The sequence below is a fragment of the Kitasatospora sp. NPDC097643 genome, assembly GCF_040302625.1.
Lineage (GTDB): Bacteria > Actinomycetota > Actinomycetes > Streptomycetales > Streptomycetaceae > Kitasatospora.
On sequence record NZ_JBEOSA010000056.1, the window covers coordinates 1 to 57133 of the forward strand.

The 57133-nt window shown below is 73.1% G+C and carries 49 protein-coding genes and 1 pseudogene (1 of these 50 cut by a window edge); 25 read left to right on the forward strand and 25 right to left on the reverse strand.

Translation table 11 applies throughout. The annotated features are described in order from the left end of the window. The first annotated feature begins 30 nt into the window (after window positions 1-30). The 4 genes from ABTY15_RS29065 (at window position 31) to ABTY15_RS29080 (ending at window position 6262) form a co-directional block, all read left to right on the forward strand. On the forward strand, window positions 31-2541 hold the full coding sequence (locus ABTY15_RS29065; protein WP_350601898.1) for a non-ribosomal peptide synthetase: 2511 nt from the start codon (window positions 31-33) through the stop codon (window positions 2539-2541). Beyond that, entirely contained in the window at window positions 2528-3826 is a 1299-nt protein-coding gene (locus ABTY15_RS29070; protein WP_350601899.1) for an MFS transporter, read from the forward strand. Before ABTY15_RS29065 ends, ABTY15_RS29070 begins: the two co-directional genes overlap by 14 nt. Next, entirely contained in the window at window positions 3823-4767 is a 945-nt protein-coding gene (locus tag ABTY15_RS29075) for a TauD/TfdA family dioxygenase (protein ID WP_350601901.1), read from the forward strand. Before ABTY15_RS29070 ends, ABTY15_RS29075 begins: the two co-directional genes overlap by 4 nt. A 277-nt stretch (window positions 4768-5044) precedes the next feature. Beyond that, a complete protein-coding gene (locus ABTY15_RS29080; RefSeq protein WP_502893617.1) occupies window positions 5045-6262 on the forward strand; it encodes a glycosyltransferase in 1218 nt (405 codons plus the stop codon). A gap of 59 nt (window positions 6263-6321) precedes the next feature. Here the strand turns inward: ABTY15_RS29080 and ABTY15_RS29085 are convergent, their stop codons facing one another. The 7 genes from ABTY15_RS29085 to ABTY15_RS29115 form a co-directional block, all read right to left on the reverse strand. Continuing rightward, on the reverse strand, window positions 6322-6918 hold the full coding sequence (locus ABTY15_RS29085; RefSeq protein WP_350601902.1) for a TIGR03086 family metal-binding protein: 597 nt from the start codon (window positions 6916-6918) through the stop codon (window positions 6322-6324). A 143-nt stretch (window positions 6919-7061) separates the two neighbouring features. Continuing rightward, on the reverse strand, window positions 7062-7817 hold the full coding sequence (locus tag ABTY15_RS29090) for an SDR family NAD(P)-dependent oxidoreductase (protein ID WP_502893618.1): 756 nt from the start codon (window positions 7815-7817) through the stop codon (window positions 7062-7064). 283 nt (window positions 7818-8100) lie between these two features. Beyond that, window positions 8101-8829, reverse strand: coding sequence for a class I SAM-dependent methyltransferase (locus ABTY15_RS29095; protein WP_350601903.1), 729 nt, complete (start codon window positions 8827-8829; stop codon window positions 8101-8103). Between the two features lie 97 nt (window positions 8830-8926). Next, the gene (locus tag ABTY15_RS29100) at window positions 8927-9679 is read right to left on the reverse strand and encodes a LysM peptidoglycan-binding domain-containing protein (protein WP_350601905.1); all 753 of its coding nucleotides are present in this window, start codon (window positions 9677-9679) and stop codon (window positions 8927-8929) included. Window positions 9680-10232: 553 nt separating this feature from the next. Further along, on the reverse strand, window positions 10233-10901 hold the full coding sequence (locus ABTY15_RS29105; protein ID WP_350601906.1) for a response regulator transcription factor: 669 nt from the start codon (window positions 10899-10901) through the stop codon (window positions 10233-10235). Between the two features lie 110 nt (window positions 10902-11011). Continuing rightward, a complete protein-coding gene (locus ABTY15_RS29110) occupies window positions 11012-12706 on the reverse strand; it encodes a sensor histidine kinase (RefSeq protein WP_350601907.1) in 1695 nt (564 codons plus the stop codon). Window positions 12707-12860: 154 nt separating this feature from the next. Beyond that, window positions 12861-15563, reverse strand: coding sequence for a SpoIIE family protein phosphatase (locus tag ABTY15_RS29115; RefSeq protein ID WP_350601908.1), 2703 nt, complete (start codon window positions 15561-15563; stop codon window positions 12861-12863). A 93-nt stretch (window positions 15564-15656) separates the two neighbouring features. Between ABTY15_RS29115 and ABTY15_RS29120 the strand changes: the two genes are divergently transcribed. Then, complete coding sequence (locus ABTY15_RS29120) at window positions 15657-15986, forward strand: DUF4326 domain-containing protein (protein ID WP_502893619.1); 330 nt, start codon at window positions 15657-15659, stop codon at window positions 15984-15986. Window positions 15987-15996: 10 nt separating this feature from the next. Here ABTY15_RS29120 and ABTY15_RS29125 read toward each other — a convergent pair whose 3' ends face one another. After that, complete coding sequence (locus ABTY15_RS29125; protein ID WP_350601911.1) at window positions 15997-16563, reverse strand: Uma2 family endonuclease; 567 nt, start codon at window positions 16561-16563, stop codon at window positions 15997-15999. A gap of 164 nt (window positions 16564-16727) precedes the next feature. On the opposite strand from ABTY15_RS29125, the gene ABTY15_RS29130 reads away from it, so the two are divergent. Both ABTY15_RS29130 and ABTY15_RS29135 read left to right on the forward strand, forming a co-directional pair. Beyond that, on the forward strand, window positions 16728-18035 hold the full coding sequence (locus ABTY15_RS29130) for an outer membrane protein assembly factor BamB family protein (protein ID WP_350601912.1): 1308 nt from the start codon (window positions 16728-16730) through the stop codon (window positions 18033-18035). Window positions 18036-18129: 94 nt separating this feature from the next. Continuing rightward, entirely contained in the window at window positions 18130-18765 is a 636-nt protein-coding gene (locus tag ABTY15_RS29135; protein ID WP_350601913.1) for a nucleoside/nucleotide kinase family protein, read from the forward strand. Here ABTY15_RS29135 and ABTY15_RS29140 read toward each other — a convergent pair. Together ABTY15_RS29140 and ABTY15_RS29145 are read right to left on the reverse strand one after the other, a co-directional pair. After that, complete coding sequence (locus ABTY15_RS29140) at window positions 18713-19603, reverse strand: DNA-formamidopyrimidine glycosylase family protein (RefSeq protein WP_350601916.1); 891 nt, start codon at window positions 19601-19603, stop codon at window positions 18713-18715. The genes ABTY15_RS29135 and ABTY15_RS29140 overlap by 53 nt on opposite strands. Before the next feature lie 54 nt (window positions 19604-19657). Beyond that, the gene (locus ABTY15_RS29145) at window positions 19658-20125 is read right to left on the reverse strand and encodes a universal stress protein (protein ID WP_350601917.1); all 468 of its coding nucleotides are present in this window, start codon (window positions 20123-20125) and stop codon (window positions 19658-19660) included. A gap of 251 nt (window positions 20126-20376) precedes the next feature. Here ABTY15_RS29145 and ABTY15_RS29150 point away from each other — a divergent pair, with 251 nt between their 5' ends. Further along, complete coding sequence (locus ABTY15_RS29150) at window positions 20377-20682, forward strand: hypothetical protein (protein WP_350601918.1); 306 nt, start codon at window positions 20377-20379, stop codon at window positions 20680-20682. 10 nt (window positions 20683-20692) lie between these two features. Here the strand turns inward: ABTY15_RS29150 and ABTY15_RS29155 are convergent, their stop codons facing one another. Then, on the reverse strand, window positions 20693-21676 hold the full coding sequence (locus ABTY15_RS29155; RefSeq protein ID WP_350601919.1) for a zinc metalloprotease: 984 nt from the start codon (window positions 21674-21676) through the stop codon (window positions 20693-20695). Between the two features lie 77 nt (window positions 21677-21753). After that, window positions 21754-22434, reverse strand: a complete 681-nt coding sequence (locus ABTY15_RS29160) for a P-loop nucleotide/nucleoside kinase family protein (RefSeq protein ID WP_350601920.1) — start codon at window positions 22432-22434, stop codon at window positions 21754-21756. Window positions 22435-22708: 274 nt separating this feature from the next. Between ABTY15_RS29160 and ABTY15_RS29165 the strand changes: the two genes are divergently transcribed. Continuing rightward, entirely contained in the window at window positions 22709-24553 is a 1845-nt protein-coding gene (locus ABTY15_RS29165; RefSeq protein WP_350601922.1) for a hypothetical protein, read from the forward strand. 37 nt (window positions 24554-24590) lie between these two features. Here the strand turns inward: ABTY15_RS29165 and ABTY15_RS29170 are convergent, their stop codons facing one another. Continuing rightward, a complete protein-coding gene (locus tag ABTY15_RS29170) occupies window positions 24591-25517 on the reverse strand; it encodes an LLM class F420-dependent oxidoreductase (RefSeq protein WP_350601923.1) in 927 nt (308 codons plus the stop codon). Window positions 25518-25659: 142 nt separating this feature from the next. Between ABTY15_RS29170 and ABTY15_RS29175 the strand changes: the two genes are divergently transcribed. The 3 genes from ABTY15_RS29175 (at window position 25660) to ABTY15_RS29185 (ending at window position 28063) form a co-directional block, all read left to right on the forward strand. Then, the gene (locus ABTY15_RS29175; RefSeq protein WP_350601924.1) at window positions 25660-26013 is read left to right on the forward strand and encodes a DUF6401 family natural product biosynthesis protein; all 354 of its coding nucleotides are present in this window, start codon (window positions 25660-25662) and stop codon (window positions 26011-26013) included. Between the two features lie 126 nt (window positions 26014-26139). Then, a complete protein-coding gene (locus tag ABTY15_RS29180) occupies window positions 26140-26943 on the forward strand; it encodes an alpha/beta fold hydrolase (RefSeq protein WP_350601925.1) in 804 nt (267 codons plus the stop codon). A gap of 34 nt (window positions 26944-26977) precedes the next feature. Next, window positions 26978-28063, forward strand: coding sequence for an ABC transporter substrate-binding protein (locus ABTY15_RS29185; protein ID WP_350601926.1), 1086 nt, complete (start codon window positions 26978-26980; stop codon window positions 28061-28063). 506 nt (window positions 28064-28569) lie between these two features. Here ABTY15_RS29185 and ABTY15_RS29190 read toward each other — a convergent pair. Next, a pseudogene (locus ABTY15_RS29190) lies at window positions 28570-29439 on the reverse strand (condensation domain-containing protein); the annotation flags it as partial. Window positions 29440-29460: 21 nt separating this feature from the next. On the opposite strand from ABTY15_RS29190, the gene ABTY15_RS29195 reads away from it, so the two are divergent. After that, window positions 29461-29874, forward strand: coding sequence for a flavin reductase family protein (locus tag ABTY15_RS29195; protein WP_502893621.1), 414 nt, complete (start codon window positions 29461-29463; stop codon window positions 29872-29874). Between the two features lie 4 nt (window positions 29875-29878). Here the strand turns inward: ABTY15_RS29195 and ABTY15_RS29200 are convergent, their stop codons facing one another. Continuing rightward, window positions 29879-31627 (reverse strand): serine/threonine-protein kinase, encoded by a 1749-nt coding sequence (locus ABTY15_RS29200; RefSeq protein ID WP_350601927.1) that lies wholly within the window; start codon window positions 31625-31627, stop codon window positions 29879-29881. Window positions 31628-31852: 225 nt separating this feature from the next. After that, window positions 31853-32863: an NUDIX domain-containing protein gene (locus ABTY15_RS29205; RefSeq protein WP_350601928.1), complete on the reverse strand. Its 1011-nt coding sequence runs from the start codon at window positions 32861-32863 to the stop codon at window positions 31853-31855. Between the two features lie 412 nt (window positions 32864-33275). Here ABTY15_RS29205 and ABTY15_RS29210 point away from each other — a divergent pair, with 412 nt between their 5' ends. After that, window positions 33276-35210, forward strand: coding sequence for a glycoside hydrolase family 5 protein (locus ABTY15_RS29210; protein WP_350601929.1), 1935 nt, complete (start codon window positions 33276-33278; stop codon window positions 35208-35210). A 77-nt stretch (window positions 35211-35287) separates the two neighbouring features. Here the strand turns inward: ABTY15_RS29210 and ABTY15_RS29215 are convergent, their stop codons facing one another. After that, complete coding sequence (locus ABTY15_RS29215; RefSeq protein WP_350601930.1) at window positions 35288-36202, reverse strand: LysR family transcriptional regulator; 915 nt, start codon at window positions 36200-36202, stop codon at window positions 35288-35290. A gap of 100 nt (window positions 36203-36302) precedes the next feature. Here ABTY15_RS29215 and ABTY15_RS29220 point away from each other — a divergent pair, with 100 nt between their 5' ends. Continuing rightward, window positions 36303-37148, forward strand: a complete 846-nt coding sequence (locus ABTY15_RS29220; RefSeq protein ID WP_350601932.1) for an oxidoreductase — start codon at window positions 36303-36305, stop codon at window positions 37146-37148. Between the two features lie 157 nt (window positions 37149-37305). Here ABTY15_RS29220 and ABTY15_RS29225 read toward each other — a convergent pair whose 3' ends face one another. Then, window positions 37306-37896 (reverse strand): isochorismatase family protein, encoded by a 591-nt coding sequence (locus tag ABTY15_RS29225; protein WP_350601934.1) that lies wholly within the window; start codon window positions 37894-37896, stop codon window positions 37306-37308. Between the two features lie 144 nt (window positions 37897-38040). Here ABTY15_RS29225 and ABTY15_RS29230 point away from each other — a divergent pair, with 144 nt between their 5' ends. Together ABTY15_RS29230 and ABTY15_RS29235 are read left to right on the forward strand one after the other, a co-directional pair. Further along, a complete protein-coding gene (locus ABTY15_RS29230) occupies window positions 38041-39030 on the forward strand; it encodes a GlxA family transcriptional regulator (RefSeq protein WP_350601935.1) in 990 nt (329 codons plus the stop codon). Between the two features lie 33 nt (window positions 39031-39063). Beyond that, the gene (locus ABTY15_RS29235) at window positions 39064-39627 is read left to right on the forward strand and encodes a YbaK/EbsC family protein (protein WP_350601936.1); all 564 of its coding nucleotides are present in this window, start codon (window positions 39064-39066) and stop codon (window positions 39625-39627) included. Between the two features lie 5 nt (window positions 39628-39632). Here the strand turns inward: ABTY15_RS29235 and nagA are convergent, their stop codons facing one another. Next, window positions 39633-40808, reverse strand: coding sequence for an N-acetylglucosamine-6-phosphate deacetylase (gene nagA, locus ABTY15_RS29240; RefSeq protein WP_350601937.1), 1176 nt, complete (start codon window positions 40806-40808; stop codon window positions 39633-39635). Window positions 40809-40883: 75 nt separating this feature from the next. On the opposite strand from nagA, the gene ABTY15_RS29245 reads away from it, so the two are divergent. Further along, a complete protein-coding gene (locus tag ABTY15_RS29245; RefSeq protein WP_350601938.1) occupies window positions 40884-41642 on the forward strand; it encodes a DeoR/GlpR family DNA-binding transcription regulator in 759 nt (252 codons plus the stop codon). Window positions 41643-41695: 53 nt separating this feature from the next. On the opposite strand, the gene ABTY15_RS29250 is transcribed toward ABTY15_RS29245, so the two are convergent. Further along, window positions 41696-43684 carry a ricin-type beta-trefoil lectin domain protein gene (locus tag ABTY15_RS29250; protein WP_350601940.1) on the reverse strand — a complete coding sequence of 663 codons (1989 nt, stop codon included), beginning with the start codon at window positions 43682-43684 and terminating at the stop codon, window positions 41696-41698. A 417-nt stretch (window positions 43685-44101) separates the two neighbouring features. Between ABTY15_RS29250 and ABTY15_RS29255 the strand changes: the two genes are divergently transcribed. The 7 genes from ABTY15_RS29255 to ABTY15_RS29285 all read left to right on the forward strand — a co-directional run bounded on the left by ABTY15_RS29255 (window position 44102) and on the right by ABTY15_RS29285 (window position 54896). Continuing rightward, window positions 44102-45370, forward strand: a complete 1269-nt coding sequence (locus ABTY15_RS29255; RefSeq protein WP_350601941.1) for an extracellular solute-binding protein — start codon at window positions 44102-44104, stop codon at window positions 45368-45370. 302 nt (window positions 45371-45672) lie between these two features. Continuing rightward, window positions 45673-46605, forward strand: a complete 933-nt coding sequence (locus ABTY15_RS29260; RefSeq protein WP_350601942.1) for a carbohydrate ABC transporter permease — start codon at window positions 45673-45675, stop codon at window positions 46603-46605. Continuing rightward, complete coding sequence (locus tag ABTY15_RS29265; protein ID WP_350601944.1) at window positions 46605-47477, forward strand: carbohydrate ABC transporter permease; 873 nt, start codon at window positions 46605-46607, stop codon at window positions 47475-47477. Before ABTY15_RS29260 ends, ABTY15_RS29265 begins: the two co-directional genes overlap by 1 nt. Before the next feature lie 76 nt (window positions 47478-47553). Then, complete coding sequence (locus ABTY15_RS29270; RefSeq protein ID WP_350601945.1) at window positions 47554-50217, forward strand: glycoside hydrolase family 31 protein; 2664 nt, start codon at window positions 47554-47556, stop codon at window positions 50215-50217. 160 nt (window positions 50218-50377) lie between these two features. Next, window positions 50378-52855, forward strand: a complete 2478-nt coding sequence (locus tag ABTY15_RS29275; RefSeq protein WP_350601946.1) for a DUF3376 domain-containing protein — start codon at window positions 50378-50380, stop codon at window positions 52853-52855. A gap of 170 nt (window positions 52856-53025) precedes the next feature. Continuing rightward, a complete protein-coding gene (locus ABTY15_RS29280; protein ID WP_502893620.1) occupies window positions 53026-54036 on the forward strand; it encodes a permease in 1011 nt (336 codons plus the stop codon). Further along, window positions 54033-54896, forward strand: a complete 864-nt coding sequence (locus ABTY15_RS29285; protein ID WP_350601948.1) for a TIGR03943 family putative permease subunit — start codon at window positions 54033-54035, stop codon at window positions 54894-54896. The genes ABTY15_RS29280 and ABTY15_RS29285 overlap by 4 nt, the downstream gene beginning before the upstream one ends. 49 nt (window positions 54897-54945) lie before the next feature. On the opposite strand, the gene rpmF is transcribed toward ABTY15_RS29285, so the two are convergent. The 5 genes from rpmF to ABTY15_RS29310 all read right to left on the reverse strand — a co-directional run. Continuing rightward, entirely contained in the window at window positions 54946-55110 is a 165-nt protein-coding gene (rpmF, locus tag ABTY15_RS29290) for a 50S ribosomal protein L32 (RefSeq protein WP_350601949.1), read from the reverse strand. 44 nt (window positions 55111-55154) lie between these two features. Further along, window positions 55155-56327, reverse strand: coding sequence for a CobW family GTP-binding protein (locus ABTY15_RS29295; RefSeq protein ID WP_350601951.1), 1173 nt, complete (start codon window positions 56325-56327; stop codon window positions 55155-55157). After that, window positions 56324-56629 (reverse strand): 30S ribosomal protein S14, encoded by a 306-nt coding sequence (gene rpsN, locus ABTY15_RS29300; RefSeq protein WP_350601953.1) that lies wholly within the window; start codon window positions 56627-56629, stop codon window positions 56324-56326. Before rpsN ends, ABTY15_RS29295 begins: the two co-directional genes overlap by 4 nt. Continuing rightward, the gene (rpmB, locus tag ABTY15_RS29305; RefSeq protein WP_350601955.1) at window positions 56629-56865 is read right to left on the reverse strand and encodes a 50S ribosomal protein L28; all 237 of its coding nucleotides are present in this window, start codon (window positions 56863-56865) and stop codon (window positions 56629-56631) included. Before rpmB ends, rpsN begins: the two co-directional genes overlap by 1 nt. Before the next feature lie 161 nt (window positions 56866-57026). Further along, window positions 57027-57133, reverse strand: the 3' end of a protein-coding gene (locus ABTY15_RS29310; protein WP_350601957.1) for a M4 family metallopeptidase. 2698 nt of this gene lie beyond the right edge of the window; 107 of the gene's 2805 nt are visible here — the last part of the coding sequence; its start codon lies beyond the right edge, outside the window; it ends in the stop codon at window positions 57027-57029.

A 57133-nucleotide genomic window follows, 5' to 3' on the forward strand; every position in this document is an offset into this window, starting at 1 on the left:
TCTCAGCCTGCTGGGGGGACCTGGACTGCCATGTCGCCGGATGCACTGGCGTATGTCCTCTACACGTCAGGTTCTACCGGCACTCCCAAGGGTGTGGAGGTCACCCGCGGGGCTCTGGCGAATCTTCTCGCGGGTATGCGGGAACTTCTGGGAGCTGCCTCGCCGGCGGGCGAGATGTGGCTGGCCTCGACCTCAGTGTCGTTCGACATTTCCGGCCTGGAGCTGTTCCTGCCACTGGTGAGCGGGCAGTGTGTCGTGCTCGCCGGAGACGACCAGGTCGGGGATGCGGACGAGCTGATCGGCCTGATCCGCAAGCACGGCGTGACGCATCTCCAGGCAACCCCCTCGGGATGGAAGGTCCTCCTCGCGGCCGGTCTCGACCCCACCGGCCTCACCCTGCTCACAGGCGGTGAAGCACTGCCGCTGGAACTCGCCGGCCGCCTACGGGAACACGCCGAACGCCTGATCCACGTCTACGGACCGACCGAGACAACGATCTGGTCCACCGCCACGGACATACCGGCAGATCCGGCGAACGTGCCACTCGGCACGCCGATCCGAAACACGACCATCCACGTACTGGACAGGCACCTGAACCCGGTACCGTCCGGCGTCACAGGTGAACTCTTCATCGCCGGGGACGGCCTGGCCCAGGGCTACCGCGGTCACGCCGCCCTGACGGCAGAACGGTTCCTGCCCAACCCGTACGGCCCGCCCGGCGCCCGGCTCTACCGCACCGGCGACCTGGTACGACGCACCCTCACCGGCGAACTCGAGTATCTCGGCCGCAGCGACGACCAACTGAAAATCCGCGGATACCGAATCGAACCCGCGGAGATCGAAACCGCACTACGCAACCACCCCCAGGTCCACGACGCACACGTCACCGCGGTCCCCGACCACACCGACGAACCCCGCCTCACCGCCTACGTCATCCCGGCCACGGCGACGCCCCCGCGCGCCGCCGCCCTCGCCAGCCACCTACGACCCGTCCTCCCGAGCTACATGATCCCCAGCGGCCTCGTCCTCCTGGACAGCTGGCCACTGACCCCGGCCGGCAAACTCGACCACGCCGCCCTGCCCGCCCCCGAGTTCGCCGGTTCGCTTCCGGACCGGGCTTACGTGCCACCGCGGACCACGGTCGAGCGTGTCCTTGCAGCGATCTGGGCCGAGGCGCTCGGGCTGGCCCGGGTGGGGGTGAACGACAACTTCTTCGATCTCGGGGGCGACTCCATCACCGTCCTGCCGGTGATCGCAGCGGTACGGGAGGCCGGACTGGCCATCTCGCTCCGTGCGCTCTACAGCAGTGAAACGCTCGGGCACTTGGCGGCCGCGGTCACGGGAACGGATTCCGACCGGACGGCGGCCGAGGGCGTGGGGGTGGGCATGCCGTCAGGGGCTCGTGCCGCGTCCGAGTACGGCGCCCGGTCGGTCGAGGAGACCATGGCGGCGAACCGGGTGCCCGGAGTCAGCATCGCGGTGATCCGCGACGGTCGGCTCACCGATGTCCACGTCCACGGTGTGCTGTCCGCCGAAGACCGCGCCCCGATGATTCCCGAGGCCGTCTTCCAGGTCGGCTCGCTCAGCAAGCACGTGACCACGCTGGGAGTCCTCCGGTTGGTCGGGGACGGTGTGCTCGACCTCCACCAGGATGTGAACCACTACCTGCGGGGTTGGCAGGTCCCGATTGACACCGGCGGCCCGGTCACCCTGGACCAGCTGCTTCGGTTCACGTCCGGCATCACCACGCCTCCGAGCTCGGCGGCGAGTGAAACCCATGAGCCGGGGCGGGAGTTGCCGAGTGCGTTGGACATCCTGCTCGGTCGTGGGCAGGCCAAGACTCCTCCCGCGGTGTTCAACTCGCCGCCCGGCGCCGTCTTCCAGCGCAACAACATCGGCTTCACCCTGATCCAGCAGCTCTTGGAGGATGTCACCGGACTGCCGTTCGCCGCTCTGATCCGTGAGGTGGTGCTCGACCCGCTCGGCATGCGGGACAGCGGGTTCGAGCCGGACTTCCCGCTGCGGTCCGGCCGCGCGGTGGCGGTCGGGCATGAGCTCGACGGCTCGCCGAAGACGGGGTCCTGGGGTGTCTACCCGGCCCTGGCCGCCGCCGGCCTCTGGAGTACCGCGGCCGATCTGGCCCAGGTGGCACTGGAGATCCGCCGGGCGCACCACGGCCTCGGCTCGGCCGTCCTGACCCAGGAGTCGGCCCGGCGGATGCTCACCGTGACCGCCCCGAGCCGGTTCTACGGCATGGGCACGGTGCTGGACGGCACCGGCGACGATCTCGAGTACGGCCACACCGGTGAGACCTCGGGGTACCGGGCGATCGGCCTGAGTCGGCTCAACGACGGCACGGGCGTCGTGGTGCTGACCAACTCCGCGAGCGGCCGTGCCGTTCTCAAGGACGTCCTCGCCTCGATGCACAGCGGCAGCCGACAGACCGCGGAGACCGCGTTGACCCAGTTCTGGGACGACGGGGAGCTCGGCGGCCGGTCGGACCGCGACCGACGACCGGAGGTCGACGATGAGCGGGCATGACGCGCCGTCCGGCCCGGAGCCGACAGGCCGAGGGCGTCTCGGCCGGGACTTCCTCCTGCTCTGGGCGGGCGCCGGCTTCACGCTGTTCGGCGCCAGGGTCAGTGGTGTCGCATACTCCCTGACAGCCCTGTGGCAGACCGGTTCGGCGACCGTGGCGGGGATCGTCGGGTTCGCGGCGGCCGCTCCGAGCCTGCTGGTCCAACTGCCCGCCGGGGTCCTGGTGGACCGCTGGGACCGCCGCCGACTGATGATCGCCTCCGACCTCGGCTGCCTGCTCTCCACCGCGAGCGTCGCGGTGGCCGCAGGAGTCGGCCAGGTGCTACCCGCGCACCTGGCCGCCGCCGCCTTCGTCCAGGCCGGCCTTGCCGTGGTCCACCGGCTGGCCGAGCGGGCCGGAGCGCGGCAGGTCGTCCCGGCCGGGCAGCTGCCGAGGGCGCTCAGCCGCAACGAGGCCCGCAGCCAGGGCATCGGCCTGCTCGGGCTGCCCGTCGGCAGCCTCCTCTTCGACGTCTCCCGGCCGGCGCCGCTCGTACTCGCCGCCCTCGCGCATGCGGCCGCGTTGGCCACGCTGCCGTGGATCCGGCAGCCACTCCAGGGCGAGTCGCCGTCCTCGGCCCCCGCAGGCCCGGCGTCGCAGATCACCGAAGCCGCCCGCTGGATCTGGCGGCAGCCTTTCCTCCGGGCCGGACTGCTGCTCATCACGGCCACCAATGTGCTGTTCCAGGCGCTTTCCCTCGTCGTCATGGTCGTGATCCACGACTCGGGTGGGCCGGCGGGCTCCCTCGGTGTGATGGGTGCGGTGGCCGGTGTCGGAGGCATTCTCGGTGCGATCTGCGGCTCCAGGACGATCGGCCGGCTCCGTCTTCGCGGAGTGCTGATCGGCGGAGTGTCGATCTGGGCACTGGTGATTCCGCTCGTGGGCCTGACCGCCGATCCCGTACTCATCGGCTCGGTGTTCGCGCTGACCTCGTTCCTGGGAAGCATCATGAACGTCAGCGGCGGCATCTACCAGGCGCAACTCACCCCGGACTCCTTGCAGGGCAGGACCAGCGCGGTGATCGGCATGGTGACGGCGGGTGCGGGCTCGCTCGGTCTGCTGGCAGGGGGTCTGGTGCTCGACTGGTTCGGCGGGCGCGGGGCGGCGTTCACCATCGCCGCGCTGATGGCCGTTCTGGCACTCGCCTCGACACGTCTACCCCCGCTGGGACCGGTTGCCGTAGCCGTCCCCGACCGCTCGGCGACACCAGCCGAATCCACCACCTCACCCGAAGGACACCACCGATGACGGACATCGCCGCCGACTGGACGCCGCTCGACATCACCCCGGAATCCGTCGGGGTTTCCGCCGACTCGGCCGGCCTGCTCGCCTGTCTCGAGGACACCGACCGGATCGACGAGCTCCTCGTCCGGCACAAGGCTCTGGTCGTCCGCGGCTTCGGCGTCGACCCGGCCACCCTCGATGCCGTCATGGACCGGGTACTGCGTCGACGGCTGGCCTACATCCAGGGGAACTCGCCGCGGACCAAGATCGGTGACAACGTCTACACGTCGACCGAGTACCCGGCGGGGCTGACCATCTCCATGCACAACGAGCTCTCGTATGCGGACAGTTGGCCGAGCCGCCTGCTCTTCTTCTGCGAGACGGCGGCCACGACCGGCGGCGCCACCCCGGTGGTCGACGGAGCCGCCTGGCTTCAGTCGCTGGACTCCGACCTGCGGGACGCGTTCGCCGGCGGCGTCCGCTACACCCAGAACCTGCACGGTGGCCGAGGACTGGGCAGGAGCTGGCAGGACACGTTCGAGACCGGAGACCGCGAGACCGTGGAAGCGCTCCTGGCCGCAACGGATTCGACCTGGACGTGGCGGCCGGACGGTGGGCTCCGGATCAGCCGCGAGCGCCCCGCGACTCTGCGGCATCCCGTCACCGGGGTCGAGGTCTGGTTCAACCAGGCCGACCAGTGGCACCCTGCGGCACTGAACGACGAGACGGCCGCGGCGCTCGCCCGGCTGCTCCCCAAGGACGAGCTGCCGCAGTACGTCACCTTCGCAGACGGCAGTCCCATTCCTGAAGGATTCATCCACCAGATCCAGCAGCGCGGTCTCGACGCTGCCGTCGACGTGGACTGGTGCCAGGGTGACCTGCTGCTGATCGACAACGTCCTGGTCGGCCACGGCCGCCGACCCTTCACAGGAAACCGCCGAGTGCTGGTCGCCATGTCCGACTGAGCGGCAGGCTGAACGGCTCCGGACCGCACCGGCCCCGTCTACGCGTGGACCTGGTGCGGCCGGCCTAGCCGGGCGGGCCGTCCCGCCGCGCGCAGTAGTGGGCGGGCTCCTCCCCTCCCCCGCGGTGGACACGCCTTCGGCAGAGCCTTGTACCCGGTCCGCCGCCCCGCCATACCCCTTCGGTCCGCAGGCCCTCGCGAAACGATCTTCAGGATGATTGGATGACGAAAGGGGGGATCACCCACTCCCTGCTGCCTGTTGAAACGGAGTCAGACGAGTGCGAGTGCTGTTGTCGGCCTACGATTCGCGCGGCGGCGTCGAGCCGCTGGTGGGTCTCGCGATGCGGTTGCTGGAGCTCGGCGCGGAGGTCCGGGTGTGTGCGCCGCCGGACGAGGAGTTCGCGAAGCGGCTGGCCGGGGTCGGCGTGGAGATGGTGCCGACCGGCCAGTCGGTGCGGGACCTGGTGACCGGGAAGACGCCGCCCTCGCCCGGCGGCGTGCCCCGGCGCGCGGCCGAGCTGGTCGCCGCGTTCTACCAGAACGTCACCGCGGCCGCCGAGGGGTGTGACGTGCTGGTGGCGACCGGCCTGCTGCCGGCCGCGGCCGGTGTGCAGGCGGCGGCCGAGAAGCTGGGCATCCGCTACGTGTACGCGAGTTACCAGCCGGTCAGCCTGCCGTCGCCGCACCACCCGCCGATCCCGCGGCCGGGCAGGCCGCTGCCGGAGGGCGTGACCGACAACCGGGCGCTGTGGGAGCAGGACGCCGCGGACGCGCAGGCGGTGTTCGGCGAGGCGGTCAACTCCCACCGGGCGTCGGTCGGTCTGCCGCCGCTGGACGACCTCCGCGACCACGTCTTCACCGACCGGCCGTGGCTGGCCGCGGACCCGGTCCTGGCGCCCTGGGCGCAGCCGGCCGAGCTCGACGTGGTGCAGACCGGCGCGTGGGTCCTGCCGGACGAACGCCCGCTCCCGGAGGACCTGGTGGCGTTCCTCGACGCCGGCACCCCGCCGGTGTACGTGGGCTTCGGCAGCATTCCGATGCGTGACCCGGGCGACGTCGCCCGGGCGACCATCGAGGCGATCCGTGCGCAGGGCCGCCGGACGGTCCTCTCCCGCGGCTGGGCCGACCTCGCCCTGATCGACGACCAGGAGGACTGCTTCGTCGTCGGCGAGGTCAACCACCAGGCTCTGTTCCGCCGGGCGGCCGCCGTCGTGCACCACGGCGGCGCGGGCACCACCGCGACGGCCACCTGGTCCGGCGCTCCCCAGGTCGTGGTCCCGCAGGGCGCGGACCAGCCGTACTTCGCCGCCCGGGTGGCCGAGCTGGGCATCGGCGCGGCACACGACGGCCCGACCCCGACCGTCGAGTCCCTGTCGGCCGCGCTCACGACGGCCCTGACCCCGGAGACCCGCACCCGGGCGACCGCCGTGGCGGAGTCGTTCCACGCCGACGGGGCGCGGGTGGCCGCGAAGCTCCTGCTGGAGATGGTTAACTGACGCCCCGTCGGACAGCGGTGCCGCAACCGCGCCCCGGGCTCCCTCTCCCTCCTCAAGGGTCAGGCGGAGCCCGGGTCCCGGCCGAAGAACGCGGCGAGCCGGTCGTACGCAGGGGCGTCGGCGCGGGCCGGGACTTCGGGTCCGAAGGCGTGGTGGTCCTCCTCGGTGCCGCGGTACTCGGGCTTGAGGGCGCCCTGGGCCCAGGCCAGGGCGGCGAGGGCGACCTCGTGGTCGAGGCCGTCGGTGGACTGACCGGTGGCATGGGCCAAGTCCCAGCCGTGCACGGCGAATTCGGCGATCTGCTGGTCCACCGGGAAGCGGGCCGGCAGGGTGCCCAGACCAGGGGCCTCGATGGTGCCGCTGAGGTCGCCGGCCGCGCGCCAGGCGTCCATCAGCTCCTCCGCGCCGGTCTCGAAGGCGTGCAGCCAGTCCTCCTCGACCCGCGCGAAGGGCTGCGACCAGTCCGGCCGACCACCCTTCGCCCGTACGGTGAACTGCCGCAGGTCGAAGAGCAGATGACTGATCAGGTCGCCGACGTCCCAGGAGCGGCAGGGTGTCGGGTGGCCCGCGAGTTCGACTCCGACGCCGTCGATCAGCCCGGCGGTCTGGGCGAGGGCCCGGGCGAGCAGCCCGATCGGGTCTTCCGCTGCGGTCATGGCACACCTCTCGGTCGGGAGCGCGGGTCGTCGGCACCGGTCACGGCGCGGACCGGGTGATCGTAAACGCGGCCACTGACAACCGCCCGCCACGACACCCGGCCCGGAACCGAGCCGGGTGTCGCACGGGCCGCCCCACCGGGTCAGGCCGCGAAGCCGCCGTCGACCGCCAGTTCCGCGCCGGTCACGTACCGGCCGCCCTCCCCCGCGAGGTAGGCGACGGCGACGGCGACGTCCGCCCCCGTACCGAAGGCGCCGAGCGCGGTCAGCCCGCGCTGGAAGTCGGCGGCGGGGCCGTCCGCCGGGTTCAGGTCGGTGTCGATCGGGCCGGGGTGGATCACGTTCGCGGTGATCCCGCGCGGACCGAGCTCCCGGGCCAGCGCCTTGGTGAGGCCGATCAGCGCGGCCTTGCTGGTCGCGTAGAGCGTGCCACCGGGGAAGGCGACCCGCTGGGCGATGCAGCTGCCGATGGTGACGATCCGTCCGCCGTCCGCCAGGTGGGCCGAGACCGCCTGCGCGAACAGGAACGGCCCCCGGACGTTCACCTCCAGCACGCGGTCGACCTCGTCGAGCGTCAGCTCCCCGATCGGCCCGAGCACCCCGACGCCCGCGTTGTTCACCAGCACGTCGATCCGCCCGAAGCGCTCCGCCACCCCGGCCACCACGGCCGTCACCTCCTGCGGATCCGCACTGTCGGCCCGCACCGCCCAGGCCCGCCGCCCCATCGCCCCGATCTTCGCCGCCACCGCCTCGGCCTGCTCCGCACTCCCCCGATAGGTGAGCACCACGTCCGCCCCCTCCTCGGCCAGCCGCAGCGCCACCGCCGCCCCGATCCCCCGGCTCCCCCCGGTCACCAGGGCCACCTTGCCATCGAGCACCGCCGCGCCGTTCATCGTCATATCTCCAGAACTCCTCGTTCCGCTCTCGGACATGACTCGATCCTCGACCGCACCACCCGAAACCTCCGGCGGTATTCGGACGTTGCGTTCAACGTTCAACTAGACCGGGATGGGCGCCCGCGTGCGCCGTGTGGTGGCAGAAGCTGTGTGGTGGCAGAAGGGGACGACGACGAATCGTCCGCGACGCCAGCGCCCGCGGAGGCGCAGCAGAGGCGGACGGCCCACCCGCGTGCACCTCCGCACGCGGGTGGTGGCGGCGGATAGCCCGCCCGACCGCGCCTCCTCACACCGGAGTGCGCGCCGTGTGGCGGTAGTGGGAGGCGACGGCGGGTTGGCCGGTGTAGTTGGGGCCGGCGGAGGGGTCGGCGCCGGTGTAGGTGAAGGGGAGGTGCACGGACCTGCCGCCGTCGAGGACGAGCAGGTGGCGGCGGGGGTGGTAGGCGAAGCCGGCCGCGCGGAGGGCGGCGACGACGGGGCGGGCGGCGCTGGAGCCGTCGGGGTGGCGGATGGAGTCCGGGTCGAAGTGCGCGGCGAGGCGGCCGGCGGGGGCCAGCCAGGTGGCGGCGCGGGTGAGGGCGGCCAGTTGGTCGCCGAGGTAGTGCAGGCCGTGGACGCAGGTGATCAGGTCGTAGGACCGGCCGGGCCCGAGGGTGGGCGTCCAGTCCGCCACGGCCGCCGTGATCAGACGCAGGCCCGGCCGAGCGGCGTCGGCGTCCGCGGCCAGGGCCTGCGGGGCCGGCCGGGCCGCCTGCGGCCCGACCAGGTCGACGCCGGTCAGCTCGGCGGTCGGGGGCAGTCGCCGGGCGGCCTCGGCAAGCGCGCGGCCCTCGCTGCTGCACAGGTCGAGCCAGGCCGGTGACGCGCCGCCGTGCTCGCGCAGCCAGGCGGCAGGGTCGAAGCCGAGCTCGCGGGCGTAGCTGTTCACCCCGGTGAGGCCGCGCTCGCGGTTCATGGTGTTGTTGGCCACGACGGTGGTGGCGGTGAGCTCGCGGTCGCTGATCAGTCGGGTCATCAGCCGACCTTAGGACCTATCGCCGCGCGCGGAACGCCGGACGGCGGCCGCCCCTGGGGAGGGTGGCCGCCTGGGTGCGCCGGGGCGCGCCGGAGTGTCAGACCGTCAGGGTCTGGCCCGGGAAGATGAGGTCCGGGTCGCCGCCGATGGTGCGGGTGTTCTTGCCGTACAGGCTGGCGGTGTCGGTGCCGAACTTGGCGGCGATGCCGCTCAGGGTGTCGCCGCTCTTGACGGTGTAGCTGCCCGCGGCCGTGCCGGTGGTGTTCTTCGGCGCGGCGGCGGGCGCGGACTGGGCCGGCTTGGCCGACTGGGCGGACCTGGTCGACTGGGCGGACTTCGCCGGCTGGACGGGCTTGGCAGGCTTCTGCGGGGCCTTGGCGGCCGGCTTGGCGGCCGGGGCAGCCGGGGCCGCCGGGGCGTCGGCGGCGGTGTCGACGGCGGCCGGGGCACCGCCCTTGGTGAGGCCCGCCTTGCCCGAGCAGACCGGCCAGGCGCCCGGGCCCTGGGAGGCGAGGACCTTCTCGGCGACGGCGATCTGCTGCGCCCTGCTCGCCTGGTTGGCCTGGGAGGCGTAGGCGGTCCCGCCGTACGCGGCCCAGGTGGACGGGGTGAACTGCAGTCCGCCGTAGAAGCCGTTGCCGGTGCTGATGCTCCAGTTCCCGCCGCTCTCGCACTGGGCGACGGCGTCCCAGGCGGAGGTGGTCGCGGCGGAGGCCGAGGTGGCCGTGACGAGGCCGGCCACCGGCAGGGCCGCGACGGCGGCGCCCGCGATGACCGCCAGCCGGACGCGGTTGCGCTTGGTGGTGGCGGTGGTGTCGATGGTAGCGGCGGTCTCGTGACGGTGAGTCATGAAAGTCCTCTCGACAAGCCCCGGGCAGGCGTGCGGAACCAGGCCCACTCCGGGCCCGTCATCGCGCTCACCTCGCTCGATGGGCGGCCACGCACGTGTCGGACGTGCCGTGCCGCCCCGGCCACCTCCCGCTCGCCGACGACCTGTTCGAGCCGGTCGCGTCGGCGGGCACCGCCCTCGCGCCGGGGGTCAGTCGGCGGGCCGTGCGTCGGGGGTGAACCCGGGTGGTGCTCGTTGCACCGCCAAAGAAGCTACGGGCCACCCCGGGGCGCAGCAAGCAATTCTTGGACCTCGCAGGTCAGTTGACTGTTACCGGCGGTATCGATCAAGGAAGTGCGCCCAGTTCGACCGGGTTTGACCGTATTTCCAAGATCAAATAGTCAATTTCCGTGCCCGCACTCACATCTGTCCATCCGTGAAACGGGGCACACCATCGACGCGCCGCGATCGATCACTGACGCACCGTCACCGACCCAGCCGGAGTTCCCGGTTCCGCGCCGCCACCGAGTGGCATCCGTCACGGCCATCACGCTCCGCAACCGAACGATCTCCCTCAGCCGCGACGGTCGAGCTCCGCGTCCCGCGCCAGCAGCGCCGCCTGGACCCGGTTCTCGCAGCCGAGCTTCGCCAGGATCCGGCTGACGTACGTCTTCACGGTCGCCTCGCTCATGTGGATCCGGGCGCCCGCGTCGGCGTTGGACAGCCCCTCCCCCAGCAGCGCCAGCACCTCCAACTCGCGCCCGGTGAGCACCTCCAGCCGGCGCCGGGCCGCCGCACCGCGGGCGGCCGTCGAGGCGGCGCGCCCGGACGCCAGCGAGTCGACGATGTGCCGGGTGGCGGCCGGCGAGAGGAAGGCGTGGCCGGTCGCCGCCGCGCGCACGGCCTGGATCAGCTCGTTCGGCGCGGTGTCCTTGAGCAGGAATCCGGCGCCGCCCTCGGTCACGGCGCGCAGGACGTTCTCGCGCTCCCCGAAGGTGGTGAGGATCAGGGCCCGCGCGCCGGGTGCGACCCTCGGCAGCTCCCCGAGCGCCGTCAGCCCGTCCATCACCGGCATCTGGATGTCCAGCAGCACCACGTCCACCCGGTGCGCCCGGGCCAGTTCCAGCGCCTCCCGACCGTCCGCGGCCTCGGCGACCACCTCGATGTCCTCGGCGGAGCCCAGGATCATCCTGATCCCGGCACGGATGAGCGGCTCGTCGTCTGCGACGAGGACTCGGATCACAGCTGGTCATTCCCCTCGAACGGTGGTGCGGGCCCGCTCGAACGGTGGTGCGGGCGCACGCGGGCGCACCACCATCCTCACATCCCGGCCCGAGCGCCCCGCCGGACGGGTCAGGACTTCGCGGTGTACTCCTGCTTGTCCACCAGCACCCCGTCCTTGAAGCAGAACCGCACCACGTTGTCCCCGCCGAGGTTGTCGCTGCCCTCCCCGGAGAGGAACCACCGGCAGTGCGCACCCTCCGGCGGCGTCGGCCCGCTCTTCTTGTAGTCCGAGGTGAAGAAGTCGTTGCCGGGCGGCAGCCGGCGCACCACCTCGGCCTCCGACTGACCCACCCGGATCCCGTCGTAGACCGACTTCTTCACCGTCGCGTCGTCGGTGCCCTGGATGAGCGCCACGACGCCCCAGACCAGCAGGCCCGCCATGGCCACCCCGACGCCCACCACGCCCACCGCGCAGCCGAGCGCCGGGCTGCGCCGGTCGCCGTCCGCCTCGCCGACCGGCGTCAGGCCGTCCAGCACCCAGTCCTCGACCCCCGCGACCCCGGCGGCCCCGGCACCGTCCGCTCGGCCGTCGCCCGGGCCGTCCGCCGCCCCCTCGTACGGGAGGACGGCGGCCAGCCGGAAGCCCTGGTCGGGCGTCGGCCCGGCGTGCACCATGCCGCCGACCAGCCGGGCGCGCTCGCGCAGGCCGGTGAGCCCCTGCCCGCCGCTGACCACCGGGCCGGTGCCGACCCGCGCCCCGACCAGCTCCGGTGCGCGGGGGTTCACCACCTCCACCACCAGCGCGTCCGGCTCGTAGCGGAGCGCGACCCCGATCGACGCGCCGGGGGCGTGCTTGTGTGCATTGGTGAGCGCCTCCTGCACGATCCGGTACGCCGCGTGGTCGACCGCGGCCGCCAGCGCGCGCCGCTCGCCCTCCAGGGCGAAGGAGACCGCCACCCCGGCCGCCCGCGAGGACTCCACCAGCCCCTCGATGCCGTCCACCCCGCCCCGGCCCGGGGCCGCGCCCGCACCCGCCGCGGCCGTCGGCGGCACCGCCGTGGACTCGTCGTGCAGCACGCCGACCACCTCGCGCAGCTCCCGCATCGCGGCGACCGCCGCCTGCCGCAGCACCCCGACCGCCTCCCGCTGCCGGTCGGTGAGCGTGCGGTCCACCTCCAGCGCGCCGGAGTGGACGGAGATCAGCGCGAGCTGGTGGCCGAGGCTGTCGTGCATGTCCTGGGCGATCCGGTGCCGTTCGCGCAGCCGCGCCTGGTGCACCACCATGACCCGCTCGCGCACCAGCTGGTCGTTGCGCTCGCGCAGCGCGTCCAGCAGGGCGCGGCGCTGCGCGCGGTAGCGGCCCCAGAGCGCGGGCAGCACGGCGACCAGCAGGAAGCCGCCCAGCGAGAACCCGAAGATCAGCTTGGGCGGGCCCGAGCCGGCCTCCTTCAGGATCCCCGTCACGGTGAACAGCAGCCCGCTCAGCAGGAAGGTGCCGACCAGCGCGGGCACCCGGCGGATCCGCGCCCCGGCGGCCCAGCCCACGCAGACCAGCAGCAGCATCGGCCCGGCGGCCCAGCCGGCCGCGGCGGCGGTGAGCAGCAGGACGGTCGCCGGGAACGCCCGCCGCAGCACGCACAGCAGCGCGGTGACCACCCCGGCGCCGACGACCGTCACGCCGGTGTCGGCGGCGTGCTCCGCCAGGGCCGCGAACCCGCCCATGAGCAGCGCGAGCGTGGCCTCGCCCACCACCCGCCGGGGCCGCCAGGGCCCCGGCAGCGCCGTCCGAACCGCCTTCGTGCAGGCCCGCGCAATCGCATTCACCCGTCGAGGCTAACCGGGCGGCCGGTCCGGGGGCCGCCACCGTTCGTCGCGACCGGGCCCGACGAAAGTCGCGCCCGACGAACGGCGCCGGGTCAGCGAACGCCCACGGGCACCCGGGTCAGCCAGGTCACCCGAACACGCACCAGCACCCGGCTCAACCAGGCCGCCCGAACGCCGTCAGCAGCAACGCCACGTCGTCCACCCGCTGCGTCGAGCCGACCTCCCGCAGCAGCCGTTCCGCCAGCCGCTCCAGGTCCGCCGTCCCGTCCGCCGTCCCGTCCGCCTCCGGCGCGCCCGCCAGTGCGGCGCGCAGCCGGTCCACCCCCTGGTCGATCGCCACCGCCGGATCCTCCACCAGCCCGTCCGTGTACAGCGCGAGCACCGAGCCCGGCCCCAGCCGCAGCTCGCTGACCGGGAACTCCGCCCCGTCCGCCACCCCCAGCAGCGGCCCGCCCGTGACGTACAGCGCCTCGGCCGCCCCGTCCGGGTGCCGCAGCACCGGCGGCAGGTGGCCGGCCCGGGCGATCCGGACGCTGCCGTCGGCCGGGGTGAGCCGGACCAGGCAGCAGCTGGCGAGCAGGCCCGGGTCGAGGTCGAGCATCAGCCGGTTGGTGCGGGCCAGCACCTGGTCCGGCGGATCGCCACCGGTGGCGAAGGCGCGGACGGCGCTGCGCAGCTGGCCCATGGTCGCGGCGGCGCCGACGCTGTGGCCCTCGACGTCGCCGATCACCAGGGTGAGGTCCTGGCCGGTGACGATCGCGTCGTACCAGTCGCCGCCGATCTCCATGCCCTGGGTGCCGGGCAGGTAGCGGGCGGTGATCCGGATGCCGGGCACCTCGGGCAGCCGGTGCGGCAGCAGCGCCTGCTGGAGGCCGCGGGCCAGCGCGAACTCGGCGTCGTACAGCCGGGCGCGCTCCAGTGCCTGGGCGATGAACCCGCTGAGGGCGGTGAGCAGGCCGCGGTCCGCGGTGGTGAAGGCGCGCGGCCGGTCGAAGCCGAGGATGCAGCTGCCGACCGGGTGGCCGGAGGCGATCAGCGGCAGGAAGGCCCAGGCGCCCATCTCGTCCAGCGCGATGCCCGGGTAGGCGGCGGCCAGCTGGCGGACCGACTCGAAGAAGATCGGGGTGCCGGTGCTCAGGGTCTCCGCGCCGGGGACGCGGGCGCCGATCGGGGTGCCCTCGAACCGGTCGAGGAAGCCGTCCGGGTAGCCGCTCTGCGAGACCAGGTGCAGGCGCTTGTCGCGGATCAGGTAGATCGCCAGCTCCTGGCCGCCGAAGGTCGGCAGGATCTCCTCGGCCACCGCCCGGCAGACGTCGCGCACGCTGACCGCCTCGGTGAGCGCGCTGGCCAGTTGCAGCAGGTGGTAGGTGTCTCCGACCCCGGCGCGGTCCCCGGTGCCGACGCGCGGCGGCGCGGTGGCGCGCGGCTCGGCCGCGCCCGGCGGGGGCTCGGCGGCGACCACCCGGACGGTGACGCCGTGCGCGTCGGGGTAGAGCGAGAAGGCCAGCCAGCCGCCGACCGGGCGGGCCGCCAGGAAGGCGGTGGGCCGCTGGGAGAGCAGCGCCGCCCGGTACCGGTTCTCGTAGAACGGGTCGGCCAGCCAGGGCAGCACGTCCCACGGCCGGTGCCCGATCACCTCCTCGCGGCGGACGTCCAGCAGCGCCTCGATGCCCGGGTTGGCGTAGCTGATCCGGCCGTCCGGGTCGAGCGAGACCACGCCCTCGCGCAGCCGCTCGACGGCCGCCGCGGCGGCGGTGAGGGTCCGGGCGTCCAGGACGGCGCCGACCAGGTGGGTGCGGCCGTCGGTGATCGAGGAGGGCACCCGGGCCCACAGCTCGATCGGGTACGGGTGGCCGTCCGGCCCCAGCACCCGCACCTGCGCGGCCAGCACCTCGCCCCGGTCCAGGGCGACCCGGGCGGCGGCGCGGAACTCCGGCAGGTCGCCGGGGGCGATCCGGGCGGTGAGCGAGGCCACCTTGCCGTCGAAGTCGCCGGGGGCGAAGCCGAAGATCTCCAGGAACCGCTCGTCGGCAGCGAGCTCCCCGGTGACGACGTTCCAGTCGAACAGCCCGATCCGGGTGGTCGGCGCGGACGGCGGCGACAGCTCGGCCACGGCGGGGTCGCCGTCCGGCTCGATCGCCTCGCCCGTCGTCTCCAGCGCGGCCAGCCCCTCGGCCAGCCGCTCGGCCACCGCCGCGAGCTCGCCCCGCGCCTCCTCCGGCACCCCGTCGTCCGAGGCCGGCCAGAGCACGTTGAGCACCCCGTACCGCTCCCCGCCGTCCGCCACCGGCACGCAGGCGGAGGCGAAGTCGTACGGCAGGCCGACCGCGAGCTGCGGGAAGCGCCGCATGGTGTCCTCGGTGTCGGTCAGCGTGATGGTGCGGCCGGTCCGGAAGGCGACCGCGACCGGCAGCGGCCCGGCCGCCGCGATCCGCCGGAACGGGCTCATGATCGACAGCGGCACCCCGGCGATCGTGCAGAGCACCAGCGAGCGGCGGTCCCGGGAGCGCAGGTACACCATCGCGCCGTACGCCCCGGTGCTGCCCAGCACCCGCCGCACCGCGTCGGCCAGCAGGACGTCCCGCTCCCGCCCCTCCCCGCCCCCGGGGGCCGACCCCGGCACGGCCTCGGCCCCGGCGGCGACCACGGCATCGGCAACGACGCCGGCGGCGTCGACGGCAGCCTCGTCGACGGCAGCGGCATCGACGTCGGGGAGGACGGGGGCATCGGAAAGGGCGGACGCATCGGAAAAGGCCGGGCCGTCGGACGTCGACGGCCGGTGCGGATCGGGCCGCGCCGCCCGGGAACCGCCCGTCGCGTGCGGACCGGACCGGTCCGCCGGGACACCCTGGCGCATGCTCTTTTGCTACGCCGGGCCCAGGGGTGTGTCAAGGCGAGCCACCCCGGCCCCGGGCCTCCCACCGCCCCCGTCCGCCCCACCATGGACCGTATGAGGACCGTTCCGAGCCGTACCACCGTGGTCAACCTCAAGGGCCACCGCGACGACCCCGGGTACGCCGACGTCGTCTACGTCGGCCGCCCGATGCACCGCGGCGGCTGGCACCTGCCCGGCTCCCCGCCGCACTGCCCCTACCGCCCCGGCCCCGACCTGACCCGCGAACAGATGCTGGTCAAGTACCGGGCCCACCTCCTCGCCCACCCCGACCTGCTCGCCCTCGTCCCGCCCCTGCGCGGCCACCGCCTGGGCTGCTGGTGCGCCCCGCTCCCCTGCCACGCCGACGTCCTCGCCGACCTCGCCGACCACGGCTGGGAGGAGTGACCAGCCGGGATCAGCCGTCGGCCAGGTCGATCTCCACCGGGTACGGCACCGCCGTCCGCACCACTCCCGTGAACAGCTCACCCACCCGGTAGGACCGACTGGACGGGTCCAGGACGTAGGTGTGGACGACCGGGACGGTGCCGGGCACCTGCTCGACCCGCCAGTGGAACGGGATGCCCGCCTTGGCGTACTGGTCCGGCTTGACCACCCGGTCGGTGGTCTCCGAGCCCGGCGACACGACCTCGACGAGCAAAAGCACGTGCTCGGGTCCGGTGGGCGACTCGTCGATCGTGTCGGCCCGGTAGACCACGACGCCCGGCCTGCGGTTGTTGAGCGGTACGTCCTGCAACCGGACGTCGAAGTCCGTGTCGGCGTTCCGCTCCTTGCCGCCCGCCGCATCCAGGGCGTTGGCCAGCAGCCGCGCCAGCCGGTTGTGCCGCTTGGTCGCGCTCGGGCTCACGACCACCATCCCGTCGACGATCTCGATGCCCGCGCACTGCTCCTCGGTCCAGGAGTCGTACTGCTCGCTGGTGATCTGTCGGTGCATCCATTCGGGTGCGATCATCTCGGCCGTCACGCGTACCTCCCCTGGGCTGCCGGGCGGGCCTGTGCTGTGCGCCACAGCCCAGTACGGCCGTCCGGCACGGCCGGAGAGGGCGTTTGGGGTGGTTCGGGGGCAGTTCGATAGTCTCCCGGCGAGGGGTGGCGCGAGGGCTGCCTGCGGGGAGATCGGGAGCCAGGATGCAGTCGCCGTCGTCCGAGGGGGCCGCGCGGGAGGCGGCGTGGCAATGGGACGGGGAGGCCGACGACGGGGCCGAGGCGGCCGGTGAGGTGATCGGCGGGGGCGGCGGCCGACCGCGGTTGAGCCGACGGGGCGTGCTGGCCGGGGCCGGGCTGCTGGCGGCGGGCGGGGCGGTGTGGGCGTTCGGCCGTTCGAGTACGGACCAGGCCGACGGTGCGAAGCCGAAGCCGCAGCCGACCGCGCTGTCCGGGCCGACGCCGCTGTGGACGTACCGCGCGCCGGAGGCGATGACCCCGGAGCGCCTGGCCAACCAGCCGGGCCGACCGCTGTTCCTGTCCCCGGCCGGGCTCCAGGTGCTGGACCCGGCGACCGGCTCGGCGGGCCGGCTGCTCGCCTTCGACCCGCCCAGCCGCGACTGGCCCAGCGACGCCGCCCTCCAGCCGAAGGTGGTGCTCGGACCCGACCACCTGTTCACCTCCACCTCCCCGGGCCACCTGGACGCCCGCCACTTCACCGACCCCGCCGCCGACTGGAGCCTGCCGCTGCCCGAGGAGCTGGAGGGCGACGTCCGGCTGGCCGGCTGCGACGGCACCCTGCTGTACGGCTCGGTGTGGGGCCGGAGCGTCGAGGAGGTCACGCAGCAGCGCAACCGGCTCTTCGCGGTCCGGCTCTCGGACCGCTCGATCGCCTGGACCGTGCGCCCCGACCACCTGGAGCAGCCGCTCACCCCCGTCACGGCGGCCGGCGGCCGGCTCCCGCTCGCCCGCAACCTGGGCAACCGCTCCGAGCTGGTCGTCCGCAGCGACACCGACGGCACCGAACGGTGGACCGCCCCCGGCGAGGAGGACCTGCGCTGGTGCACCACCGGCACGGAGAACACCTACCTCCCGGACGGCCGGGGCGGCGTCCGCGCCCTGGGCCCGGGCGGTCTGCCGCGCTGGACGGTCTCCCCGGGGCCGTCCGAGCAGTGGCGGGCGATGCCCCCGGTCCCCGACGGCCCGCGGGTGTACGTTCCGCGCGACAACGGCCTGCTCACCGGGCACGACGCGCCCTCCGGCAAGCAGACCTGGACCTGCCGGCTGCCGTTCCTGCTGGACCGCCGCAGCCACCCGCTGGTCGTCGGCGGCACGCTGTACGTCCCCGGCCCGGCGGCCGGCGGCGTCTGCGCGGTCGACACCGCGACCGGTCGACTGCTGTGGACCTTCCGCGACTCCGGCCCGGGCAAGGACGTGTGGATCCTCGCCGCGGACGCCGACCGCCTCTACGCCGGCCGTGACGACATCGTGCACGCGCTGGCGCTCCGTTGAACGGAAGGGCGGCTCCGTTGAACGGAAGGACGCTCCATTGACCGGAAGGACGGCCCTTGAGAAGGATGGCTTCGCTGACCGGAAGGACGACCTGATGCAGGTGCGCCCGATCTCCCCCGACCGGCTGGCCGAACTGCTCGCCGACCGGATCGCCGCGCTGCCCGACCCGGGCGGGCACCGGCTGCGGGTGGCCGTCGACGGCGCCCCGGCGGCCCGGCCCGACGCGCTGGCCGACGCGCTGGTCGAGCCGCTGCGGCTGCGCGGACGCCCCGCCCTGCGGGTGTCGGCGGCGGACTTCCTGCGCCCGGCCTCGATCCGCCTGGAGTACGGGAAGCAGGACGCGGACGCCTTCCACGACCTCTGGCTGGACGACGGCGCGCTGCTGCGCGAGGTACTGGACCCGTTGGAGCCCGGCGGCAGCGGCCGGGTGCTGCCCTCCCTGCGCGACCCGGTGACGGACCGGTCGACCCGCGCGCCGTACACCGAACTGCCGTCCGGAGGCGTGCTGTTGCTGGACGGCGCGCTGCTGCTCGGCCGCTGGCTGCCGCTGGAGCTGACCGTGCACCTGGCGCTCAGCCCGGCCGCCCTGGCCCGCCGCACCCCCGCCGACCAGCAGTGGACGCTACCCGCCTTCGCCCGCTACGAGGCGGAGACCGGCCCGACCGAGGCCGCCGACGTCATCGTCCGAATGGACGACCCGCGCCACCCGGCCCTGGTCGACGGCCCCTGAGCTCCCTGGGAACGCCGACGCCTGTGCCGACGCCGGCCGAGCCGCTCGGCGCCGGGCCGCGCTGGCAGTACGGGCACCAGAACGCCACCCGGTCCTGTGGCGGCTCCCCCTGACGGGCCGTCAGCACGATCGCGCCGCAACGCGGGCAGGGGCGGCCGGCCCGGCCGTAGACCCAGTGCTGGTGGCCGCGCCGGGTGTCGCCGGTGGTGATGTGGCCGGGGCGCAGCCGGTTGGCGTCGAGGAGTTGCCGGGCGCGCTCCACCAGCCGGTCGGGGCGCGGGAGCTGGCCGACCTCGGTCCACGGGGTGACGCCCGCCAGGAAGCACAGCTCGGTGGCGTAGACGTTGCCGATCCCGGCCAGGTTGCGCTGGTCCAGCAGTGCCTCGGCGAGCGGGCGGCCGGGGTGGGCGAGGAGGCGGCGGACGGCCTCGACCGGGTCCCAGTCGGAGCCGAGCAGATCGGGCCCGAGGTGGCCGACGGCGCGCTGCTCGTCGGGGGTGCGCAGCAGTTCGACGACGGGCAGCCGGTAACCGACGGCGGTGCCCCGGTCGGTGCCGAGGACGGCCCGGATCTGCCAGGCGGGGCCGCCGGCCCAGCGCTCGCCGGGGCGGTAGACCTCCCAGCGGCCGTCCATCCGCAGGTGGGTGTGCAGGGTGAGGCCGCCTTCAAGGCGGGTGAGCAGGTGCTTGCCGCGCGGGGCGACCTCCAGCACGTGGCGGCCGGTGAGCGCGGCGGTGGCGTGCGCGGGCACCCGCAGGTCGGCGCTGGTCAGCAGCTGCCCGGCGAGGGTGTCGTGCAGCCGGGCCGCCGCCTGGTAGACGGTGTCACCTTCTGGCATGACTCCATCCTGCCCCGCGCGGCGGCCCGGTGGGCCCTGGGCGTCCGTCTGGCCCTAGATGTCCGTCCGACCCTGGGCGTCCGTCTGGCCGGCCCGGATGACGACCACCGGGCAGGGCGCGTGTTCGGTGAGGTGGCGGCTGACCGAGCCGAGCAGCACGCCGGTGAAGCCGCCGAGGCCCCGGCTGCCGACCACGAGCAGGGCCGCGCCGCGGGCGGCCTCCAGCAGGGCCTGGGTGGCGTTGCCGGGCGTCACGGTCTCGCTGATCCGAACGCCGGGGTCGTCGCCGATCACCCTGGCGACGCTCGCGGCGAGGGTCTTGCCCGCCAGCTCCTCGGGGTTGAGGACGTCTTCGGGCGGCAGGCTCGCCCCGGCCCAGCCGTAGAAGGCCGGGTACTCCCAGGCGGTGATGGCACTGACGGTCCCGCCGACGGCCCGCGCGTAGTCGACCGCCCAGCGCAGCGCCCGCTCCGAGGCGGGCGAGCCGTCCACGCCGACGACGATCCTGGGGGTGGCACTCATGGCCTTGCTCCTTACCGCTCAGTACCGCTTTCATGACCGCTCACGACACCCCGAACATAGATCAAATCGGGCATACAGCCGGTAAATGCCGCGCCGGGGCGCTGTTTCACATTCAAATCCAGCGGCGACGGCGCAGCCCACTCTGCGAGGATGCCCTGACGCCGAACAAGCCCCACCGCCGCCCGGGCGGCTTCGCCGAGGTCCTGGCCGCCCTGCCGCCACGGAATGAGGCGAGGACCCGCCCGCACCCGTTGGCGGCCGGCGGGTTCGTGGACGCCGACGGCTGCCGCTGGCGGCTGGTCCGCGGGCCGGTGGACCCGCGCCTGGCGAAGCGGCTGGCCGCCGGGGCCGACGAGATGACGCTGGGCGGCTGGGACCGGTGGCATGAGGACTTCCCCGACGAACTGATGCCGGTTCTCCTCGCCCCGCAGGAGCGGGAGGACGCCTGGCGGGAGGTCCGGGACCGGTTCGACGCGCCGCAGCCGCCGTCCCACCAGGCGTACGAGTTCGTGTCCGAGGACGGCCGGACACTGCTCTACATCGACACGTGGTGCTGAGTCAGCCGACTCAACTCCGGTAGGCGGCCCAGGAATTGGCCATGCGCTGGACCTGACCCGGAGTGAACTGGGTCATGCAGGGGTCGTAGCTGTAGTCCATGAAGTTGTGGATCGGGTCGAGGCCGGGAGCGGCACAGGTGTCGCGGCCCTCGGGGCAGCCGTACGCCGCGCTGCGCTCGGGCGGGGTGTCGTCGACGTAGTCGCCGGGGAGCAGGCAGCCGCCCTGGAAGGTGTGGAAGAGGCCCAGCCAGTGGCCGATCTCGTGGGTGGCGGTGGAGCCCTCGTTGTAGTGGGTGGCGGAGCCGCCCGGCAGCGAGGCGTCGAGGACGACGACGCCGTCGTCGGTCGGGTTCGACCGGTAGGCGTTGGGGAAGGTCGCCCAGCCGAGGAGGGACTGGCCGAGCTTGGCGGTGTACAGGTTGAGGTCGCCCGCGCCGCCCTTGCGCAGCGCCTTCTTCATCGCCTTCTCGGCGGAGGAGCCGGGGGTGATCCCGTTGTACCAGGCCGAGTTGTCCGTGTAGTCCAGGCCGTCGAGGGAGAACCGGAACTGGCTGGCGGTGTTGCCGGCGCCCTCGCCGCCGTAGGTGGCGTTGAGGTGGTCGATCTGGGCCCTGACGGCGGCCTCGTCGAGCTTCCCGGTGGCCCCGGAGTGGATCACGTGGACGTGCACCGGGATGGTGGTCGGGGCGGCGATCAGGACGTGGGCGGAGGCCAGCTGGGTGAGCCGGTCGTCGAGGTCCGCCTGCATCGCCCGGGCCTGGGCGGCGGTGACGGCGTTCGGGTCCCGGCCGATCGGGCTGCCGGCCGGCTTTCGGGCGGCGGCGTCGGAGTCAGCACCCTCGCACGCAGCGGTCCCAGCCCTCGGGGCGGCCGCCGCGGCGGCGGAGTGCGGGACGGGTGCGGCGAGTTGGCTGAGGCCGGCCGCGGCAACCAGCACGGCGGCGCAGGGGAACAGGCGGGGGGCACGCGAGCGCACCCGGGCAGTACGGCGCATCTGCGCTCCTGTCGGGGGAGTTGACGGAGTGTCGGCCGCGCCCCCGGTCCGCCCGGCTCGGCGCGGACTCGCCGAGACTACGACGCAGCGAAGACGATCTCCCGCAGGGCGCGCGCGGCAGCCCGGTCGAGTACCACGGCCGACGCACAGCCGACCGGGGGGCGGCCCGTCCCGGCGATCCGCCGCCGCAGCCGCCCGGCGGCGGCCCGGTGCCGGGCGAAGGCATACCGGGAAACCCACTGCCCGCGCGCCTGCTGACCGTCCCGCGCCTCGGCCGGGTCCACGTCCAGCAGCAGCAGGTGCACCCGCCGGCCCTGCCGGGCCGCCACCCTGGTCAGCCAGGCCCGCACCCAGGGCAGCGAACCGCAGTCGTGGACGGCGAGCGGCCCGCCGGCGAGCACCGCCCGGCGCAGCCGCCGGTAGTGCGCGAGCCGCACCAGCGGGCGGTAGAACACGTACGGGAGCCGGGTCGGCAGCCGCGCCGCGAACTCCTCGCGGACCTGCTGCGAGTCGATCAGCGGGGCACGGACGCAGCGGCGCATCAGCGTGCTCTTGCCACTGCCGGGCAGGCCGGAGACGACCAGCAGATCACCGAGCGGGTAGGACAGGGCCGCCGGCGCAACCCCGCACCCCGGCCCGGGCCCGGGCCCGCAGCGCAGGTCGTGCAGCCCGCTCCGCACGCCCATACCCGGCGAGCCGGCAACACGCGGCGGCGGCACCCGGAGCGCCGCCGCCTCCACCGTTCTCGTCCTCGTCACCGGGCCTCCCCCCGCCGTTCCTCCCCTGGAGCATTACGCAATCCCAAGAGAGAGTAAAGACCCGTGGTCAGGCCGGGTACGGACGGCCGGTGCGGGGCTTGGGGACTCCCTTGAACTTCCGTCTCGGCCCGCCGCAGTATGGAAGTGAGTCACTCCCCGTACCTGAGGGAGGGTGGGACTGATGACACTTCAACAGGCGTCCCCTCCTCGTAAAACTACCTTAGCTAACGAACTTGTCACAGAGATCCTGGAACCTCCAGAACGAGGAAATGAGGTGGCCCGGGAAAAGAGGTTCAAAGACCGTGAGATCACTGGAAACGTCGACCTGTCGCGGGTGAAGCTCGACTGGCCCGTAGTCATCGAGAACTGCACCTTCCAGGACAACATCGACCTCACCGAGGCAAGCATCCCGGAGCTTTCCCTGCGCAGGTGCACCTTCCACAAGCTGACGGCTCGACATCTGGAGGTATCCAGAGGCGACCTCAACCTGGAAGGCTCAGCGGGAACCATCGATATATCCGGCGCGCACATCAGGGACGACGTCCACCTGGCGAGCGCCCACCCCGCCGGCAACCCTGTCGCACTGCGCGCCAACGGAATCCACGTCGGAGGCGACTTCGACTGCAAATCCCCCCAAGAGGACCGATTCACGTGCAAGGGAACCCTGTCCCTCTATGAGGCAGAAATCCTCGGCTCCCTGAACCTTCAATACGCCCGACTGGAAGCCCGCAGCAAACCACGCGCCTTCTACGGCACACAGATCAAGGTCGGCGGGGAGTTCGAAGCCAAACACCTGATCAGTTCCGGGCCGATCTACATGCTCGGCGCTCAGATCATCGGGGAACTAGATCTTTCGGGCGCCCGCATCTCCACCCCCAAGCTGGATGCACTCCACCCTACGGGCATCGTCTTGGACCGCAGCCATATCGGGGGGAGTCTCTTCTGCGGCGACGGTTTCACCTGTATCGGCGGCCTCAAGGGAATCGGATTAACCGTCGACGGTTCCGCGTACTTCTATGGCGCCACACTCACCAGCAATGAGAAGGAAAAGCAGGGAAAGGCCCTGGAGCTGGAGAGATCGCACATAAGAGGGACACTGCGACTGCGTTACTGGAAAAAACCCCGTCAATTCCACATGGGAGAAGAAAGCCGCGATCTCCGCCGGGGGAACTCCGAATACCTGACCTTCGCATGCGATGGGGTCATCAGCCTCTCCCAGACCACCGTCGACTGTCAGGTGCACATCGAGACGGGCGATATTCGCGGCAGGAGGTTCCCTACCGGAGAATGTGACAAGTCCGTTCCGATGGCCGTCGATCTCAGCCAGCTCCGCACCGAACTGCTGATACTTTACGGAGGCCCCGGGCGCGGAGGCGATCCGCCGCGCGAGGGTTCAAGGATCGACCTCACCGGCGCAACCCTGGGAAAGCTGCTGGATTACCTGATCGACGAGGAGGACGAGGAGGACGTTTACCCCACCATCCTCAAGGGCTGCACCTACGGCCTCATTCACCAGACCGCCGACAAGGGAGTCCGGCTTGAATGGCTGAAAAAGGGATCAGCCCTCTCCCGGAATCTCAATCCCGACCTGAACGTCAGCTACCGGAACGAGGGACCGTTCGGGCAGCCGTACCAGCAGGTCGCAGAGGCCTCTGCTCGTGTGGGGAACGACGCGCTCAGCCGCGCTGTCCTCTGGCAGATGCACGAAGCCGTCAATGACACCCACGTTCGCGGAATGGGCGGGGACGGAGGGGGCCTCCCGTCCCGGATCCTGAAGCGGACCTGGAGCTGGTTCCAGGACATCACCATCGGCTACGGCTACCGGCCCGGCCTGGCGGCGTTCTGGCTCTTGTTCTTCTGGGCGGTCGGAGTGGTCACGTTCTGGCACTGGCCCCCGGTATTGGCATCGTCGATGGCCAAGCCTCGGGAAATGTCCGGCGTCGAACACCTCACCTACCCGTTGGACCTGATGATTCCGCTCCACGCGTTCGGCCAGCAGTCGCAGTGGCACCCGGTCGGCCTCTTCCCACAAACGGTCGCAGTCGTCCTGACCGTCCTCGGGTGGATCTTCGGCATCACGATCGTGGCCGCCATCACGCGTGTCGCGCGCAGGGCCTGAGAGTGCAGGGCCTGGGCCCTGCACCCTCAGGGGCGGTTCAGGGGAGCTGGGGGGCGACCTGGGTGGCGATGAGGGCCAGGTGGTCGAGGTCGTCCAGGTCGAGAATCTGGAGGTAGATCCGCTGGGTGCCGGCCTCCGCGTAGCGGGCGATCTTCTCCGCGACCTCGGCCGGGGTGCCGGCCAGGCCGTTGGCCTTCAGTTCCTCGACGTCCCGACCGATCGCGGCCGCGCGGCGGGCCACCTCGTGGTCGTCGCGGCCCACGCAGGCGACCAGGGCGCTGGAGTACACCAGGTCATCGGCGGGGCGGCCGGCCCGTTCGGCGGCGGCGCGGACCCGGGCGAACTGGGCGGCGGTCTCGTCCAGCGGGGCGAACGCCAGGTTGAACTCGTCCGCGAAGCGGGCCGCCAGCTCGGGCGTGCGCTTCGGGCCGTGCCCGCCGACCAACACCGGGATGCGCGGCTGGGCGGGCTTGGGCAGCGCGGGCGAGTCGGTCAGCGTGTAGTAGCGCCCGGTGAAGTCGAAGGTGTCGCCGGGCTTGGTCTGCCAGAGGCCGGTGATGATCTCCAGCTGCTCCTCCAGCCGGGCGATCCGCTCCTTCGGGAACGGGATGCCGTACGCGGAGTGCTCCCGCTCGTACCAGCCGGCGCCGAGGCCGAACTCGACCCGCCCGCCGCTCATCTGGTCCACCTGGGCGACCTGGATCGCGGTGACACCCGGCAGCCGGAAGGTCGCGGCGCTCATCAGGGTGCCGAGCCGGATGGTGCGGGTGTCGCGGGCGAGGCCGGCCAGGGTGATCCAGGCGTCGGTCGGCCCGGGCAGGCCGTCGACCTCGCCCATCTTCACGTAGTGGTCGGAGCGGAAGAAGGCACTGAAGACGCCGAGCTCCTCGGCGGCCAGGGCGACCCGGAGCAGGGTGTCGTAGCTCGCGCCCTGCTGGGGCTCGGTGAAGATGCGGAGATCCATGCGGACCATTCTGGTACGGACGACCCGCCGCCCGACCGCCCGGAACCGGACATACACGGAACGTCCCGAAGGTGGCCAAGGTCTCAGCACGGAACCGTCACGGCCCGCCGTGCCCGGTCGGCGGTTCGCCTACCGTGGACGGATGTTCGCCACGCCCGACGAGTCCTCCGGCCGCTCCCCGCACGAGCCGGCCGGCTGCCCGCTGCCCGGGATCGTGGCCGCCTTCACGCCCCGGCTGGCCGAGTTCGCCTTCGAGCCCGGCTTCGTCGCGGCGGTCGACCAGCACGTGGCGATGCTGCGCGAACTCCTGTACGCGCAGGGGCCGGAGCTGCTGCCCCGGCCGCTGGACCGGGCGCAACTGTCCGGCTACGCACTGGAGTTCCTGGACGCGCTGACCGAGATCGGCTGGCGCGAGCCGGCCGGGTACGACTACGCGGTGCTCCGGCTGACCGCGATCTGCTGGCTGGTGCGCGAGCAGGGCCTGCTCACCGCCTGAACACACAACGAGACCCACCGCGAACCCCGCCCGCGAACCCCCCGGAAACCCGGCCGCACCGATCGCGCGTACCCGCGTACAGTGGCGGTCCACGGAACGTACGGCGGGGCGGGCGGGCGGTGCAGGGTGAGCGGCGACACGGACCACAGAACTGACGGCGGCGGCGCGGCCGGCGCCGGTCACCGGGCGCTGCGCTGGCGGGTCCGGCCGGAACGGCCCGGCGCCGCCGTCCTGGTACTGCACGGCGGCGAGGAGCACAACCTCTCCCGGCCCGGCCCGGTGAATCTGCCGCTGCTGCGGATGCACGGCTTCCTGCGCGCCCTCGCCCGGGACACCGCGGGCGCCGAGGTGGCGATCGGCACCGTCCGCTACCGCCACCGCGGCTGGAACGGCCCGCGGGCCGACGCCGCCCGGGACGCCTTGGCCGCGCTGGACGACCTGGCCGAGGAGCTGGGCCGGGTGCCGACCGTCCTGATCGGGCACTCGATGGGCGGCCGCGCCGCGCTGCGGGCCGGCGGGCACCCGAACGTGACCGGGCTGGTCGCCCTCGCCCCGTGGTGTCCGCCCGAGGACCCGTGCGAGCAGCTGGCCGGGCGGGACGTCCTGCTGCTGCACGGCGACCGGGACAAGGTGACCCCGCCGGCCGAGACCCACGCCTTCGCCGCCCGCAGCCGCGCCGCCGGCGCCCGGGTCTGCGGCTACACCGTCACCGGCAGCGGCCACGCGATGCTGCAACGGATCCCCGACTGGCACCGGGCGGCGACCCGGCTGGCCAGCGGGCTGCTGGGCCTGCGCGACCTGCCCGCCGAGACCGCCGAGGCCTTCGCGCTGCCGACGGCCTCCGCCGAGGCGCTCACCGTCCCGCTCCCCCGCCAGCACCGGACCGCCCCGTCCGCCCACCGGGCCCCGGCCCTGTCGACCGACGTCTAGACCGACGTCCAGACCGATCTCCGGAGGAGAACTGATGAACACGGGGGACGGCTCGTCCGTGCGGGTGGGCGCGCTCGCGCCGCTGACGCGGCCGGGCTGGGTCGAGGCGGGCCGGCACCTGCTGGCGGGGCTCGACCTGGCCGTGCGCGAGGTCAACGAGGCCGGCGGGATCGACGGCCGCCCGCTGGAGCTGGTGGTCCGGGACACGGCGGCCGATCCGGCGCGGGCCGCGGCGGCCGTGGACGAGCTGGCCGGCCTGGGCGTGGCGGCCGTGGTGGGCGAGTACCACAGCGTCGTCGCCCGCGCGGCCGCCGCCCGGGCCGACGCCCTCGGCGTGCCGTTCCTCTGTTCGTCCGCGGTGCTGGACGCGCTCACCGACGGGCCGACGGAGTGGGCCGCGCGGGTGGCCCCGGCGCAGTCCCACGGCTGGCGGATCTACGCGGACTTCCTGCTCGGCGCGGGTCGGCGGCGGATCGCCGTGGCGACCCAGCCGAGCGTCTACTGGGCCACCGGGGCCGGCGTCCTGCGGGCCCACCTCGCGCCCCACGGCGGCACCGTCCTCGAACTCGACACGACCGCGCTCACCCCCGAGGCCCTGTGCGACGCGCTCGTCGACCACGGCGCGACGGCGCTCCTGCTGCTGGTCGGCCATCCGGACCCGGCGGTGCCGATCGTCCGGGCGGTCCGGGCCGACCCGCGGCTCGGAAGGATCCTGATCGGCGCTCCGGCCGGACAGCCGGAGTTCGCCGGCTGGACCGGGGCGCTGGGCGGGGACGGCGCCGGGATCCCGTTCCTGCGGTACCTGCCCGAGCGCCTCGGTCCGCTCGGCGAGCGCGTCGGCAAGGAGCTCGCCGAGCAGCTGGGCGAGGCGCCCTCCTTCGTCGCCTTCGAGGGCTGGGACACCGTCGCCGTCCTCGCCGAGGCGCTCCGGACCCACGGCACGGACCGGGCGGCCGTCGCCGCGTCCTGGCCGCGGGTGGCGGTCGAGGGCACCCGCGGGCCGATCCGGTTCACCCGCCCGCCGGGCATCAGCGTGTGGCAGTGGGCGTGGCCCCCGGTGCAGGTGGTCGATCGGGACCCTGCGGCACCCGATGACTTCCGGATCCTGCACACCGGCTGAGGTGGCCCGGCGATCCGGCCCCAGGCCGGGGACAGGGCGTGCATCAGCCGGCGGACGACGGCGTGCCGGCCGGAGTCGTGGGTGTGCAGGAAGGCGCGCAGCCGTTCGGCGTGGCGCTCGCTGCTGCACTGGAGCGGCAGCAGCACCGCGAAGGCGTCGCCGTCCGGGGCGTAGCTGAGCTCGCGCAGCATCGGGACCTGGCGGTCGGTGACGAAGCCCTCGACCCGGGCCAGCACCTCCTCGGCGGTCACCCCGGCCGGCATGACGAGTTCGCCGGCCCGCGCCGTGGCGCGGTAGAAGCGCAGCATCTCGGCGGCGAAGGCGGCGAAGGCGGCGCGCAGCTCGTCCTGGACCTCGGGGGTGTGGCACTGGTCGAGCAGGGTGCGGCAGGTGTCCTCGTCGGGCAGGGTGCCGAGGGTGAGGCGGTGGCGCATCAGCGCGGCGGTCAGCTCCGGGGCGAGGTCCACCTGGCGGCGCAGCGCGCGCGGCGCCGGGTCGGCCGCGCCGTCGGCCAGCGAGCGGCGCTCCTCCGCCTCGTCGAGCCGGTCCAGCAGCGTGCGCCGGTCGCTCTCCCGGCGCGGGGACTCCCGGTACGCCCGCTCCTCGTCCAGCAGGTGGGCCAGCCCGGCCCGGCCGCGCGGCGGCTCCGGGGTGCCGGCCGCCAGGGCGGAGTAGAGCGCGGCCAGCCGGTTCAGGTAGCGGGTCTGGCCGAAGCCGTCCAGCAGGATGTGGTGGTAGCGGAAGTAGAGGAACTGCCGGCCGTCCTCGACCAGCAGCAGCACGTGGTGGAACAGCGGGCACTCGCCCAGGCGGGGCACGGTGGCGAGGTCACGGTCCATCCAGGCCCGGGCCGCCGCCGCCGGATCGGCCTCGGCGCGCAGGTCCAGCACCGTCAGCCCGGCCCCGCTCCCGGCCTCGGGCCCGGCCTCGGCCTCGGGCCCGGTCTCGGCCTCGGCCGTGTTCCGGATGAGCTGGAACACCTCGCCGTCGTCGCCGAACACCGCCCGCAGCGCCTCGGTCTCCGCGACCGCCCGGGCCACCGCCCGGCGCAGCAGGACCTCGTCCAGACCGGCCGCCTCGAAGTACACGCCGCACTGGTAGAGCGGGCTCTCGGGCTCGATGCGCTGCGCCACCCAGACGCCCAACTGCGCGGCGGTGACCGGCAGACGGACGTCACGGACGTCGTTGCGAACCTCGGAAGGTGCCAACCGACTCACGCTCCCAGAACGGCGAACCAGGCAGATGCTCGGACCACCCCCGACAGCCGTGGTCCCCTGCGGGAGGCTCGGCTCGGCGCCGACGACCTCGGTGGCACGGACGCCCTCGGTGCCCCGGACGCCCTCGACGAGTGGGACTTCCGGCGGACCCTGGGTCACTTCTGCACCGGCGTCACCGTCATCACGACCCGGGACGGCACCGAGCCGGTCGGCTTCACCTCCCAGTCCTTCGCCGCGCTGTCGCTCGCACCCCCGCTGGTCAGCTTCGCGGTCGCGAACACCTCCCGCAGCCTGCCCCGGATCCTCCGGAGCGGCGCGTTCAGCAGCAACATCCTGGGCGCCGGGCAGGAGGCGCTCGGCCGCCGGTTCGGCAGCCCGCGGCAGGACCGCTTCGCCGGTGTGGACTGGCGCCCCTCCCCCGTCACCGGCACCCCGCACCTGGCCGGCGCGCTCGCCCGGGTCGACTGCCGGGTCCACGAGGTGCTGCCCGGCGGGGACCACACCATCGTGGTCGGCCGGGTCACCGCCGTGGCGCACGACGGCGGTGACCCGCTGCTCTACTACCGCAGCGAGTTCCGGCAGCTGCGGTCGTAGCGCGTCAGGACTCGCGCGGGTAGCTGCGCTTGGGGCTGCCCTTCGGGTCGGTCTCCAGGTAGCCGGAGCCGTAGTCGTCGGAGAGGTAGACCTTGATGGCCGGGGTGTGGTCGAACATGTCCGGCTCGATCAGCAGGTAACGGCTGGTCGGATGGGGGACGTTGAGGGTGTCCTCGGCCTTCTTGATCACCGTCGGCAGCACGTCCCAGGAGTAGGCCGTCAGGTCGACGAGCTTGTCGTCGCCGATGATCTGCCCGCCCGGCGAGCGGGTCACCTTCCCGTCACGGATGTCGAGCGTGTCGTAGAGCTTGGAGCCGGCGGCGGTCGGAATCCGGGCGGAGGCGTACTCGGGGTAGACGGTGAGCTCGTAGACCTTGCCGTCGGAGGCGTACGGCTTGATCGTCTCGATGGTGCGGCGCACGCCGTCCGGCGTCAGCAGGTTCGTCTTCGCGGCCGCGGTGGCCGACGGAGCGGCGGCGACCGGTCCGGCGACCGGCGTGCCGGCGGGCCCGGTGGCCGGTGCGGTGGGCTGCGCGGCCGGGCTGTCGGCGAGGCTCGTGGTGGCGGTCGTCGTACTCGTCGCCGACGGCTTGCGCCCGTCCGCCTTCGCGTCGCCACCGGAGTCACCCCAGACCAGGTACGCGCCGACGGCGGCCGCGACCGCCACCGAGGCCACCGCGCCGGTGATGCCGACGACCTTGCCCCGACCGGAGGTTGTCGCCTGCCCGGCGGGCGGGGCCTGGAAGCCGGTCGGCACCCGGTCCACCGGGGCGGGGTGGGCCTGCGCCCCGGAGACGGGACCCAGGTAGGCGGTCGCGACCGGACCAGCCGGGCCGACCGGGCCAACCGGGCCGCCGCCGTAGGGCGGCGCGAAGGACTGCGGGTACGGCGGCACGAACGACGGCGCGAAGCCCTCCCCCGCGGCCGCCGCGAGCGCCCGGTCCAGCTGTTCGGCGTCCGGGCGCACCGCCGGGTCCTTGGCGAGCAGCGCCTCCAGCAGCGGCCCGAGCAGCCCGGCCCGGACGGGCGGCGGCAGCGGCTCGTCGAGCACGGCGGCCAGCGTCGCCAGGGTGGTCGACCGGCGCAGCGGGTGGCTGCCCTCCACGGCGACGTACAGCAGCATGCCGAGCGACCACAGGTCGGAGGACGGGTTGCCCTCCAGGCCGCGGATCCGCTCCGGCGCGATGTACTCCGGCGAGCCGATCAGCGCGCCGGTCGCGGTGAGGGCGGTGGCGTCCTGGATCGCGGCGATCCCGAAGTCCGCGAGCACCGGGGTGCCGTCCGGCCGCAGCAGCACGTTGCCCGGCTTGACGTCCCGGTGCTGGATGCCGACGGCGTGCGCGGCCCGCAGCGCGGCGAGCACGCCCCGGCCGATCCGGGCCGCCTCCGGCACGCCGAGCGGGCCGTGCTCCAGCCGGTCGGCCAGGCTGCCGCCGCGCACCAGCTCCATCACCAGCCAGGGGTGCGGGTGTTCCGGGGTGTCGACGATGTGGTGGATGACCACGACGTTCGGGTGCTGGAGGCGGGCGAGCGCCCGGGCCTCGCGCAGCACCCGCTCGCGCAGCTCGCGGGCCCCGGCCGGATCGGCCGCCGCCATCGCCGGGTCCTGCGGGCGGACCTCCTTGAGCACCACCTCGCGGTGCAGCGCCGTGTCCCGGGCCCGCCAGACCAGGCCCATGCCGCCGCCGCCGAGCTGCTCCAGCAGTTCGAACCGCCCGTCGATCAGGCGTCCGTCCGCCCCCGCTCTGTCCATGGCGGCCATCGTAGGAGACGCCACCGACGGTCCGTACCGCGGCCGCTCCCCCACCGGCGGCCGCGTACGCACCATGCCCCCGCCCCAACGCCCCGCCCCCGCAGACCCGCCATCCGCCATCCGCCCGGCGCCGCCGGCGAGGCCGGCCCGACGGCCCCGCCACTTCGTACACGCCCGCCGACAATGTGCGACACCTGCCGGTCGAACGGTCGGTCGAACGCCCCGTCACCCGGTCTGCCCGGCGGCCCGCCAGGCCTCCCGGGCGACCAGCGGCACCAGGTAGGACCAGCGCCGCGAGCCGTCCGGGCAGAGGCCGCCCTCGACCAGCGCCGACACCGTCCTGCGGGTGAACGGCACCCAGGCCGCCATGTCGTGCTCGTAGCCGCTGTGGCAGGCCTCCCGGCGCAGGTCGATCTCGGCGGCGCCGAGCCGGGCCCGGACGGTGGCGACCAGCGTGTAGCAGGAGGCGGGCGCACTCCAGCCCAGCCAGCCGATCACCACCGGGCCGACGTCCTCCGGGGCCAGCCCCAGCTCCTCCTGGAGGCCACGGTGGACCAGCGCGTAGAAGTCCTCGGCCGCGCCGGGCTCGTCGCGGTACTTCATGGTCTCGTTGATCCCGACGGTCCACTGCGCCGGGAAGGTCGTCACCGCCAGCGAGCGCCGGAGCAGCAGCAGCCGGCCGGCCCGGTCCCGCACCACGACGCAAGCGCTGACCATGGTCGGCGGGGCGACGGCGACGAACCCGGTCAGGCCGAGGTCCAGCGCCTCCCGCAGCCGTCGCGCCGCCTCCGGGTCCTCCCGGCCCAGCCGGGTGGTGGCCATGCACTCGGCGTAGTCGCTCTCGGCGATCCGCACCCCGCACACCCGGGCCCCGCCGTGCTCCCCGTGGTCGACCGTCAGCGCCGAGACGTACGCGGTGCTGCCGGCGGCCCCGGCGGCCCGCTGCCGGGCCACCTCCCCGCCCCACCCGACCGGGTCGAGCACGTGCGGGCGGACCACCCGGCCGGCGAACTCCGTGCGCAGCGTCGCGGGCCGCAGCGGGCGCTCGGCGGACCAGGTGATCAGCGGGAACAGCCCGTCGTCCGCGACGTCGTGCGCCCGCGCCCCGGCGCTCAGGCTCGCCCGGCGGGCCCTCGCCACCGGCAGCCGCGACCCGCCGTACTTGGCGACGTCGTACACCACATTGGTCACCACCCCGAGCAGCAGCGCCCCGCCGATCCCCAGCAGCCACTCCACCGCGGTCCCCCCACCTCGTCGCCGCCCCTCGTGCCGCCCCCCATTGTGGGATCACCACGCTCCACGGGGAACCCCGTTCGAGGTGGCGGTGGGCGACGTCCACGGCACCGACAACACCCTGCCCCCGGCAGCGACGGCCGCCCCGACACCGTCAACGGAGTCCGCACCGGCCAGTGCGCCGAGCTCTGACGGTCCGACCGCCCCACCGGCCCGCGCGGAGGTCTGCCGCTGACCCACCACCACGGCGATTCACCCGTGGGACGCCAAGTGGCCATCTGCGGGGCGGTTTCGGGGCTCCCCCGCGGGGGTGGGGGTGTGCCAGGATCCCGGGTGACCGTGTACGTACACGCGGTTCGGGGGCCGTACAGCGGGCTTCCGGTACTGACACACCCTCACCAGTTCGGACGGACCCATGAGAAGACTGGCGCTGCGCGCGCTGTCCGTGGCAGCGGCGCTCTCCGCGCTGCTCGTCGCACCACCCCCCGGAGCAGAGGCGACGGAGGCCGCCGCCCCGGCTCCCACCGCGCTGACCGGCCCCCAGCTCGCCGCCTCCTGGACGGCGCCGCTGAGCACCCGCGGCCGGTACGTGGTCGACGCGAACGGCGAGCGCTTCAAGCTGAAGGCGGGCAACTGGTCCGGCGCCCAGGGCACCTGGCAGGGCAGCGGGTCGACCACCGATCCGGCGAACAACCAGGCCGGGCAGGTCTCGTACAACCTGCCGCTCGGCCTCGACCGCGCCCCGCTGCCGGAGATCATGGCCGGCTTCCACAGCCTCGGGCTGAACAGCATCCGGCTGCCGTTCGCCGACGCGATGGTCCACGACGGCACGGCCGTCCCGGACGCCGCCGTGGCCGCCAACCCGCAGCTGCGCGGCAGCACCCCGCTCCAGGTCTACGACGCCGTGGTGGCCGCCCTCACCGCGGACGGCTTCGCGGTGATCCTCAACAACCACACCACCACCTACCGGTTCTGCTGCGGCCTGGACGGCAACGAGCGCTGGAACAGCAGCCAGTCCACCGCGCAGTGGGAGGAGGACTGGCTGTTCATGGTGAACCGGTACCGGGCGAACAAGCGCGTGGTCGGCGCCGACCTGCGCAACGAGGTCCGCCGGGACACCTGGGACGACCCCAACTGGGGCATGGGCGACGGCCACGACGAGTACGCCGCCTTCGAGGAGGCGGGCAACCGGATCCTCCAGGCCGACCCGGACCTGCTGATCATCATGGAGGGCATCAACTGGCAGGGCATCCCGCTGGCCGGCCTCTACCACGGCCGTCCGATGCTCAAGCCGGTCGCCACCCTCTCGAACACCCTGATCGACTCCGGCAAGCTGGTCTACTCGGCGCACTTCTACGCCTACACCGGTTCGGCCAACACCGGTGCGGGCAGCGGCCCGGGGGCCACCAGCGACCCGCGCTACCAGGACCTCACCCCCGAGCAGCTGGCGGCGGTGGTGGACGAGGAGGCGCTGTTCGTCACCCGGACCGGGCAGCACTTCACCGCGCCGGTCTGGATCAGCGAGTTCGGCGCGGGCGGGCGTGACTCGACCGACGCCAAGGAACACGCCTGGTTCGACCACTTCACCGCGATCCTCGCCGCGCACGACACCGACTTCGCCGTCTGGCCGCTGATCGGCTGGCACAACAACGGGGTGCCGAAGGACAGTTGGGCGCTGCTGCACTACGACCCGGCGGGCCGGCGGCTGAGCGTCGAGGACCCGGGCGACTGGCGCGCCCCGTACTGGAACCGGCTGCTCGCCGCGCCCTCGGTCACCGGCCCCGTCCCGGTCGCGGCGCGCTGGAGCATGCTCGACCTCGACCACGCCGACCAGAACGTCTCCCGGCACATGCTGGCCCTGCCCGACTGGAGCAGCGGCAACCGCAAGGGCGACTGCCCGGACGGCCAGCGCCTGATCGGCCTCGGCCGGGGCAGCAGCCGGGGCCTGTGCACCGACGCCGCCGAGCCGAGAGCCGGATCGGGCGACTGGGTCACGGTGACCGACGAACGCTACGTCACCGGCGGGGACTGGGCCGCCGGCTACAACAAACTCCAGTGCCCGGACGGGCGGTTCGCGGTCGGCTACAGCGTGCACGGCAACGCCATGGCGGCCCTGCTCTGCGCGCCCGCGGCCACCCCGCTGCCCGCCGCCAACCGGCTGCTCTGGTTCGACCACGGTGACAACCGCCCACCGGCCACCACCGGCGCGGACTCCGCGGCCAGCGACTGGGCGCCCGGCTCCTACAAGGGCCAGTGCGCCGCGAACGAGTACGTCGCGGGCGTGGCGTTCACCTGGCGCTGGCTGCACTACGGCGTCCCCGACGCCCTGCTCTGCCGCCCGCTGAGCTGAGCTGATCCCATCAAGTCGGAGCGTGGGGGCCGTCGCGGTGGGCCATCCAGGTCCACGCCGTGTTCAAGCGCGCCGGATCAGGAGGTCCTGGCTCCTACCTCTCGCGCTGCGGCCAGGTAGGCGAGAACCAGTGGCCGCTCGTCGTCCCGGCGGGCGGCCACCGCCAGCTGGGACGCGGAGATACCTCGGACCGGTACGGCGATCACCGCGTCCCGCACGACCAGTGGGGCGTTGTCGGTGGCCAGGAGTGCCACCCCCTCACCGTTCGCCACTGCCTCGTGGGTCTCCTCGGCGCTGGCGATCACCCCGCCGATCCGTGGTTCGCGACCGTTGCGGGCGTCCAGAGCCAGCCAGTAGTCCCGCAGCGGGCCGGCCTCCGGGGGGAGCGCGAGGAAGGGCTCGTCGAGCAGGTCGGCGAAGTCCACCGCCCCCTCCGGGTCGGACGCGGCCCGCGCCGCCAGGGGGCTTCCTGCCGGCAGTGCCACCAGACGCGGCTCGCGGGCCACCACGGCGTACCGGTAGCGGCCGCCGTCCGGCAGCGGCAGCCAGACGAAGGCGACATCGCTGGACCCGTCCGCCAACCCGGCGCTGGGATCAGCCCAGTTGACCTGGCGCAGGACGGGTCGCGCGTCCGGATACCGCAGGACCAGCCGGGCCCGCAGCGCCGGCAACAAGCCGCGGCCCGGGCTGGTGGACATGCCGATGACCAGGGCACACCGCTCGGCGGTCTTCGCCTCCTCCACCGCCGCCTGTGCAGCCTCCCAGGCGGACAGCACTGTGCGAGCGTGCGGCAGCAGGGCTTGGCCCACCACGGTCAACCGCACCGTCCGCCGGTCCCGTTCGAACAGGACCGCGCCGAGCTGCTTCTCCAGCATCCGTATTTGCTTGCTCAGTGCGGGCTGGGAGACGAACAGCCGCTCAGCGGCCCGGGTGTAGCTCAACTCCTCGGCGATCGCGGCGAAGTAGCGCAGATCGCGTCCATGGACGTCCATAACCCATGGCTATCACAGGAGATCTTGGACACGGCCTGGGACCCCGGCGAATGATGAGACTCGTCGACGGGAAGGTCGGCAGTTGACGAGGGAGAAGAGGATGAGCGTGAACGCCAAGGTCTGGCTGGTCACCGGTGCGAGCAGCGGCTTCGGCCGGGCGATCGCGGAGGCCGCGGTCGCCGCCGGTGACACGGTGATCGGCACGGCCCGGCGGACCGAAGCGCTGGCCGACCTGGTCGCCGCGCACCCCGACCGGGTGGAGGCGATCAGCCTGGACATCACCGACGGCGAGCGGATCGACGCAGTGGCAGCCGACGTCCTGGCCCGCTACGGCAGGGTGGATGTACTGGTGAACAACGCCGGCCGCACCCAGGTAGGGGCGTTCGAAGAGACCACCGACCGGGAGCTCCGCGACCTGTTCGAGCTGCACGTCTTCGGCCCGGCGCGGCTGACCCGGGCGCTGCTTCCCACGATGAGGCAGCAGGGCAGCGGATCGATCGTGAACATCAGCAGCTTCGGCGGGCAGCTGTCCTTCGCCGGGTTCTCCGCCTACAGCGCGACCAAGGCGGCCCTGGAGCAGCTGTCGGAGGGCTTGGCCGACGAGGTGGCGCCGTTCGGCATCAAGGTGCTGATCGTGGAGCCCGGCGCGTTCCGCACCAACCTGTTCGGCAAGGGCGCGGCGTACTTCTCCGAGGAGCACCCGGCTTACGCTCAGAAGGTCGGCACGACCCGGAAGATGGTGCAGGGCAGCGACGGCAGCCAGCCCGGCGACCCGGCCAAGGCCGCGGCAGCGATCAGGCTGGCCCTGGACGCCGAGCAGCCCCCACTGCGACTGGCCCTCGGCGGCGACGCCGTGGACTTCCTGACCGGACATCTGGACTCGGTACGGGCCGAGCTCACCGCGTGGGAGAAGGTCTCCCGGGGGACGGATTTCGACACCGAGTGACAACGGGCGGTCGAAGCCCCGTCTCCGAGTTCACGGGCGAGCCGGGCTCCTCGGCGCCGAGTCGGAGGACCCCGACTCCGCCTCGTTGTTCTGTCCCGTGAAGCCGGGGCCGCGCCGACCTTCATCCCGGTCGGCGCGGCCCCTTCTTCGATTCGTCTCAGCCCAGCGACTTCGCCGACTCCACCACGACCGCGTACACGTCGGCGATGGTGGCCAGCGCGCCCTGGTGGACCTGGTCGGCCGTCAGCTCGGCGCCCACCGAGCGCAGCGGCCGGGTCGCGCAGGCCTCGGCGACCACCGTCGGCCGGTTGCCGCGCAGGAAGGCCCCGGCGGCCGTGAAGGCCACGCACATGTGGGTCATGAAGCCGGCCAGCACGACATCCCGGTGTCCGGCGGCGTCGACCAGCTCGCCGAGTTCGGTGCCGACGAACGCGTCCGGCACCTCCTTGACCACCACCGCCTCGCCCTCGGCCGGCGCCACCGCCGGGTGGATCCGGCCGATCTCCGCCCGGACGTCGTACGGGGTGCCCGGTCCGCCGTCGTTGACCACGTGGATCACCGTCGCCCCGGCCGCCCGGGCCCGCGCCAGCAGTTCGGCGCCGGCGTCGAGCGCGGCCTGCCAGCCGGTCAGTTCCAGCACGCCGCCGACGTACGTGTTCTGGTAGTCGATCAGGATCAGCGTCGAGTCGGCGAGCGACGCGGGCGTCTCGTCGAGCCCGCCGAGCGTGCGCAGGGTCGTCGTGGACATGGGGGTACCGCCTTCGGTTCGGTGTGGCGAAAGGTGTTCGGGAGGTTTCGGCGCCGCCTTGAACGCTACGGGCGGCCCTCCGGTGTCGGCAATGTCGGCTAACCTGCAGATTCCGACATGCCGTCTGCGAGGAGCCGCCACCCCGTGAGCACCGTCCAGCGACCGATCGTCGTGGTCCTCTTCGAGGGCGTCGACCTGCTCGACGTCACCGGGCCACCCGAGGTGTTCTCCCTCGTCGCACGGGAGACCGACGACGCCACGGGCTACCAGGTCCTGCTCGCGGCCGCGACCCTGGACCCGGTCACCACCTCCGCCGGGGTCCGGATCCTGCCCGACCTCACCTTCGACGAGGCCGCCGCCCGCCCGATCGACACCCTCCTGGTGCCCGGCGCGGTCGAGGTGGACAGTCTGCGCCGGGTCCACCCGCTCACCGACCCCGCCGTCGTGGAGTGGGTGCGCACCCTCGCCGGGCGCTCCCGGCGGGTCGCCTCGGTCTGCGTCGGCGCGCACCTGCTCGCCGCCGCCGGACTGCTCGACGGCCGCCGGGCCACCACCCACTGGTCCACCGCGCCCCGCCTCGCCGCCGACTACCCGGCGGTCGAGGTCGACGCCGACCCGATCTTCATCCGCGCGGGCGAGGTGTGGACCGGCGCGGGCATCAGCGCCTGCCTCGACCTCTCACTCGCCCTGGTCGCCGACGACTTCGGCGAGGAACTCGCCCTGCGGGTCGCCCGGCAGCTCGTGATGTACCTCAAACGCCCGGGCGGGCAGAGCCAGTTCAGCGTTCCGCTGGAACCCGTCTCCACCACCCGGCGGGTCGAGGAGCTGCGCCACTACATCCGCCGCCACCTCACCGGGCGCCTCACCGTCCCCGAGCTCGCCGCCCACGCCCACCTCAGCGAACGCCAGCTCACCCGGATCTTCAAGACCGAACTCGGCACCACCCCGAGCGTCTACATCGAGTCCGCGCGCGTCGAACTGGCCCGCCACCGGCTCGAATCCACCGACGAGACGCTCGAACGCATCGCCACCGGCTGCGGGTTCGGCACCGTCGACACCCTCGTCCGGGCCTTCCGCCGGCGGCTCGACACCACCCCCACGGAGTACCGCCTCCGCTTCCGCGCCACCGTCTGAGCCCGGGCGGCGCGCTGCGCTACAGTGCCCGCCATGAGCGAGTACGTGCAGCCCCCGTTCGGGAACTTCACCGACGTCCGCCCGGCGCTGGAGGTCGGCGACGAGCTCGCCGACCCGGTCGCCGACGCGCTGAAGAACTGGGACGCCCGGGACGCCGCCGAGGCCGTGCTCTACGTGGACACCGACCCCGACAAGGCGGACACGGCGGTGTTCTGCGAGGCCTACGCCGTACCGCCGGAGCTCTCCGCGAACTGCGTGGTGGTCGCCGCCAAGCGCGGCGGCGAGACCACGCTGGCCGCCTGCCTCGCCCTCGCCACCACCCGGGTGGACGTCAACAAGGCCGTGCGCACCCACCTGGGCGCCCGCAAGGCCTCGTTCGCCGCGATGGACACCGCCGTCGAGCAGACCGGCATGGAGTACGGGGGTATCACCCCGGTCGGGCTGCCCGCCGCCTGGCCGTTGCTGATCGACGGGGCCGTGACCGCCGCCCCGTACGTGCTGGTCGGCAGCGGCCGCCGCCGCGGCAAGCTCATCCTCCCCGGCTGGGCCCTCGCCCGCCTGCCAGGCGCCACGGTCCTCCCCGGTCTGGCCGGCTGATCACGTCAGGCGGGTCTCACCACGTCGAATCCCTCGCCGCCGACGGCCCACCGGCCGCGGCGCATGACGGCGACCAGCCGGTAGCTCGCCGAGTCGACCACGACCAGGTCGGCGTGCTTGCCGGTCGCCAGGGAGCCGGTGGTGCCGTCGAGGCCGAGCAGCCGGGCCGGGGTGGTGGAGAGCGACCGGACGGCCTCGGGCAGCGTCAACCCGCCGATCGTGACGGCGCGTTGGAAGGCGCGGTCGAGGGTGAGGGTGGATCCGGCGATGGAGCTGCCGTCGGTGAGCATCGCGATGCCGTCCTTGACCTCGACCTGGAGCGGGCCGAGCGGGTAGAGGCCGTCGCCCATGCCGGCGGCGCCCATGGCGTCGGTGATCAGCGCGACCCGGGCCGCGCCCGCGGTGCGGTAGACGAGGTCCAGCACGGAGGGGTGCAGGTGGACGCCGTCGTTGATCAGCTCGACCACGACCCGCTCGTCCTCCAGCAGCGCCACGATCGGGCCGGGGGCGCGGTGGGCGATGCCGGGCATGCCGTTGAACAGGTGGGTGGCCACCGTCGCCCCGGCCTCGATCGCGGCCAGCGTGGTGGCGTAGTCGGCGTCGGTGTGGCCGACGGCCGCGATCACGCCGAGGTCGGCGAGCATCCGCACCGAGTCGAGGCCGCCGGGGAGTTCGGGGGCGAGGGTGACCATCCTGGCGTGGCCGCGGGCGGCGTCGACGAGCTTGCGCACCAGGGCCGGGTCGGGGTAGCGCAGCAGGTCGGGGCGGTGGGCGCCGCAGCGGTTGTGGGAGATGAACGGGCCCTCGAAGTGGATGCCGGCCAGCACGCCGTCCTCGACGAGTTCGGCGAGGACGGCGGCCTGGCGGGCGACCTCGTCTATCTCGCCGGTGACGGTGGAGGCGACGGTGGTGGTGGTGCCGTGTTCGAGGTGGGTGCGGGCGGCGAGCAGGGCCTCCTCGGCGTTGCCGGAGGCGTACGAGGCGCCGCCGCCGCCGTGCACGTGCAGGTCGACGAAGCCGGGGACGACGGTGTACCCGGCCAGATCGAGGTCGCCGGGCTCGGCCTCCCCGCCGAAGCCGTCGATCCGGCCGCCCGCAAGGACGATCCGGCCGTCGTCGACGACGCCGTCGGGCAGGACCAGCCGGGCGCCGGCCAGGGCAGTACGGTCCGCAGTGCTCATGCGGTCACCTCCGGGAGAAAGGGATGATCGGTTCTGCTCGGAATCGGCGGAGCCCGGGCGGACTAGACTTTCAGCATGCTCAAAGCTGACCGTACCGCCAGGATCCTCGCGCACATCACCCAGGAGGGCAGCGCCGATGTGCACGAGCTGGCCGAGCTCCTCCAGGTGTCGCCGGCGACCGTCCGCCGCGACCTCCAGGAGCTCCACGACCAGGGCCTGCTGCACCGCACCCGCGGCGGCGCCGTCACCGGCGCCGTCAACCTCGAACTGCCGCTGCGGCACAAGCACGGGCAGCGCCAGGCGGAGAAGCGCCGGATCGCCGCCGCGGCCGACGGGCTGGTGCCGGACGGCGCGGTGGTGGGGCTGACCGGCGGGACCACGACCAGCGAGCTGGCGCGGGTGCTCGCCGAGCGCGGCGGGATCACCATCGTGACCAACGCCGTGAACATCGCGGCCGACCTGATCGTCCGGCCGGACGTGCGCCTGGTGGTGGTCGGCGGCATCGCCCGGACCACGAGCTACGAGCTGGTGGGCCCGGCCGCCGAGCGGATGCTCGCCCAGTACCACCTGGACATCGCGTTCATCGGGGTGGACGGCCTGACCGCGCAGGAGGGCTGCACCACCCACGACGAGATGGAGGCGCAGACCGACCGCGCGTTCCTGCGCAGCGCCGCCCGCTCGGTCGTCCTGGCCGACAGCACCAAGATCGGCCGGGTCACCTTCGCGAAGATCTGCCCGCTCGCCGAGGTCCACGACCTGGTGACCGACACCGAGGTCACCGCCGAGCAGGAGCGGGCGATCGCCGACTGCGACGTCCGGGTGCTGAAGGCCTGACCCGCCCGGTCCGCCGACCGGGCGGGCCTGGCCCGCTGTCGCCCGGTGGGGCGTCAGACCCCCGGCGGCGCCGCGAAGGGCGCGGCCCAGGTCTGGTTGGTCTGCACGCCGCCGGGCGCGGCCCCGCAGCTGTACAGGTCGACCGGCTGCCCGTTGGTGGTGGTCGCGCCGTTGTACACGTCGAGGCACTTGGTGGTGCCGGCGAGCTTCAGGTTGCCGTCCCGGTTGTACGTCCAGGTCTGGTAACCGGGTGCGGAGCCGCAGGGCGCGACGCCGACCCACTGGCCGGACTTGCCGTTGACCACCCCGGTGGAGGTGCCGCTCTGCGCGGTCAGGCAGAGGTTCGCGGTGCCGGTCTGCAACAGCTGGACGGTGCCGTCGGCGTTGCGCTGCCACTGCTGGTTGGAGGTGCCGGAGCAGGGCCACAGGTCGACGGGGTTGTTGAGGCCCGTCCCGGAGCGGTAGTTGTCCAGGCAGAGCGAGGCCTTGCCCCAGGTGTCCCGGGAGGCGGTGATCTGCCCGCGCGGGCTGACGGTGCCGCAGCCGCCCTGCGGGGTGATCCGCAGCATGGCGTTGTCGTGCGCGCCGACGGTGAGCGGCACGGTGCCGGTGGACGTGCTGCTGCTGTGCGCCCAGAGGTCGCGCACGTCGTAGCCGCAGCCGGTGCCGCCGAAGCCGAGGGCGGCCAGCGAGAGCGTGTAACCGGTGCTGGAGCCGCCCTTGTTGAGCACCACGACGGCCCGGCCGCCGTCGGCCAGCGGCTTGACGACGACGTCGACCCCGCTGGTCGCGGCCGGGGTCCCGTCGGCGTTGGCGCCGCCGCCGACGACCCGGTAACCGCCGGCGCCGAGCGGGTCCTGGTCCACCGCGATGACCTCGGCGTTTCCGAGGATGGCGATGGAGTCCTTCAGGTGCGGGGCCTCGGCGGGGTGGGCGGCGAGGTACGCGGGCTCGAACTTGCGGGCGTCGGTGGAGATCACCAGCGGGGCGGCCAGCGCGGAGAACAGCGCCATCTGGCTGCGCTCCTCGGCGGTGCTCATGCCGTTGTCGCCGATCAGCAGCATGTCGGCGTCGTTCCAGTTGCCCGGGCCCTGGTAGCGGCTGAGTTCGAGGGTGTTGTCGAAGCTCTGGTAGGCGCCGAAGTTGTAGCCGGACAGCGGCTGGTTCCACGGGTTCCTGCCGTCGCCGTAGTTCCAGATGTCCGGGCCGACCCGCCACAGCTGGCCGAGGTCCCGGACCCAGTTCATCGAGGCGAACTTGGTGGAGCCGTTGCCCCAGCCGGCCGGGGCGGAGATGTTGAACGTCACGTTCGGCGTCGCGTTCCCGCCGGCGGCGGCGTTGTCGACGGAGGTCCGCAGGGCGCCCGACATCCGGGCGTCCAGGGTGCGGGGGTCCTCCTCGCGGCCGCAGTTGTCGTACTTGAGCTCGTCGACGCCCCAGGCGACGAAGGAGTCGGCGTCCGCCTGCTCGTGGTACTCGCTGCCGTTGGGCAGGTTGGGCGCGGTGGGGGTGGCGGTGCTACAGGTATGGGTGCCGGAGGTCTCGTAGATCCCGAACCTGGCGCCCAGGCCGTGCAGGTAGTCGCCGTAGGCGGTCAGCTCGGAGTCGAAGCCGGGCTGCTTGGTGGCGTCGCGGACGTCGGTGGCGCCGCCCCAGTTCAGGGCGCCGTGCAGGTACCCGGAGCTGTTGCGGTACATCCAGCAGTCGTCGACGGTGATCGTCCTGTACCCGGCGGCGATCAGCCCGGCGTCGGACAGGCCCTTGGCGTTGTCCTCCATGTACTGCTGGAAGGAGTAGCCGAGCCGGTCCGAGCCGTCGAGCGGCGCCTGCGGGCGGCAGGTCGCGCGGGACCAGTTGTTGAAGCCCATGGGGGGCAGCGCGGCGAGCGGGGTGGCCGGCGTGGCCGCGGTGGAGTAGTTGGCGGCGGGGCCGGCGACGCCGTCGTTGGCGGCGGCCGGCGTGGTGCCGAGGAGGCAGGCGCCGGGGATCAGGGCCGCGCCGAGCGCGGCGAGCAGGGGTCTGCGGAGGGTTCGGTGTGCCACGGGGGTTGCTCCTTCGATGGCATGAGGGTGGTCGCCGGTCGACGCGGCCCGGTGTGCTGCGCAGGGTGTCCCGTGCGGCCGGGGCGCGGACGAGCGCTGACATAATCTGCTCAAAATTGCGCGCTGGTCAACAGAAGTGCGCACACAGGCGCAGCAGAACGCGCAGTCGAAGCGCAACGGTCCGGTAACGGCGCCTGGACCGGCAGGCCCGGCTCGTGAATACTTCGCGGCACGGCAGGAACTTTCGGATCTGCTCAAAAATGCCGATCTTCAAGCAGGCCTGAGCAGATCGCACCTGAGAGCGGTCACCCCACGGGGCCGCTCGCTCGACGGTCACCCCGAAGCCCTGCGCGCGCTCGGAAATCCAGGAACGGACCCGATCAGGGCGGGTCCGAAGGCACGAAGGCGGTAACTGCGGTGGACAGACGTGTGCTTGCCCTCCCGGCGATGTGTGTGGTCGGCGCGCTCGCGCTCACGGCGTGCGGGAGCAGTGGCGGCGGAACCGCCTCGGACGGGAGCGTGACGCTCAAGCTGGTGGCCGCCGACTACGGCGACAAGGAGTCCAACAGCTCGAAGGCCTACTGGAACGGGCTCACCGCCGCGTTCACGGCGGCCAACCCCGAGATCAAGGTCGACGTCCAGGTGGTGAACTGGAACGACATCGACAAGCAGGTCAAGACGATGATCCAGAGCGGCAACGTCCCGGACGTGCTCCAGACCGGCGGCTACGCCGACAAGGTCGCCGACGACCTGCTCTACAAGGCCGAGGACGTGCTGTCCACCGGCACCCGGGCCAACCTGATCGACAGCTTCGCCGAGGCCGGCCAGGTCAACGGCGTGCAGTACGGCATCCCGTTCGTCTCCTCCGCCCGCGCGTTCTTCTACAACAAGGCGCTCTTCCAGCAGGCCGGCATCGCCCAGCCGCCCGCCACCTGGGACGAGGTCCGCAAGGACGCCGAGCTGATCAAGGCCAAGGTGCCCGGGGTCACCCCGTACGCCCTGCCGCTGGGCCCGGAGGAGGCCCAGGGCGAGAGCATGATGTGGGAGCTCGGCAACGGCGGCGGCCCGGTCGACAAGGGCGGCAAGTACTCCATCAACAGCCAGGCCAACATCGACACCTTCGGCTGGCTGAAGTCCAACCTGGTCGACCCCGGCCTGACCTACGCCAACCCGGCCACCACCGACCGCAAGACCGCCTTCGCCGACTTCGCCGCGGGCAAGGCCGCGATGCTCAACGGCCACCCCTCGCTGATCCAGATGTCCAAGGACGGCAAGGTCGACTACGCGGTCGCGCCGATCCCCGGCAAGACCGGCCCGCTGAAGTCCACCCTCGGGGTCGCCGACTGGACGATGGCCTTCAAGAAGAACGGCCACCGCGACCAGATCAAGAAGTTCCTCGACTTCGCGTACTCCAAGGACAACACGCTGAAGTTCGACGAGACCTACAACCTGATGCCGGTCACCCAGGACACCCTCAAGGAGATGACCGCGAGCGGCAAGCACAAGGACCTGGAACCGTTCTTCGCCCTCCTGCCGCACGCCTCCTTCTACCCGCTCGGCGACACCAGTTGGGACGCGGTCTCCGCCGAGCTCAAGAAGACCGTCGGCACCGCCGTGGCCGGCGACCCGGCCAAGGTCCTCGGCGACCTGCAGAAGAAGGCCCAGGACGCGGTCGCCAACAAGTAGGCGCGACAACACGAAGGCACAGCCCAGCAGTCCGTGCTCCCCGGCGCCGCCCCCCATCGGCGCCGGGGGCCCCGCCCGTCGCCGGCCGCACCCGGGGTCTGTCTTCGAACTCCCGCCTGCTGGGCGACGCCGGGGCACGCGCCTCGCCGCGTTGTCGTCGGTCGCCAATGCTCCGCAGTGGCTCCCTCCTCCGCCTTGCGATGCACGCACCCCAACGCCGCCCGGCCCGCCCTCCGGGCGGACGACGGGAGTTCGAAGACAGACCCCAAGCGACACCGCACCCCGCTCGAAAGGCTCCTCCGTTGACCCTCACCACCCGCGCCCCCGCGGACGCCCGGCCTCGCCGGGGCGCCCCGGCGAGGCCGCGCCGAGCGCGCACGCTCGGACCGCTGCCGTGGATCGCCCCGGCCGTCCTGCTGATCCTGTGCGTGGTCCTGTGGCCCGTCTACGAGATGGTCCACACCTCGTTCCTGCGGATCAGCACCAGCGGTTTCGTCCGCGGCTCCGCCGGACTGGACAAGTACCGCAAGCTGTTCGGCGAGGCCGGTCTGGGCCAGGTCCTGCTCTCCACCGCGCTGTGGACCCTCGCCGTGGTCGGCCTGACCATGCTGCTGTCGCTCGGCCTGGCCCAGCTGTTCAACCAGCAGTTCCCGGGGCGGCGGTTCACTCGCTGGGCGCTGATCGCCCCCTGGGCGGCGTCCGTGCTGATGACCGCCATCGGCTTCAAGTGGATGCTCAACCAGACCGCCGGCGTGCTCAACACCGTCATGACCGACCTCGGCCTGATCGACGGCCCGCAGGACTGGCTCGGCGACCCGGCCACCGCCTGGCCCTGGATGGTCTTCGTCGCCGTCTTCGTCTCCCTGCCGTTCACCACCTACACCCTGCTCGCCGGGCTGCAGACCGTCCCCGGCGAGGTGTACGAGGCGGCCCGGGTCGACGGCGCCTCCCCCGCGCAGACCTACCTGCGGATCACCCTGCCGCTGCTGCGCCCGGCCTTCCTGGTCGGCGTGGTGATCAACCTGATCAACGTCTTCAACTCCTTCCCGGTGATCTGGGGCATGACCCAGGGCGGCCCGGGCAGCGACACCGCCACCACCACCGTCTTCATGTACCAGCTGAAGAGCACCGACATCGGGGAGTCCGCGGCCATGTCCGTGGTCAACTTCGCGCTGGTCGTCCTGCTGGTCCTGGTCTTCCTCAAGGTCAGCCGCTGGAACGGGGAGGAGAGCTGATGACCCCGACCGTCGAGACCCCCGCCGCCCGTAGCGCCAAGCGCCCCGTCCGGCGCCCGATCCGGCCCCGCACCCTGGTCATCGCCTCGGTGGCCTGGCTGCTCGCCGCGGTCTTCCTGCTGCCGTACCTGGAGATGGTCGTCACCGCGCTGCGCCCGGCCGACGAACTGCGCGACGCCACCTACCTGCCCACGCACTTCGCCTGGTCCAACTTCGTCGACGTCTGGCGCGAGTCGACCCTCGGCGGGAACCTCAAGGTCACCCTGCTGGTGGCCGGCGGCTCCACGCTGCTGGCGCTGCTGGTCGCGCTGCCCGCCGCGTACTACACCGCCCGGGTCAGGTACCGCGGCCGCAGGCTCTTCCTGCTGCTCGTCCTGGTCACCCAGATGTTCCAGCCCACCTCGCTGCTGGTGGGCCTCTACCGCGAGTTCTACCAGCTGGACATGCTCAACTCGGTCTGGACGCTGATCCTCTGCAACGCCGCCTTCAACCTGGCCTTCGCGATCTGGATCCTCACCGCCTACATCGGCTCCATCCCGGTGGAGCTGGAGGAGGCCGCCATGATCGACGGGCTCGGCCGGCTCGGCTCGCTGCGCCGGGTGGTGCTGCCGCTGGCCATGCCCGGCGTGGTCACCGCGCTGATCTTCACCTTCATCTCGGCCTGGAACGAGTTCGTGATGGGCCTGACCCTGTCGACCGTCCCGGAGAACCAGCCGCTGACCGTCGGCATCAACAGCTTCATCGGCAACTACACCGTGCAGTGGAACTACCTGTTCGCCGGATCGGTGGTCGCCATCGTCCCGGTGGTGGTGCTGTTCGCCCTGATCGAGCGCCAGGTGGTCTCCGGACTGACCGCCGGATCGGTCAAGTAGCGCCGCCTTCACCGCAGTTCCGCACAGTACCGCGCAGTACGTGTCCGTTCCCTGCCCACTCGACGGGAGACCCACCATGCGCTTACCCCGCCCCCGGCTCCGCCCGGCCGCCCTCGCCGCCACCCTGGTCAGCGTCGCCGCGCTGGCCGGGCCGGTGGTGCCGGCCCAGGCCGCCACCCCCGGCAGCGCCGTCCTCGACGCCGACCACCAGAGCGCCACCTGGCAGAGCCCCCGCTACGCCAAGGGCACCCAGGGCGGCCCGGAGTCCTGCCCACCCGCCGCGCAGGACCCGGGCGGCGCGGTCTGCGACCGCTTCGACCTGACCGTCAACGTCCCCGCCGGGTACTGGGACGACAACCCCGAGGGCGGCGTCCCGCTCTCCATCCAGTGGCAGAACCCCACCGACGACTTCGACCTCTACGTCTACGACGCCAACGGCAAGCAGGTCGCCTCCAGCGCGGGCACCGCCGACCCCGAGGCCACCGTCATCCCGCAGGCCTCCGGCACCTACCACGTGCTGGTCGTCCCGTACGACGTCCACGACAACTCCTTCACCGGCCGGGCCTACCTGCCGCAGACCGCCGACGCCGGCGACCTCACCGCCTTCACCGGCTCCGACGGCAGCTACGACATCGCCGCCGGGCAGCTCAAGGCCAAGGTCGACTTCCTCGCCGACCACCAGCTGCGGCTGCGTGCCGCCCCGGACGGCGTGCTGACCGACCCGGCGGGCGCCACCATCATCCGCAAGCAGCCCGAACTCCGGCGCGACACCAGCTCCTTCGACGCCGGGGAGTACTACGGCATCCGCTCCGAGGACCAGGTGCTGCGGGTCTACAAGCACCCCCTGCGGTTCGGCCTCTACCGGGCCGACGACCGCACCCCGATCTGGCAGGAGGACGCCCCGCTGCGCTGGAGCACCAGCGGCCTGCGGCAGAGCCTGGTGCGCGGCGCCGACGAGCAGTTCTTCGGCGGCGGCGAGCAGAACGGCTCGTTCTCCCACCGCGACCGGACCATCCACGTCGCCAACAGCTTCGACTGGAACGAGGGCGGCTGGAACAACTCCCAGCCGTTCTACGTCTCCAGCGCCGGCTACGGGGTCTTCCGCAACACCTTCGCCCCCGGGATCTACAGCTTCGGCTCGCCGGTGCGCACCGGGCAGCAGGAACGCCGCCTCGACGCCTACTTCTTCACCGGTGACGTCAAGTCGGTGATCGGCCAGTACACCGCGCTCGTCGGCAAGCCCTTCATGCCGCCCGTCTACGGCCTGGAGCCCGGCGACTCCGACTGCTACCTGCACAACGCCAACCGCGGCGAACGGCACACCACCGACGCGGTGAAGATCGCCGACGGCTACGTCCAGAACCAGATGCCGCTCGGCTGGATGCTGGTCAACGACGGCTACGGCTGCGGCTACGAGAACCTCCCCGCCACCGGCAGCGGCCTGCGCAAGGACCACGCCCAGCTCGGGCTCTGGACCCAGAACGGCCTGCCCAACCAGGCCGAGGAGGTCAAGGCCGGGGTCCGGGTGCGCAAGCTCGACGTGGCCTGGGTCGGCAACGGCTACGACTTCGCGCTGAACGCCTGCGACCAGGCCAAGGCCGGGATCGAGGACAACAGCGACGCCCGCGGCTTCGTCTGGCTGCCCGTCTCCTGGGCCGGCGCCCAGCGCTGCGGCGTGCTCTGGAGCGGCGACCAGAGCCTGTCCTGGGACTACATCCGCTGGCAGATCCCCACCTACGCCGGCGCGACCATGTCCGGCATCGCGTACGACACCGGCGACGTCGGCTCGATCTTCCGCCGCGACCCGAAGATGTACACCCGCGACCTCCAGTGGAAGGCCTTCCTGCCCGCCATCATGACCATGGACGGCTGGGCCAAGGACATGACCGGCAAGCAGCAGCGCGACCAGCAGCCCTGGCTGGACGGCGAGCCGTACACCTCGATCAACCGCAAGTACCTCCAGCTCAAGGAGCGGCTGCTGCCGTACATGTACACCCTGTCGCACGAGGCCACCACGAGCGGCATCGGCGCCGTCCGCCCGCTCGCCCTGGAGTACCCGAACGACCCGGCGGCGCTCGGTCCGAACGCCAGGTACGAGTTCCTGGCCGGGCCGGACTTCCTGGTCGCGCCGGTCTACGCGGACACCTCGGTGCGCGACGGCATCTACCTGCCCGAGGGCACCTGGACCGACTACTGGACCGGGCGCACCTACCAGGGCCCGACCACGATCAACGGCTACTCCGCCCCGCTCGACACCCTGCCGCTGTTCGTCAAGGGCGGCGCGATCGTGCCGATGTGGCCGCAGGGCACGCTCTCCTGGGAGAACCGCAACCGCGCCGAGCTCGACTACGACCTCTACCCGCAGCCGGGCCACTCCTCCTACACCCTGTACGAGGACGACGGCGTCACCCGGCAGTACGCCCAGGGCGCCTCGGCCACCCAGCAGGTCGACGTGCACAGCAACCGCGCGGTGACCGTCGTCCAGGTCGGCGCGAGCGAGGGCACGTACACCGGCAAGCCGGCCGAGCGGTCGTACCGGTTCAGCGTGCACGGCCAGGGCGCACCGCGAACGGTCGTCACCGAGGGCGGCCCGCTGCCCCGGCTGGACTCGGCCGCCGCGCTCGACTCGGCGGGCCAGGGCTGGTACTTCGACGCCGCGACCGGGGTCACCCAGGTCCGCACACCGGCCGTCGGCACCGACCACGGCTTCACGGTCAACCTGATCCGCGGCGGTCACTGACCCACCGCGTCCGGCTCCCCCTGCTCCGGGGGGAGCCGGACTGCACTGCGGGAGCCGGACGTCGCCGGTCGCGGCGTCCGGAGCAATCCCTCACCCGATCCGGTCGAACCGGGGCGTCGAGCCGGTGGTTCGTTGACAGATGGTCCCTATCCTGTCCGCCATGGCAGACACAGGCAGGGACACGGACACGGTCGGCACACCCGAAGAGGTCCGCCTCGCGCTCGTCCTGAACGGCGGGATCAGCCTCGCGGTCTGGATGGGCGGCGTCACCCACGAACTCGACCTGCTGCGGCGGGCCTCCCGCGGCGACCCGGCGGAGACCGTCGCCGAGCAGGACCGGCCCTCCTTCCGGCTCTGGCAGCAGATCGCCACCGAGAAGAACAAGCGGGTCCTGATCGACGTCATCGCCGGGACCTCGGCCGGCGGCCTCAACGGCATGCTGCTGGCCGCCGCGATCGGCCGCGGCGCCGGCCAGCCCGACCTCCGCTCCACCTGGCGCGACGTCGCCGAACTGGACAACCTGCTGGCCACCGACGCCTCCGGCAGCCTGCTGCGCGGCGAGGTGATCGAGGAGAACCTCGCCAAGGTGGTCAAGGAGATGGGCCAGGACTCCGGCCAGGCCGAGCCGGTCACCCTCTTCCTCACCGCGACCGCGCTGGACGGCCGGCCGCAGACCTACGCCGACGGCTACGGCGGCGAGTTCGAGGTCCGCGACCACCGCCGGATCTACCGCTTCCAGCACGACCCGCAGTCGCTCACCTACCGGCGCCAGGCCGGCGGCCGCTGGGCGGTCGAGGACCGCCCGCGGACCGACTTCGCCGGTGAGATCGGCCGCCGGGACTCCGCCCTGGTGCAGGCCGCCCGGGCCACCGCCGGCTTCCCGGTCGCCTTCTCCCCCGTCCACGAGTTCCCGATGCGCGAGTACCGGGAGCAGCCGAAGGGCATCCCCAACAGCTGCGTGATGGACGGCGGGGTGCTCAACAACGAGCCGTTCCGCCCGGTGCTCGACGCCATCAGCGCCCGGCACATGGACGGGCAGGTGGAACGCATCCTGGTGTACGTCGTGCCCTCCGGCGGGCTGGTGCCGCAGGAGAAGATCGGCCTCACCGCCTGCCACCGGATCTCCTGGACGGACGCCGCCTCGCACGCCATGGTCTACCCCCGCGAGGGCAACCTGCGCTCCAGCGCGGAGGACCTCTCCAGCCGGCTGCGCACCAGCGTCGGCGACGTCCAGGACCGGCTCTTCACGCGGTTGAGCACCGATCGGGACCTCGCCGCGGAGCTGCTGCCGCAGGCCGCGGCGCTCATGGACGAGTACCGCCGGGGCCGGGCCGCGGCCGTGGTCTGGGACGCCCGGCAGACCATGGCGAGCTCCCAGCGGGCCACCTCGCTGGTCTCGCTCCCCGAGGCGGCCCCGGAGCGGATCCTGGACCGGTGCACCAGCTGGCTCCCGCCCGCCCGGAGCGAGGGCGTGGACGCGATCGAGACGCCCTTCCACGACGACTGGCGCTGGGGCATCAGCCCGGCCGAACGGGTCATCCGGCTCCTGATGGTCGCCCTGCACGACCGGGTCCGCTCCTGCCCGCAGTTGCAGGACCGACTCGCCCCCATGGTGGGCCGGATCAGCCGTCAGCTGCGGACCACCCTCGCCGTCATGGAGGCCGTCCGGGCCGACCTCTGCGAACTCCCGCGCGCCCAGGACTCCGACGTCGGCATCGCCGACGAGGTCTGCCGGGTCTTCCGGGACATGAACCTCCCGAAGACGCTCGGAGCGGCCGTCGCGGCGGCCGCCGACGCCTACGTCGAGGCCCTGCGGATCATCGACGACAACCGCTGGGAGACCAGGGACCACGTGGTCTCCTGCTGCCTCGCCGTCGAGGTGCTCACGGACGCCTTCAGCCCCGTCTCCCGGATCGTCGAGCCGCTCACCCCGCGCTTCCGCTTCCTTCGGCTGGGCCCCGACGACGTCGGCCCGCTGTACTGGAAGGACCAGTACGCGGACATCGGCGCCCGCAAGCTGTACGGGATCCGGCTGAACCACTTCGGCGCGTTCGTCAACCAGGACTGGCGGGCCTCCGACTTCACCTGGGGCCGGCTGGACGCGGCGCACCACCTGCTGCGCGTCCTGGTCGAGCACTCCTCCACCGAGCGCAACCGCTGGGAGAAGGAGTTGCACACCGCGATCCTCGCCGAGGAGATCGGCGCCGACCGGATGCAGGCCAACCTCGACCAGCTCCTGGAGGACGACTCCACCGTCCTCGGCGCGTACATCGCGACGCCCGCCGGGGCGGCCTCGTTGCGCAAGGCCACCGAGTCCGCGTTGCGCCTGGTGCTCAGTCAGCCCCCGCCGAGCGGGCAGCAGAGCGCCACCCAGCGTCTGCTGCAACGGATCAACCCGACCGCCCGGGCCGCCCTGGACGAGCAGTACTGGCCCGGCCGGCTCTGGCAGCGGTTGCTGCGCCACCTGCTGCGCCGCACCCGCGGGCAGATCCACACCAAACCGCTGCTCACGGACCTGCGAAGGGCCTTCCGGGCCGACCTCGCCGGGGTGAAGCGGCTGGCCGTCGGCCTCCTCCTGCTCTGCGTCCTGCTGGGCGCGGGCATCGCCCTCGCGATCGCCCTCCCGCTGCTGCTGTAGCCGGGCGGCGCGCAATTCCTGCTCCCTGCCGCAGGTTAGCGATCGGGTGACGGCAAGGGAAGGCCTAGATGAAGATGATTATCAACGCTACTCTGTCCCCGCTCCCGCATGACGGTGAGCAGACAGGTCTCGTCGCGGATCGGCGACGAGTGGGCTGAGGGGCGGTCACCTTGGTGGAGACGAGTCTCGGCAGCGCCCGGCACCTCCCGGCAGCACCGGCGGAAACCCCGCCCCGCTGGAGGCCCGCGCTGCTGTTCGGGGTACTGGCGGGCGCCGTGGCGGCGGCCGCCCTGGTACGGGTGTGGGACGCGGGCGGTGTGCAGACCTGGCGGACGGTCATGGTCGCCATCGTGGTGCAGGGCGTGCCGTTCCTGGTGCTGGGCACCGTGGTCTCGGCGGCGATCGGGGCGTTCGTCCCGGAACGGGTCTTCACCCGGGTGCTACCACGGAACCCGGCGCTGGCCGTGCCGGTGGCCGGGGTGGCCGGGGCCGTCCTGCCGGGCTGCGAGTGCGCCTCCGTGCCGGTGGCCGGCAGCCTGATGCGGCGTGGGGTGGCCCCGGCCGCCGCGCTGGCCTTCCTGCTCTCCGCGCCGGCCGTCAACCCGGTGGTGCTGGTCGCCACCGCGATCGCCTTCCCCGGCATGCCCGAGATGGTGCTGGGCCGGCTGGTGGCCTCGCTGCTCACGGCGGTCGTGATGGGCTGGCTCTGGGTGGCGTTCGGCCGACCCGAGTGGCTGCGGCTGCCGAAGGGCCCGGCCGGCCACGGCGAGGGGGCGCGCAACCCGCTGGAGGAGTTCCGGCGCGGACTCCAGCACGACTTCCTGCAAGCCGGCGGCTTCCTGGTGGTCGGCGCGGCGGCCGCCGCCACCTTCAACGTGCTCGTCCCGCCGTCGGTGCTGCGGACCTTCACCGACCAGCCCTGGCTCGGCGTGCCGGTGCTGGCCTTCCTCGCCGTGATCCTCGCCGTCTGCTCCGAGGCCGACGCCTTCGTCGCCGCCTCGCTCAGCGGGTTCTCGCCCACCGCCCGGCTCGCCTTCATGGTCGTCGGCCCGATGGTCGACCTCAAGCTCGTCGCCCTCCAGTCGGGCGCCTTCGGGCGGGCGTTCGCCGTCCGCTTCTCCTCCGCGACCTTCGTGGTCGCCGTCCTGGCCAGCATCGTGATCGGAGGCGTGCTGCTGTGAAGGCCACTGTCCGGGGCCTCGCCGGCCTCGCCCCGTCCCTGCTCGTCGCACTGGTGGGCGCGGCGCTGCTGCGGATCACCGTCGGGAGCGACGTGTTCCTGCAGTACGTCAAGGAGGGCCTGCGCCTTCCGCTGATCGCCTCCGGGCTCGTCCTGGTCGGGCTCGGGATCGCGGGCGTGGTGGGCCGGCTGACCGAGAAGCGCCGGGAGCCGGTGATGCGCTTCGGCCGCGACGCCGAGGGCAACGCCGTCTGGCTCCGGCCGACCGGCCATGACACCGATTCCGCCGGTGACCACGGGCACGGGCACGATCATGACCACGGCCCCCGGGTCGCGTGGCTGCTGACCGTCCCCGCCGCCCTGCTGCTCTGCCTCACTCCGCCCCCGCTCGGCTCGTTCAGCGCGAACCGGGACGGTACGGACGCCGTGGTCGAGCAGGCGGGCTACACCCAGCTGGCCGCGCAGCCCGCACCGGCCACGCCCGGCGCTCCGGCCTCGGTGTCGCTGCCCACGCCGATGTCGCTCACCGAGTTCATCGGCCGCAGCCACGACCCGCAGAAGAGCCTGGAGGGCCGCCCGGTCCGGCTCACCGGCTTCGTCACGGCCGGCGCGCAGCCCGGCGAGTGGTACCTCAACCGGCTGGTCGTCAGCTGCTGTGCGGCGGACGCCCGCCGGCTCCGCGTCCTGGTGCACGCCACCGGCCCGACCCCGGCCACCGACAGCTGGGTGGACCTCACCGGCGTCTGGCACCCCACCCCGGGCACGTCCACCACCGCCGCGCCCCGGATCGACGTCGCCGAGCGGCACGCCGTCCCCCAGCCCCGCGCCCCCTACCGGGACGTGCCGCCCTCGGACGGTTGACCGCCGCCCGCCGCCTCCCGCCGCCGAGGGGGCGCGGTGCGCCGGCGCCTCACGGCGTCAGCAGGCCCCGTTCGTACGCCTTCAGCAGTCGGCGCGGGACGAGGTGTTCGCGGCCGTCGACGGTGATCGGCGCGAGCTGCGGGGCGGCGGCCTTCCACTGGGCGCGGCGGTGACGGGTGTTGCTCCGGGAGGTCCTGCGCTTCGGGACGGCCATGTCGGGGCTCCTGTCGATGGGTCGGGGGGTGGTCGGGTGGCCGGTCAGGCGACCGGTTCGAGCAGGTCCGCGAAGGCGTCGGGGAAGGACTTCCAGCCGCGCTCGCCGGCCGTCAGTTCGGCGTCGGTGAGCAGGCAGGAGTCGAGCAGTTCGACGATCCCGTGGGCGTCCAACCCCTCGGCGGTGAAGACCAGTTGCTGGACCCGGTCGCCGTGGGCCGGGTGCCAGTCCAGGGCGGCGGCGGCCCGGCGGGCGGGCGGGTAGAGCTCCCAGGCGGCGTCCGGCAGCGCGGCCAGCCAGGGTCCGCACTCCTCGACGGCCAGGTTGGCCCCGGCGGCGTCCCAGGCGAGCAGCCGGTCGGGCCGGTTGGCCAGCCAGAACCGGCCCCGGCTGCGCTGGGCGGCCGGGACGAGCAGGTCCAGCGCCTCGTGCAGTCGCTCCGGGTGCAGCGGGCGGCGGCGCTCCCACACCAGGGTGGCGACGCCCGCCGCGTCGTGCTCCTGCGGCAGCAGCGCCAACGCCGGGTTGACCCGGTCGCGGGCGGCGGCCACGTCGAAGCCGCCGAGGGCCGCGCGCAGCAACTCGCCGGTGCCGAGCAGCACCCGTCGCGCCGTCGGGTGCAGCTGGCGCAGCATCGACAGCCCGGTGGCGCCGCCCCGGGCGACCGCGAGGGTGGTGGCGTACTCGACCTGGTGGGCGAGTGCCTCGGCGCGGGTGCGGGTGTCGTCCGGGGCGGTGTGCTCGCCGTGCTCCAGGAGCTCGTCGGGTACGGAGAGTTCGCCGATCAGCCGGTCCGGGTCGACGGCGACGACCACCCCGGCGAGCTCGATCAGCCCGGCCAGCGGGCGGCCGTCCAGCTCGCCCTCGGCGATCACCTCGACCACCGGGTGCGGGTCGCTGCCGCCCCACAACTCGACCACGGCCAGGCCGTGTTGCCCGGCCTCGGCGATCCCGGCCAGCTCGGGCAGCAGGTCCGCGCGCAGGGCGCAGCACGGGCAGTCGTTGGTCAGCGGCACCTCGGCGACGTCCAACACCCCCTCGGCGTCGCGCAGTTCGCGGTGGACCAGGCCGCGTCCGGCGTCCCGCAGATCGTGGTGGAGGACCACCGCGTCGATGCAGCCGTTCAGCAACTCCTGGACGGCGCGGCGGCGTTCGGCCCGGTGCAGGCCGGCGACCACGACCACCGGGAGCCGGGCGTGTTCGGGCACCGCGCTCACCAGCTCGACTTGCGCACGCCCGGCAGCTGCCCGGCGTGGGCCATGGTGCGCAGGTTGATCCGGGAGAGGCCGAAGGCGCGCTGGTAGCCGCGCGGGCGCCCGTCGAGGGCGTCCCGGTTGCGGATCCTGGTGGCGCTGGCGTCCCGGGGCTGGCGGGCCAGTTCGCGCTGGGCGGCGGCGCGTTCCTCGGGGGTGCTGGCGGGCCGGGCGATGACGCCCTTCAGCTCGGCGCGGCGTTCGGCGTGGCGCTCGACGACGGCGCGCCGCTGCTCGTTCTTGGCGATCTTGCTCCGCTTGGCCATCAGACCTTCTCCCCCCGGGCGCGGATCCGGGCGACGGCGGCCTCGACGCCGATCGCGTCGACGGTGCGGATGCCCTTGGCGCTCAGCGTCAGCCGGACGTACCGGCCCTCGCCGACCAGCCAGTAGCGCTTGTGCTGGACATTGGGGTCGAAGCGGCGGCGGGTGCGGCGGTGCGAGTGCGAGATCGCGTTGCCGAAGCCCGGCCTGCGGCCGGTCAGTTGGCAGTGGGCGGACATGGGAGCTCCGTTCCGACGGGGTCGATGCGCCTCACCCTACATGAAAATGGATTTCATTTCCTCATGGCTCCGCCGACCTCCTCCCCCTCGCAGCACCTCGCCCCGCCGGGCTGCTGCTCGGCGGGGCGAGGAGTTATGCGACTTCGGGGCCCGTGGTCGGGTCAGCAGTGGGCGGCCGGGCGGTTGCGGGTGACCAGGTCGGTGTGGCCGGTGGTGGCGTCGAGCCAGATCACCCGGGTGCCCTCGTCGGCAGCGGCGCCGTACTGGC

Excerpts from the sequence above, each read along its gene's own strand:
- ABTY15_RS29075 (WP_350601901.1), top strand. The coding sequence starts at position 3,823 with ATGACGGACATCGCCGCCGACTGGACGCCGCTCGACATCACCCCGGAA.
- ABTY15_RS29185 (WP_350601926.1), top strand. The coding sequence starts at position 26,978 with ATGAACACGGGGGACGGCTCGTCCGTGCGGGTGGGCGCGCTCGCGCCG.
- rpsN (WP_350601953.1), bottom strand. The coding sequence starts at position 56,629 with ATGGCCAAGCGGAGCAAGATCGCCAAGAACGAGCAGCGGCGCGCCGTC.
- ABTY15_RS29120 (WP_502893619.1), top strand. The coding sequence starts at position 15,657 with ATGAGGACCGTTCCGAGCCGTACCACCGTGGTCAACCTCAAGGGCCAC.
- ABTY15_RS29235 (WP_350601936.1), top strand. The coding sequence starts at position 39,064 with ATGAGCGAGTACGTGCAGCCCCCGTTCGGGAACTTCACCGACGTCCGC.
- ABTY15_RS29140 (WP_350601916.1), bottom strand. The coding sequence starts at position 19,603 with ATGCCAGAAGGTGACACCGTCTACCAGGCGGCGGCCCGGCTGCACGAC.
- ABTY15_RS29210 (WP_350601929.1), top strand. The coding sequence starts at position 33,276 with ATGAGAAGACTGGCGCTGCGCGCGCTGTCCGTGGCAGCGGCGCTCTCC.
- ABTY15_RS29225 (WP_350601934.1), bottom strand. The coding sequence starts at position 37,896 with ATGTCCACGACGACCCTGCGCACGCTCGGCGGGCTCGACGAGACGCCC.
- nagA (WP_350601937.1), bottom strand. The coding sequence starts at position 40,808 with ATGAGCACTGCGGACCGTACTGCCCTGGCCGGCGCCCGGCTGGTCCTG.
- ABTY15_RS29065 (WP_350601898.1), top strand. The coding sequence starts at position 31 with ATGTCGCCGGATGCACTGGCGTATGTCCTCTACACGTCAGGTTCTACC.
- ABTY15_RS29245 (WP_350601938.1), top strand. The coding sequence starts at position 40,884 with ATGCTCAAAGCTGACCGTACCGCCAGGATCCTCGCGCACATCACCCAG.
- ABTY15_RS29155 (WP_350601919.1), bottom strand. The coding sequence starts at position 21,676 with ATGCGCCGTACTGCCCGGGTGCGCTCGCGTGCCCCCCGCCTGTTCCCC.
- rpmF (WP_350601949.1), bottom strand. The coding sequence starts at position 55,110 with ATGGCCGTCCCGAAGCGCAGGACCTCCCGGAGCAACACCCGTCACCGC.
- ABTY15_RS29100 (WP_350601905.1), bottom strand. The coding sequence starts at position 9,679 with ATGACTCACCGTCACGAGACCGCCGCTACCATCGACACCACCGCCACC.
- ABTY15_RS29090 (WP_502893618.1), bottom strand. The coding sequence starts at position 7,817 with ATGACGATGAACGGCGCGGCGGTGCTCGATGGCAAGGTGGCCCTGGTG.
- ABTY15_RS29275 (WP_350601946.1), top strand. The coding sequence starts at position 50,378 with ATGGCAGACACAGGCAGGGACACGGACACGGTCGGCACACCCGAAGAG.
- ABTY15_RS29270 (WP_350601945.1), top strand. The coding sequence starts at position 47,554 with ATGCGCTTACCCCGCCCCCGGCTCCGCCCGGCCGCCCTCGCCGCCACC.
- ABTY15_RS29175 (WP_350601924.1), top strand. The coding sequence starts at position 25,660 with ATGTTCGCCACGCCCGACGAGTCCTCCGGCCGCTCCCCGCACGAGCCG.
- rpmB (WP_350601955.1), bottom strand. The coding sequence starts at position 56,865 with ATGTCCGCCCACTGCCAACTGACCGGCCGCAGGCCGGGCTTCGGCAAC.
- ABTY15_RS29220 (WP_350601932.1), top strand. The coding sequence starts at position 36,303 with ATGAGCGTGAACGCCAAGGTCTGGCTGGTCACCGGTGCGAGCAGCGGC.
- ABTY15_RS29170 (WP_350601923.1), bottom strand. The coding sequence starts at position 25,517 with ATGGATCTCCGCATCTTCACCGAGCCCCAGCAGGGCGCGAGCTACGAC.
- ABTY15_RS29115 (WP_350601908.1), bottom strand. The coding sequence starts at position 15,563 with ATGCGCCAGGGTGTCCCGGCGGACCGGTCCGGTCCGCACGCGACGGGC.
- ABTY15_RS29135 (WP_350601913.1), top strand. The coding sequence starts at position 18,130 with ATGCAGGTGCGCCCGATCTCCCCCGACCGGCTGGCCGAACTGCTCGCC.
- ABTY15_RS29070 (WP_350601899.1), top strand. The coding sequence starts at position 2,528 with ATGAGCGGGCATGACGCGCCGTCCGGCCCGGAGCCGACAGGCCGAGGG.
- ABTY15_RS29265 (WP_350601944.1), top strand. The coding sequence starts at position 46,605 with ATGACCCCGACCGTCGAGACCCCCGCCGCCCGTAGCGCCAAGCGCCCC.
- ABTY15_RS29130 (WP_350601912.1), top strand. The coding sequence starts at position 16,728 with ATGCAGTCGCCGTCGTCCGAGGGGGCCGCGCGGGAGGCGGCGTGGCAA.
- ABTY15_RS29145 (WP_350601917.1), bottom strand. The coding sequence starts at position 20,125 with ATGAGTGCCACCCCCAGGATCGTCGTCGGCGTGGACGGCTCGCCCGCC.
- ABTY15_RS29200 (WP_350601927.1), bottom strand. The coding sequence starts at position 31,627 with ATGGACAGAGCGGGGGCGGACGGACGCCTGATCGACGGGCGGTTCGAA.
- ABTY15_RS29095 (WP_350601903.1), bottom strand. The coding sequence starts at position 8,829 with ATGACCCGACTGATCAGCGACCGCGAGCTCACCGCCACCACCGTCGTG.
- ABTY15_RS29215 (WP_350601930.1), bottom strand. The coding sequence starts at position 36,202 with ATGGACGTCCATGGACGCGATCTGCGCTACTTCGCCGCGATCGCCGAG.
- ABTY15_RS29085 (WP_350601902.1), bottom strand. The coding sequence starts at position 6,918 with ATGACCGCAGCGGAAGACCCGATCGGGCTGCTCGCCCGGGCCCTCGCC.